Here is a 57,388-nt window from a genome sequence, read left to right on the forward strand (position 1 = left end):
CTGCTCGAGGATGGCCGGATTCTCGAGCGTGGACGTGTCCTGCGTGATCGCCTCGCCCTTCGCGAGCGAGCGCAGCAGGCGCCGCATGATCTTGCCCGAGCGCGTCTTCGGCAGGTTGTCGCCGAAGCGGATGTCCTTCGGCTTCGCGATCGGCCCGATCTGCTTGCCGACCCAGTCGCGCAGCGTCTTCGCGAGCGCCGCCGCTTCGTCGCCTTCCGGGCGCGAGCGCTTCAGCACGACGAACGCCACGACCGCCTCGCCCGTCGTGTCGTCCGGACGGCCGACCACCGCCGCTTCGGCCACCAGTTCGTGCGACACCAGCGCCGATTCGATCTCCATCGTGCCCAGCCGGTGGCCCGACACGTTCAGCACGTCGTCGATCCGGCCCATGATCGTGAAGTAGCCGGTCTCCTTGTCGCGCACGGTGCCGTCGCCGGCCAGATAGAGCGTGCCGCCGAGTTCTTCCGGGTAATAGCTCTTCTTGAAACGCTCCGGGTCGCCCCAGATCGTGCGGATCATCGCGGGCCACGGCCGTTTGACGACGAGAATCCCGCCTTGTCCGTTCGGCACGTCCTGCCCCGTCTCGTCGACCACCGCGGCCGTGATGCCCGGCAGCGGCAGCGTGCACGAACCCGGCACGGTCGGCGTCGCGCCCGGCAGCGGCGTGATCATGTGGCCACCCGTTTCGGTCTGCCACCACGTGTCGACGATCGGGCAGCGCTCGTGGCCGACGTGCTTGTGGTACCACATCCATGCTTCCGGATTGATCGGCTCGCCGACCGTGCCGATGATGCGCAGGCTCGACAGGTCATAGCTCTTCGGATGCACCTTGTCGTCCGCTTCGGCGGCCTTGATCAGCGAGCGGATCGCGGTCGGCGCGGTGTAGAACACGGTGACCTTGTGATCGCCGATCATCTTCCAGAAGCGGCCGGCGTCCGGATACGTCGGCACGCCTTCGAACACGACCTGCGTGCCGCCGCACGCGAGCGGGCCGTACGTGATGTACGTGTGGCCCGTGACCCAGCCGATGTCGGCCGTGCACCAGAACACGTCGTCGGGTTTCCAGTCGAAGGTCCACTTCATCGTCTGCGCGGCCCACAGCAGGTAGCCGCCGGTGCTGTGCTGCACGCCCTTCGGCTTGCCGGTCGAGCCGGACGTATACAGGATGAAGAGCGGATGCTCGGCGCCGACCCAGGTCGGCTCGCACGTGTCGGACTCGCCGTCCGTGAGCTCGTGCATCCACAGGTCGCGCTCCGCATGCCAGTCGATCTTGCCGCCGGTGCGGCGATAGACGATCACGCTCTTGACTGCTTCGCAGCCGCCCAGCGCGATCGCCTCGTCGGCGATGCTCTTGAGCGGCAGCGTCTTGCCGCCGCGCGCCTGCTCGTCGGCGGTGATCAGCGCGACCGCGCCGACGTCGACGAGCCGCTCGTTCAGCGACTTCGCGGAGAAGCCGCCAAACACGACTGAGTGCGTCGCGCCGATGCGCGCGCAAGCCTGCATCGCGACGATGCCTTCGATCGACATCGGGATGTAGATGACGACGCGATCGCCTTTACCGATCCCGCGTTTCTTCAGCGCATTCGCGAAACGCGACACGCGTGCAAGCAGGTCCGCATAGGTGACGCGGGTGACAGTGCCGTCGTCGGCCTCGAAGATCACCGCGACGCGTTCGCCGTTGCCGGCTTCGACGTGGCGGTCGAGGCAGTTGTACGACGCGTTCAGCTCGCCGTCGTCGAACCATTTGTAGAACGGCGCGTTGCGCTCGTCGAGCACGGTCGTGAACGGCTTGTGCCACGTGAGGCCCTCGCGCGCGAGGCGCGCCCAAAAGCCTTCGTAATCCTGCTCGGCCTCGGCGACGAGCGCGCGATAGGCCGGCATGCCGGAAATGGTCGCCGTCTTCTCGAGCGCCGCGGGCGGCGCGAACTGACGGGTTTCGTGAAGAACCGATTCGATCTTGGACAAGCGTGTCTCCCTGCGTTCATGTGATTCGTGACGGCGCTCTGGAAAAGGCAACATGCGTGCCAGTTGTGCGATCGGTGCGTGTATGCGGCGAAATCCGCGACAGCCGGGCGTGTGGTGTCCGATGGGATCAGCCCCGCTGCATCGCGGCGGCGGCGCGATGCGGCGCGGCGTTCAGAAATGCAGCAGGTCGTGTTGCAGTCCTGAGCAGTTGGGGCGAGCCGGCAGGTGGTCGTCCGGCACGGCCGCGTCAGGCGAGCAACGAGCGAAGCGCCGGTGCGTGCCTGAATTGCCGGATACGTTCGAGCGCCGCCACCTCGAGCTGACGCACGCGCTCGGCCGACAGGTTCAGTTGCCGGCCGATCTCGCGCAGCGAATATTCGTTGTCGACGTCGATGCCGTATCTCAGGCGAAGAATCCACGCCTCGCGTACCGGGAGACTGTCGATCAGCTCGGCAACCGCCGCGCGCAACTGGCCGGCGCTCGCGGCTTCTTCCGGGGTCGGCGCGTCGGGGTCGATCGTGACGTCGCACAGTGTGAGGTCGTGATCGGGCGAAACCGGCAGGTCGGCGGAGATCGGTTCTCGCACGATGCTCATCAGCTCGCGCACCTTGTCGACCGGCAGCCGCATCTGCGTGGACAGCGCCCGTGCGTCCGCAATGTCGCCGGTCCGTTGCCGGTGGATGCGCGCGAGCCGCGACAGCTTGTTGAGCGCATCGACCGTATGCGCGGGCACGCGTATCGTGCGTCCCAGATCGGCGAGCGCATGCGTGATCGCCTGCCGGATCCACCAGGTCGCATAGGTCGAGAATTTGAAGCCGCGCCGGTGATCGTAGCGATCGACGGCCTTCATCAGGCCGATATTGCCTTCCTGGATCAGATCGGAGAACGGCAGGCCGCGATCGGCATAGCGTTTGGCGACCGACACGACGAGCCGCAGATTGCTCTGGAACAGCTTCGTTCTCGCGGGTTGTATCGCACGCTCGATACGCGAGAACCGCGCATCGAGCGCGATCGCGATGTCGAGCGGCAACGGCGACTGAGCGGCGACGCGCGCGAGTGCGCTGCGCGCATCGATCAGCGCCGGCGCATGGCGGGCGAGGGCGGCGGCGCAGTCGGGATGCGCGGCGCTGCGTGCGTGCAGCCATGCGCATACGTCGTCGCACGGCGTGAAGATATCGTGGTGTGCGGAATCGACAGGGATGCCCGCGGCGGCCAGCGTGTCGACGAGCCGTTTTTCGAACGTGCGCGCTCGGGTCGCGCGCTCTCGGTTCGCCTGTCCGATGCGTTCGATCGCGCGCGATGTAAAGCGGATGGCGCCGGTCAACGCGGCCGCTTCGCGCAGCAGCGCCCGGTAAGCGGCCGACGCGAAACCGTCCGCGCGCAATGCGTGCTGCATCGCCGGCGCCAGCGCGCCGGCGCGTTCGAGCGCTTCGACGACCGTATCGCGCCACGCGGGGCTGTCGAGGGGAAGACGTGTGTCGTCGTCGGGCGTTGGTGACTCCGTGGTCGGATCGTCGGGCAACGTCGCCGGTGCACTCGCGAGCGGTTCGGCATCACTGGCGAATCCCGTCACGTAAACCGACGCCGCCACCTTGCCGGCACGGATGTCGTCCGCGATCGCCGCGACGGCGGCGAGCGCCGCCGGATCGCGGCTCAATGCGTCGATGCACGCGGCACGGCCGCTTTCCAGACGAAGCGCGAGCGCGATCTCTTCGTCGCGTTCGAGCAGCGGTGTCGCGCTCATTTCCCGCAGATAGAGCCGGACCGGATCGTTGGTCCGGCTCGCGAGCAGGTCATCGGCCGCGAGCGGCGTCGAGGCGTCGGCGAGCGACGACGCGACTTCCGACATCGGAGAAAAATGGCGGTCGAGCGTCCACGCGGTACGCGCGCCGGCATGCTCGCGGACGTCGATGCCGAACTCGCGCAGCATCGACGCGGCTGCGTCGACTTCCGCGCGTTCGACCGTCTCGTCGGGTAACGCATCGGCGATTTCGCCGTGCGTCACGTATCCGCGATCAATGCCCAGCGCGATCAGCGCATGCAGATGGCCCGCGCGTTCGGCATCCGCGCCGCGACGCGACGCGTCGTCGCGCTCGCGGGCGGGCCCGGCATCAAGCGAGCTTCGCATAGACGTTGCACCAGCCTTCCGCGGCAACCGTCTTGCCCGCGAACATCGGGCACGTCCCGGAGGATTCGCCCGCGGCGGCCTTGTAGAAGCGGCAGTTCGCACACGTCTGGCCGGCCTGGTACTTCGGGAACTTGCCGGCGTCGACGGTCGTCGCCTTCGCGCGGTAGCCGAGTGTCTTCGCTGCCGCGTCGTTTTCGTCGACGGGCGGCGCGGCCGCGAATGCGCGCGTGCCGGCCGCGAGCGCGGCGCACAGGCCGGCGGCCTGCACGAAGAAGGTTCTGCGATGGCGGGAGATCATGGTGTCGTCCTGAACGAAATGAAAGGAAAAAGCCCGGCCCGCGCGCCGGGCATGCTGCCCGGTGCGGCGGTCGACCGAAACGGAAGCGGGGGAAAAGTTACTTGCGCGGCCCGGCGATGAGCGGCGCCTTCGACGCGTTGGCGATATCGGCGGTCAGCTTGCTCTTCGACGCGTCGTAGCCGTTCGAGTAGAGCAGGAACGCCATCAGGTCCTCGTATTCCTGTGCGCTCATCTTGCCGGGGCGATCGGCCGGCATATTGCTCGACATGTACAGGAAGATGCCGCCGACCGTGATGTGCGACTTGCCCTCGGGCGCGAACGATTCCCCGCTCAGCGCGGGTGCGGTATTGCCCTCGAGCTGGTCGCCGTGGCATTTCGCGCACGCATCGCCGTAGAGCTTCTTGCCGTGTTGCACCTGCGCCTGATCGAACGACGGCACGCCGCTGCTTTCGCCCGTCGACACCTTGATGAAGCCGCTCTTGGCCGGCCGCTGAGCGGACGCGATCGCACCGTCGAGAAACCGGCCGGGCACGTGCGTGGCGGCGGCTTGCGCGATGTCGTCGGGCAGCGTCCAGCCGCGCGTGAGCGACGCGAGACGGCCGTTGCCGCTCATTTGCGACAGCGTCGCGTCGATGCGCTTTTGCAACGCGTCCTTGCCCGGCCCGAATGCGAACGACAGTTGCCAGTCCGAGTACGGCGATGCAGTCGCCGCCACCTTGAACCGCTGTTTCGGATGGGCACGCTCGTAGGCGACGACGCTCGGATACCAGACGATCGCGCGCTGCGCGCGACCCGCGGCGAGCGCGCCGATCGTTTGTTCGCTCGTGTTCTCGAGGTCGAAGCGCGCGTTCGCCTGCTGCGCGGCGATCAGTTGCGACGGGCTGCCGTAGGTGGCCGCGATCGTTTCCTTCGCGCCGGTCGGCGCTTGCGCATCGCGCAGCGACACGCTGACGTAGCCGGAGCGCAGATAGCCCTGCGAGAACGTCATCTTCGATCCCGACGCATCGGCGATCGCGGAGCGCGGGAAGCCGGCGATCACGTCGCAGTCGCGTTCGAGCGATTTCGTCAGCTCGCTGGCGGAGATGCCGTCGTCGTCGCCGTTGTCGTCGACGCCGCGGGTGTTGAAGGTCGCGGCGATGCCCGCCGCGCGGAACACTTCGCGCGCAACGGAGCGGTCGAGCGCGGTGGTCGGGCTGCCGGGCAGCGTGCAGACGCGCACGCCGGCCGACGCGGCTGCCGGTGTCAGCGCCACGCCCACGGCGAGCAGACTGGCGACGGTGACGGAAGTGAGGCGAGTATTCATGATCGTGTGTCCGGTTGAAGCGGGTGGGGCGTCGCGCCCGCATCGGGCGCATGCGGGCGCGACTCGGGCGTGGCGCCGGGTCAGTTGAGCGCGAACACGTAGAGCGTGCCGCCGCGCGGAACGTCCTTCGCGATGTCGGCCATCGGGCCGCCCCAGATCGGGTTCGCGCCGCCATAGCCGGCGAGCACGGCGACATACTCCTTGCCGTCGACCTCGTACACCGACGGCTGCGAAATGATGCCGCTCGCGAGTTGCGGGCTTTCCCACAGCACCTTGCCGGTCGCCGTGTCGAACGCGTACAGGTGGCCGTCGAGCGAGCCGCTGAACGCGAGGCCGCTCGCCGTGGTCGCGACGCCGCCGTTCCACGGCTTCTTCGACCAGTGGCTCCACAGCTTCTTGCCGGTGTTCACGTCGATGGCCGTCAGTTCGCCGTAGCCTTCGCTGCCCGGCTCGGGCTTGATCTCGAAGCCTTCGCCGAGATACGGCAGGCCTTCCATGTAGCTGACCGACTTGCCGGTCAGGCTCATGCACGCATGCAGCGCAGGCACGACCGCGATGTTGCGTTCCTGGTCGTACGAGATCGACCACCAGTTCTTGCCGCCGAGGAAGCTCGGGCACGTTTCGATCGTCGTGCCGGCCTTCGGGAACTTCGACGCGTCCTGGATCGGCTTGCCGTCGTCCGTGTAGCCGGTGACCGACAACGCCTTCACGAACGGCGTCGCGTAGATCAGCTTGCCGGTCGTGCGGTCGATCGCATGGAAGAAGCCGTTGCGGTCGGCGTGGATGATCGCGTCGTAGTCCTTGCCCTTGTACTTGATGTCCGCGAGGACGGCCGCGTTCACGCCGTCGTAGTCCCACGTGTCGTTGTTCGTGTACTGGTAGTGCCACTTCAGGTTGCCGCTCTTCGCATCGAGCGCGAGCAGCGAGTCGGAATACAGGTTGTCGCCGGGGCGCAGCGCCGCGAGCCACGGGCCGGGGTTGCCGACGCCCCAGTACAGCGTGCGCGACGCGGCGTCGTACGTGCCGGTCAGCCACGCGGCGCCGCCGCCATGGCTCTGCATGCCGTCGGGCCAGGTTTCCGCGCCCTTTTCGCCGGCGGCGGGGATCGTGTAGCGTTTCCAGACCTGCGAGCCGTCCTCCGGATTCAGCGCGGCGATGTAGCCGCGAATTCCGTATTCGCCGCCGGACGTGCCGACGACGATCGCGCCGTCGATCGCGAGCGGCGCGAGCGAGAACGCGTAGCCGAGGCCCGGTTCGAACATCTGCTTCTTCCACACGAGATTGCCGGTCTGCGCGTCGAGTGCCGCGATTTCGCCGTTCAGCATCGCGATGTAGACGTTCTTGCCGTACAGCGCGACGCCGCGGTTGACGACGTCGCAGCACGCGGTCTTGAACGAGGCCGCGCCGAGCTTCGGCTCGTATTTCCACAGCTGCTTGCCGGTCTTTGCATCGAATGCGTAGACGTTGTCCTTCGGCGTCGTCACGAACAGGTAGTTGCCGTTGACGATCGGCGTCGCCTCGAAGCCCTGCTTCAGGTCGGCCGGGAACTTGTACGCCCACACCTGCTTGAGATCCTTCGCGTTCGACGTGTCGATCTGCTTGAGCGGCGAATGCGAGCGGCCGTCGTAGGTGCGGTAGTAGGTCAGCCAGCCCGGATCGCCGTGCGCATCGGTCAGGCGCTGGTAGGTCACGGCCGGGTAGTCCGCAGCCGCTTCGACGAGGCCGGGGTTCAGCGCGACGGCGGCCGCCACCGCGATGCCGATCGTCGCCAGCCGGCTCGCTGAAGCCGAGAGTTTCTTCATGGTTGTCTCCTGGGTCATTGTGGTCGCACCGCCGCGAACGATTCGTCGCGCCGGCACGGTTGGGGTTCCGGGCCGAGTGCACTGCCCGTTACGCAAGTCGCATGCCATCGCGGCGGGAAGCCGGTGCGGCGCGGTACACCGGCGCATCGCGGCTGATGCGTCGATCGACGGCTCGCGTCATGACCGCCACGCAGGTGTTGCATTCAGGTACACCGTCGCGCGCGAAGTGTTGCCAAACATGACAGGTGGCGCAGTCCGTAGAACAGCGGCGAGTCGGTCGCATGCCGTTCCGAAACGATGTGCGGCGCAGCGCGCGCTGCTCGTGCTCGTGGCGCTGGCACGGTTCTCGCACGCCGGCTTCGCGACAACCCGTCGCCGCGCGATGCATCGCACGGGCCGGCGGAATACGAGTGCGGAGACAACGGAATGATCAGGAGACCAAAGGCAGCCGGGCGCGACGGCGCGACGCGGCGTGGCCGGCGTGCGCGATGCGTCGGCACGACGCTCGGCGCGCTGGCGCTGTTCGGCCTGCCGACCGGCGGCGTGCGCGCGCAGCAGCAGGCGGACGGCGGTGCGATCGCGCCGGCCGCGCCGCCGGCCGTCGTGCTGCCCGCGGTGGTGGTCGTCGGCACGACGCCGCTGCTCGGGATCGGCACGCCGCTGTCGAAGGTGCCGGCGAACGTGCAGACGGTGCGCGCGGCGGATTTCGACGCGCAGCACCGCGCGACGCTCGCCGATTTCTTCGCCGCGAACCTGCAGAGCGTGACGATCTCGGATGCGCAGGGCAACCCGTATCAGGCGGACGTCAACTATCGGGGCTTCACCGCGTCGCCGCTGCTCGGTACGCCGCAGGGGTTGTCGGTGTTCGTCGACGGCGTGCGCGTGAACGAACCGTTCGGCGACGTCGTGAACTGGGACATCCTCCCCATGCAGGCGATCGACCGCGTGCAGCTGATTCCGGGCTCCAACCCGGTGTACGGGCGCAACACGCTCGGCGGTGCGCTCGCGATCACGACGAAGAACGGCAGGTCGAACCCGGGCGGCGAAGCGGAGGTGTCGGGCGGCTCATGGGGCCGCAAGACCGCCAGCGTAGAGCAGGGCGGCACGATCGGCCCGAACCTCGACTACTACGCAACCGCGAACGTCGCGAACGACGGCGGCTGGGCCGACCATAACGCGAGCCGCGTGCGGCAGGCGTTCGGCAAGCTGCGCTACACCGATGCGGACACGACGCTGTCGGTCGCCGCGGGCGGCGCGGACAACACGCTGTCCGGCACCCAGACGATCCCGCGCTCGTTCCTCGACAACCCGAAGCAGGCGTATACGTACCCGGACCGGAACCGCAATAGCGCCGGCTACCTGACGCTGTCGGGCGAGCGCTTTTTCGGCGAAAGCGTCGAACTGAGCGGCAACGCGTACTACCGGCACCTGCGCAACGCCAACACGAGCAGCAACAACAATACGGATTACGGATCGGTGGACGACGACGGCACGGTCGACACGGTGCAGGGCAGCAACGCGCAATCGACGATCGTCACCGACAGCTACGGCGGCAGCGTGCAGCTCACGCTGCTCGGCAAGCTCGGCGGGATGGCGAACCAGATGGTCGCGGGCGTCTCGGCCGATGTTGCGAACGCCAGCTACGTTGCTGCGTCGCAGGACGCGTCGTTTACCGATGCGCGCGCGGCGATCGGCATCGGCGATTTCGTCCGGCAGACCCGCGCGAAAACGCGCAACGCGAATTTCGGCGTGTACCTGAGCGATGCGCTGTCGCTGACGCCGCACTGGACGCTCACGCTGTCGGGCCGCTACGACTGGTCCAAAGCGCAGATCGGCGACGAGAGCGGCGTGCAGCCGCTGCTCGACGGCAACCATGTGTTCTCGCGCTTCAACCCGGCCGTCGGGCTCAACTGGAACCCGGTCCCGGGCTTCACCGCGTATGCGACGTACAACGAAGGCATGCGTTCGCCGACCGCGATCGAACTCGCATGCGCGGACCCGGCCACGCCGTGTTCGCTGCCGAACGACTTCATCGCCGACCCGGCGCTCAAGCCGGTGATCTCGAAGACGTTCGAAGCCGGCGTGCGCGGCCGCATCGGCGCGGCGACGACCTGGAGCGCCGCGGCCTACCGCACGACGCTGACCGACGACATCCAGTTCATCAGCAGCCCGGCCAGCGCGCAGGGCTATTTCCGCAACGTCGGCGACACGCGACGGCAGGGGATCGAGCTCGCGGGCCGCACGCGGTTCGGCCCGCTCGGTGTCGGGCTGTCGTACAGCCATGTCGATGCAACCTACCGTTCGTCGTGGACCGAACACAGCCCGGCGAATTCGGCGGCCGATGCGAACGGCAACGTGACGGTCAAGCCGGGCGACCGCATCCCCGGCATTCCCGCGCATACGGTTAAGCTGCGGCTCGACTATGCGGCGACGCACGCGTGGGACATTGGCGCGAACGTCACGTGGCGCAGCGGCGTGTATGCGCGCGGCGACGAGAACAACGGCGACGTGAACGGGAGAATCGCGGGCTACGTGCTCGTCGATCTCGACACGCGTTACCGGATCACGAAGCGGTTCGAGGTGTTCGCGAGCGTGACGAACCTGTTCGACAAGCGCTATGCAAGCTTCGGCGCACTCGGCCAGAATTTCTTCAACGGGCCGAACCATACGTTCGACGGCGCCAATCCGGTAAACGAACAATTCGTCGGGCCGGGCGCGCCGCGCGGCGCGTGGGCCGGCGTGCGCTATGCGTGGGATTGAGCGGTGCGCGGTCGCGTGGGGTGCGGCCGCCTGCGGGTTCGTGTCGTGAATACGAACGGGCGCTGCGTCGTCATGTGAACGGCACCGCCGCGAACATTGCATTCACGGCGCGTGCGACGCTGCGCGCCAACGCCGGGTCGCTGGCGAGATGCCCGGCCTTCACGCGTTCGATTTTCGCGTCGGGCACGGCGCGCGCGAGGCGGTCGACGTTGCCGACCGGGCAAACGGGATCGTGCGTCCCGTGCGCGGCGAACAGCGGCACGCCGGCCTGCGCGGCCCGTCGCGCGAGTGCGAGCACGCGGCGCTCGCCGAGCCAGCAATCGTGTTGCAGGTAGTGCGCCTGGATCCGGTATTTGTCGATCAGCCGGCCGACGGTGTTCTCAGACTGAATTGCGCGCACGGGCGAGCGGCGTGTGCGTGTCGACGCGAGGACCGCGTTTTCGTACGCGTGCCACGCGAGCGCGACCTCGCGCTGCCGGGTTGTGCTCGCGCTGTGGCGCAGCCCGGCAGCGCAGCGCGACAGCAGGCGATCCGGCCGGCCCCCGCCTGCCGCGGCATGCAGGCGCCGCCATTCGCGCGGCGCACGCGTGCGGGACGTCATGAAGAGCCCTCGGACTTCGCGTGGCGACGTCAGGAACAGGCCGCGCAGCACGACGCCCGTCACCTGCTCCGGATGCGTGCCCGCATACGCAAGCGCAAGTGCGGCGCCCCACGATCCGCCGACGACGCCCCAGCGTGCGATGCCGAGCTGCTCGCGCACCGCCTCGAGATCCGCGATCAGTCGCGCGGTGTCGTTGTGACGCGTGCCGCCGCGTGGCGTCGATGCGCCCGCGCCGCGCTGGTCGACCAGCACGACGCGTACGCGGGTGAGGTCGAACAGCCGCCGGATGCCGGCCTGGCTGCCGCTGCCGGGCCCGCCGTGCAGCACGACGACCGGATGGCCTTGCGCGGCGCCGGCCACGGCGAATGCGATCGATTGCGCGTCGCGGAACAGGCGCTGGCGAACGGGCGTGATCGATGACGCCGATGACGCCGGTGCGTCGGGCAACGCCCGCATTGCGGGCGACGGCGTGGATCGAATCGGGCGACGCGTCATGTCGATAGGGTTCGGGCGAACTCGGGAAGGCAACCGTCATTCGGCCGGCCAGCGGCCGGAGTGGTTCTGCGATAAAGCCAGAAACGCGCCAGCCGCGAAGATCCGGATTCGCACGGGTAGTCACGCGTCGGGAAATCACGGTATCACCAAGGCCGGGCCGTCGCGCTATGCGACCTGCATGACCGCGCCCCGGGCGATTGATTACACGATGCTTTCAATTTGTACCCCGGACGCCAGTGTGGCCCGATGCTTGCTTGCAATGACGGCAAAGAGTCCGGCAGTTGACCGGAAGGATCCCCCGGAGGAGACAATGCGCGATGACGTAGAGCAGGCGGCCGGGTCACGGGCCGCCCATCCCGCTGGCTGGCCCGCGCCGGCGATCCAGAAGGCCCACGAGCGCTCGGAGACGTTCGGCCTGCAGGTATCGGCTCGGCCCGACTACGACGTGCTGCCGAGCTCGGCGCTGGTGCTCAAGCGCGAGCAGAGCCGGGTGCTGTGCGTGCACGCGATGCCGGTGATGGAGACGCTGCACGAGCAGATCGTCAACACGCAGAGCATGATCGTGCTGACCGATGCGGAAGGGCTGATCCTGCATTCGATCGGCGACGACGATTTCCTGCGCCGTGCGGAGAAGGTCGCGCTGCGCCCGGGCGCGAACTGGGCGGAGAACCGGCAGGGCACCAACGCGATCGGCACGGCGCTGGCCGAGCTGTGCCCGATGGTCGTCCACGGCGATCAGCACTTCCTGGCCGCGAACCGCTTCCTGACCTGTTCGAGCGTGCCGATCCTCGATCCGTACGGTGACGCGATCGGCGTGCTCGACGTGACGGGCGACCACCGCAGCTATCACCAGCACACGATGGCGCTCGCGAAGATGTCGGTGCAGATGATCGAGAATCATCTGTTTACGACGACGTTTCAGGAAACGCTGCAGGTGTCGTTCCATGGCCGCCCCGAGTTCCTCGGCACGCTGATGGAGGGGATCGTCGCGTTCACCGCCGACGGCCGCTTCCTGTCGGCTAACCGCAGCGCGCAGTTTCAGCTCGGTATGCCGCTCGCGGCGCTGCGCGCGCACACGCTGTCGTCGCTGTTCGACGTCACCAGTGCGCAACTGATCGACCGCATGCGCGCGAGCACCGACCGGCACCTGATGCTCAATCTCGGCAACGGCGCGGTGGTCTGCGCGCGCGTGCACTTCCGTCGCGCGACGCTGGCCGAAGGCAGCCGGCCGACGGACGTCCACGACGCGGGCGCGCCGGCTGCGCGTGCGAACGCGGTGCCCGCGCCGGCGGCGGGCACGTCGGCCGGCCTGTCGCGGCTCAACTATCTCGACACCGGCGATGCGCAGGTCGCGTGCGTGATCGCGAAGGTGCGCAAGGTGATCGGCAAGGACATCCCGATCCTGATCACCGGCGAGACCGGCACCGGCAAGGAGCTGCTCGCGCAGGCGATCCACAACGACTCGCCGCGCCGCGACGCGCCGTTCGTCGCGGTCAACTGCGCGTCGATCCCGGAGACGCTGATCGAATCCGAGCTGTTCGGCTACGAGGAGGGCGCGTTCACCGGCGCGCGCCGCAAGGGGGCGATCGGCAAGCTGCTGCAGGCGAACGGCGGCACGCTGTTCCTCGACGAGATCGGCGACATGCCGTATCCGCTGCAGGTGCGGCTGCTGCGCGTGCTGCAGGAGCGCCTCGTGAACCCGCTCGGGTCGACGAAGACGATCGCCGTCGACATCGCGATCATCTGCGCGACGCACCGCGACTTGCGCGACATGATCGCGCAGAACCGTTTCCGCGAGGATCTCTACTACCGGCTGAACGGCCTCGTGGTGCGCCTGCCGCCGTTGCGCGACCGCACGGATCTCGCGGTCGTCGTGCAGAAGATGCTGCAGCGCGAGGCGTTCGCGGGCCCGGGCCGCCCGCCCTTGTCCGTCGCGCCGGACGTGATGGAGCTGTTCGTGCGCTGCACGTGGCCGGGCAATTTCCGTCAGCTCGGCAATCTGCTGCGCACGGCGGCGGCGATGGTCGACGACGATGGCGAAATCCGGCGCGAGCACCTGCCCGACGACTTCTTCGACGACCTGCGGCGCGGCGATGCGCAGGCCACGCAAGTTATGCCCGATTCTGCCGCCTCGGCGGGCGCCGGGCCCGGCGTCGCGGACGCGTTGCTGCCCGCCGACGCGCGCCTGCAGGACGTCGCTGCGTCGGCAATCGCCGCCGCGCTCGCCCGTCACGGCGGCAACGTGTCCGCCGCGGCGCGCGCGCTCGGCGTCTCGCGCAACACGATCTACCGGAAGATGCCGGCCGCCGACGCGGCGCGCCATCCGTCGTCCGACGAAGACTGACGCGCAGCCGTCGCGCGGTGCGCGACCTGTCACAGCCGGTGTGTCAAGTTGCAACACCGGTGTTCAATGATTCAACACCTGTCACCCCTCGCGGACCTCGTGCCGTCGGGGCGGTGGAGCGCATTCGCGCGAATCGCGTCAGCTATTCGTAAGGAATGCGTCCCGATGCCCGGACGACGGCCGCATACCGCCGCCGGGCAGCCGAAGTACGGTTTCGGCACGCTCCTTGCTGAAGATGAATCGACCGCTCGATTGCGGCGGTCGTTCGATTCATCCAGCAACGCATCGACGCATCACTCATCAACTCGACAGGAGACACACCATGCAGTGGACGACACCGTCTTACACCGACCTGCGCTTCGGCTTCGAAATCACGATGTACATCGCCAACCGCTGATCGCCGTGCGTGCCGCCCGTTTCGCCGTGGTCGGCGCGGGCGGCTTCGGGAGCTGACGCCCATGAAGATCAAGATACTCGGCTCGGGAGCCGGCGGCGGCCTGCCGCAATGGAACTGCAATTGCGCGAACTGCCGGCGTGCGCGCAGCGGAAGCGGCCACGTGCTGCCGCGCACGCAGTCGTCGATCGCGGTCAGCGACGACGGCGTCGACTGGGTCCTCGTCAATGCGTCGCCCGACATTCTTTCCCAATTGCGCGCGGATCCGGACCTGCAACCGGCGCGCGCGATCCGCGACAGCGGCATCGCCGCCGTCGTGCTGTGCGACGCGCAGATCGATCACGTGACGGGCCTGCTGATGCTGCGCGAACGCTCGACGCCGCTGCCGCTCTACGCGAGCGCGCCGGTGCTCGACGACCTGTCGACCGGCTTGCCGCTCGTGCCGCTGCTCGGTCATTACTGCGGCGTCGCCGCGCACACGATCGTGCCCGGCGAGCCGTTCGCGGTGCCGGCGGCGCGCGGGATCCGTTTCACCGCGATCGCCGTCGACAGCAAGCCGCCGCCTTATTCGCCGCGACGCGCGTCGGCCGCGCCCGGCGACAACATCGCGCTGTCGATCGAAGACGTCGCGAGCGGGCGGCGCGCGTTCTATGCGCCGGGGCTCGCGTCGGTCACCGACGACGTGCGCGCGGCCATGGACGGCGCCGATCTCGTGCTGGTGGACGGCACGTTCTGGACCGGCACCGAGATGATCGATCTCGGCCTGTCGGGCAAGCACGCGGCCGACATGGGGCATCTCGCGCAGTGCGCGGAACCCGGGCGGCCCGGCATGATCGACTGGCTCGACACGCTGCCCGCGCGAACGCGCAAGGTGCTCACGCACATCAACAACACGAACCCGATTCTCGATCCGCATTCCGTCGAGCATGCGCACCTGCGCGCGCACGGCATCGACGTCGCGCACGACGGCATGCAATTCCAGGTCTGACGATGAACGCACCGATCCCCGCTACGGCGTTGCACGCGACGCCCTGGACCGCGACCGAATTCGAGGCGCGCCTGCGTGCGCTCGAATCGCGCTATCACATCCATCATCCGTTCAACCGGCGGCTCAACAGCGGCGCGTGTTCGCCCGCGCAGATCCGCGGCTGGGTCGCGAACCGCTTCTACTACCAGATCTGCATCCCGCTCAAGGATGCGGCGATCCTGTCGAACTGTCCGGACCGCGAGACGCGGCGCCGCTGGATCCAGCGGCTGATCGACCACGACGGGCAGGGCGACGACGAAGGCGGCATCGAGGCGTGGGTGCGGCTCGGCGAGGCATGCGGCCTGACGCGCGACGAGCTGTGGTCGCTCGAACACGTGCTGCCCGGCGTGCGTTTCGCGGTGGACGCGTACGTGAACTTCGCGCGGCGCGCGCCGTGGCAGGAAGCCGTGTGCTCGTCGCTGACCGAGATGTTCGCGCCGCAGATCCATCTCGACCGGCTCGCGGGCTGGCCGTCGCATTACCCGTGGATCGAGCCGGCCGGGCTGCATTACTTCCGCAGCCGCGTGCCGCTCGCGCAGCGCGACGTCGAGCATGGGCTCGCGGTCACGCTCGCGCATTTCACGACACCGGATGCGCAGCAGCGCGCGCTCGGCATTCTGCAATTCAAGCTCGACATCCTGTGGTCGATGCTCGACGCCGTCGAAAAGGCCTACCCCCTATGAACGCGATCGAAGCCGCCAGCGGCGTGCCGCTGCGCCCCTGCCTCCGGGGCATGTACCGCCTGCAATGGGAGGCGGCCCAGGATGCGTACGTGCTCCTCTATCCGGAGGGCATGGTCAAGCTCAACCCGAGCGCCGGCGAGATTCTCGCGCGCTGCGACGGCACGCGCGAACTGGACGACATCATCGGCGAGCTCGAGCGCCTGTTCATGCAATCGGATCTCGCGACCGACGTCTATCGTTTCCTCGATCATGCGCGACTGCGCGGCTGGCTCGACTGACATGACGCCCGACACTTCCCGTCCGTCCGCGCCGCTGTGGCTGCTCGCGGAACTCACGTACCGCTGCCCGCTGCACTGCGCGTTCTGCTACAACCCGGTCGACTTCGCGACGCACGGCGCGGAACTCGATACCGACGCGTGGCGCACGGTCATCAGCGACGCGCGCGTGCTCGGCGCCGCGCAAATCGGCTTCTCGGGCGGCGAGCCGCTGCAGCGCGGCGACCTCGAGACGCTCGTCGCGCATGCGCGCGGGCTCGGCTTCTATACGAACCTGATCACGTCGGGCATCGGGCTGAACGTCGCGCGCATCGAGCGGCTCAAGGCGGCCGGGCTCGATCACATCCAGTTGTCGCTGCAGGATTCGACGCGCGAGCTGAACGATTTTCTGACCAGCACGCGCACGTTCGAGCTGAAGCGCGGCGTTGCACGGCTGATCAAGGCGCACGGCTATCCGATGGTGCTCAACTGCGTGCTGCATCGCTACAACCTGCCGCACGTGGGGCAGATCATCGAGATGGCGCTGGATCTCGGCGCCGATTATCTGGAACTCGCGAATACGCAGTACTACGGCTGGGCGATGCTCAATCGCGACCAACTGATGCCGACCGTCGAGCAGGTGCGCGAGGCCGAGGAAACGGTCAACCGCTATCGCAAGCTGATCGGCGAGCGCTGCAAGATCCTGTTCGTCGTACCCGACTATTTCGAGCGCCGCCCGAAGGCGTGCATGAACGGCTGGGGCTCGGTGTTCCTCGGCGTGGCACCCGACGGCACCGCGCTGCCGTGCCATGCCGCGCGGTCGCTGCCGGGGCTCGCGCTGCCGAACGTGCGCGACCGGTCGCTGCGGGACATCTGGTACGACAGCGATGCGTTCAACGCGTTTCGCGGCGACGACTGGATGCGCGAGCCGTGTCGCACCTGCGACGAGCGGCACGCGGATCACGGCGGTTGCCGCTGCCAGGCGTACATGCTGGCCGGCGATCCGAACGAGGCCGATCCGGTGTGCGCGAAGTCCGCCCATCACGGGCAAGTTGAACAGGCGGTGCAGTTCGCGCGACGTCGCGCGCCGAGCGACGAACAGCCGCTGGTTTTTCGCAGCAAGGAGAATTCGCTCGCGCAATGCGGTGCGACGTGCGGCGGCTGACCGCTGAGGGGGCGCCGCCAGGACGACGGCAGGGGCGAACACGGCACTGCGCTCGTCGAACTGGAAACCGATGCGGCGGGCCGAATCGTCGCCGCGCATGTCGTGACCGGCAGCGGCTATCCGCGCCTCGATGCAGCGGCTCGCGATGCGGCGCTCGCGAGCCGCTGCGCTGCACACGTAGATAACAGCGCGCCGTCGCCAATGCGGGCGCGCGTGCCGATCACGTTCAATCTCGATGCCTGACCGGGCCATCACCGCCATCACCCATCACCCATCACCCGTCATCCGCCTTCGCCTGCAAACCCTTCAACCCCTGAATCACGACCAGCAGCGCGCGCCCGTGCTCGTCCGACCCGTCCCACGCGTCGACGATCGCGTCGCGCAGCAGGTCGTTGTACCGGCGGCGCGACGGCTCCGTATCGACACCATAGAAACTGCATAGCTTGTTGAATGGCGCGCTGCGGCGCAGCCGGTGCCCGTTCGACAGCCGAAGGCGCGACACGGTTGGCTGGCTGACCCCGGAAAGTCGCGCGATTTCGCTGGACGAGCGTGTATCTGCCATCAGGCGGCGCAACAGGTCTTGAACGGGAAAATCTTGGTCCGGGGCTTCCATGCGATGCATTATACCTATACAGTTACGGCTGTTGAATGGGCTTGCTGTCAGCAGCGAGGCTGTATCCCGAGAAAGTTGATGACACTGAAACACCTCCCTCCCACGTTCTGCTGGACCAAGATCGGCACCGAGTCCGGCGAGGAACTGCCGACCGTCGTGCTCCGCAAGGAATGGGAGCGCCGGCTCGGGGGCGGGCGTTTTCTGTGGGGCATCAACCAGCCGCTCGGCAGCAGCGCGCAAGTCGCCGCGCATCGCACGGGTTCGCTGCTCGCGCTGTTTTCGCCAGTCGCGTCGCGTCCGCGCGCGGGCGAGCGCAAGGATGCGCTGCTGTGGAACGCGTGGGTCGACGCCAGCGGGCAGGTGCGGCCGTTGCCGCCGCATACGTTCATCGCCAGCCGCTCGACGTTGCCGTCGGGCCGGCGTCGCGAGCAGCACTACGCGCTCGTGTGCGCGTCGTCCACCGCGCTGACGGTCGGCACGCAGTTGCGCGTGTTTCCCGACCATCTGCGCAGCGTGAGCACCGGCAGGCCGCTGGGCGCCGCGCAGGGGGCGGCCGTGGTCGACTGCATCGGGCGTGCGAAGGAGCAGACGGGCAAGAGCTATCCGCTTGCGCTGTCGGTCGAGCTCGAGGCGCCGTATTTCGTGCGGCTCGCGCAGCCGTGCGTGCTGAAGGTGCGCGATCTCGCGGAAGTGAACAAAGCCACGCGCGCGGGCGATTTCGACCGCTTCGTCGAACTCGTCGCGCGCTTGCGCGGCCGGTCGCCGACGGATGCCGTGCGCGGCGTCACGCGCGATCTGTTCGACGTGCCCCCGCTCGAAACGGCCGCCGCGTATGTGGCGCCCACGCATGTCGCGCGCCTGCGCAATCGGCCGGCAGCCGAGCATCCGCGCGATCTCACCGGCGACTTGTTCGACCTGTCGCCGGGCGAGGCGGCCGCGTTCGCGGGGCTGGCGCATCCGCGCATCGGGCGCGCATGACGGCGGGCGCGACGCCGTTCGCGCAAGAATTTGTTGCAATCTCGCCGTAGCGGATCGGCGAGCGCGGAGGGACAATCGGCACGAAGCGCGCGGTGCGGCGGCCGATGCGTCGACACGCGACGGGTCGTGGTTCACGCCGCCGACATGCGTACCACGCACACTGAGCGTCGGCGTGCTTCACACTGCAATCCTGAGGGAGGAGTGTCGATGTCGACCCACATCTGTTCGCCGGAAGCACAGGCCGCACAACGCTTCGTCGAAGCGACGCGCAACGTCGATCAGGCGTTTCGCGCGGTGCGCGGCGAAAGCGACGACGACGGCTCGTCGGCCGAATACGCACGCGCGATGTCGCGTCTCGATCGCGCGCTCGACGAGCTGGCGCGTGCGCAGGAATTCTTCGATCGCGTCGTCGGCGCGGACGCCACGCACGGCAACTGACGGCTTCGTCGTTTCTCTTTTTCGCGCGTCGAGCGACGCGCATTCATCTTTTTTGCCGGGCGCGCTGCCCGGCATGCCGGTTCGTCATCCCGTTTCGATTTTCAGGCCGTGCAGCCTTCGACCGGATAGCCGCTGCTGGCAAGGCTAGCCGTGCGTCACCCCGCGCGCGTCATGCCCGGCGCGGCGGGCGCGGTACGAGACGCGTAGCCGCGATGCTGGAACGACGTCGCGAAGAACCGCATCTGGTAGCGGATCGCATTCGCCCAGTAATCCCACGTATGGCCGCCCGGCCGCTCCGCATAGTCGTGCGGCACGCCGAGCGCGACGAGCCGTTCGTGCAGCGTGCGGTTCGAGTCGACGAATGCATCGTCGCGGCCGCAATCGATCGTCAGGTCGAGATGCGCACGCACGAACGCCCGCGCGTTTTCGACGATCACGTTGCGGTTCCAGAACGACGGATGGCGGTCGGGATCGCCGAACACGTGGGCGATCCCCGGCTCGTCCGTGCAGCAGCGCGGATCGACCGCGCCGCTGATGCTGCCGACCGCGCCGAACGTGTCGGGCCGGTCGAGCGCGATGCGCAGCGCGCCGAAGCCGCCCATGCTGAGCCCGGTGATCGCGCGCGCATGCTGGGCCGCGACCGTGCGGAAATGCAGGTCGACATAGGACACGACTTCATCGCCGATGAAGGTCTCGTAGCGGCTGCCCGAATCGAACGGGCTGTCGATGTACCAGCTTTCGTGTCCGCCGTCGGGCATCACGAGGATCACGTGATAGCGGTCGGCCAGCGCGGCGATGTGCGTGTTCGACGTCCAGTCGGTATGGTCGCCGCCCGAGCCGTGCAGCAGATAGACGACGGGGTAACGCTCGCCGTGGTTGTCGCGCGCGTAATCGTCGGGCAGCACGATGGTGGCCTTCAGCGTTTCGCTCATCGCCGCGCTCGGAATCGCGACGACTCGCGCGTGAAATGCGAAAGCAGGGCTCGTGACGGCGAGCAGCAGAAGCAGCCAGAAAGTACGTGCCAGGCGCATCGATCCTTGCATGTGTCGATCCAGTCCGGCCGGATGCCGGGAAAACCCTGTTCCGACGACTCTAGCAACCGCGCCTTTCAACCATATTTCGGCGAATCCTACGGGTTGTCAGGCGGACGGCTTGCATACGATGCGCGCGACGGCCGCGCGAAACGCATCGGGCCGCTCGGCCGCGATCAGGTGCCCGCAGCCGGCGATCGTGTCGAAGCCGGCGCAGCGTGCGAGCGCTGGATCATGCGGCCGCCGCTGAAGGCAGGGGCGGCAATGCGAGTTCCGCGAGCAATTCGTCGAGTTCGAGCACGTGCGTGCGGTCGTGGTCGAGCAGTTCGCGCACGAGTTCGTCGAGCGACATGCGGCGGATGCCGTCGCGCAGCCCGCAGCGTGCGAGTTGCGCCGGCTCCAGCGCGGCCGCGGTGGCGCACAGCGCGGCGCGGCCGCTGCCGAACGCGGCGACGGCGACATCGAGCGGCTGCGCGAGATAGTCGCGTTGCGCGGCGAGCGCGGTGCCGTCGACGGACGCGATCACCGGCAGCTCGGCCGTGCGCACGGCGTCGATGCGCGCGGCGAACACCGCATCGAGATCGCGCAGATGGCACGCATGTTCGACCAGCGAGAAGCCGGTGCCGGCCGGGCGGCGCGTGGCGAGCGCGGCCGGCACATGCGCCGCATAGGCGGCGAGCCTGGCGGGCATGCGCGCCAGCGCGGCGGCGACGTCGGCGAACGGCAGCCGGTGCGGGGATGCGCTGAACACCGCGCCATAGCTGAACAGCGCGCCGCCGAGCCGCCCGCGCGCCTGCACGACCTCATGACCGCGGCGACGCATGACGTCGGCGACCATCGCGCCGCAGAACTGACGGGCCGTCGTGTCGGCTTCGACTTCGGGGAAGGTGCGCGCGATCTCGTCCTGGATCGCGCCGATCGCGGCGACGCCGACGCGCGACAGCGCCGCGAACTCGAGATAGCGTTCGGGCTGTTCGATCAGCGCTTCGAGCTGGGCGCCGAGCGGGGTCAAGCGGAAACGGTCGAAACGGGAATGCATGACGAAGCCCTGCTTAGTAACGTTACAAAACGATACGTTACCAAGCAGGGCTTCGTCAACCGGCTCCTCCGGGCGTGTGCGACGCCCCCTGCCGCTCAGGGCTGCTGTCGGGCGTCGACTTCCGCGCGCATCCGCGCTTCCTGCTCCTGCAGCTCCGGCGTGAATGCGTCGCCGAAATCCTCCATCTCGAACAGCGGGCGGATCTCGATGTCGGAGTCGCCGGGCATCGGGTTCGGGCAGCGCTTCACCCACTCGACGGCTTCCTCCATCGATTTCACCTGCCACAGCCAGTAGCCGGCGACGAGCTCCTTCGTTTCGGCGAACGGGCCGTCGATGACGGTGCGGTTCTTGCCGGAAAAGTGCACGCGCTTGCCGCGGCTGCTCGGATGCAAGCCGTCGGCGGCGAGCAGGATGCCGGCTTTCACGAGTTCCTCGTTGAACTGGCCCATCGCGGCCAGCATGTCGGTGTCGGGCAACTGGCCGGATTCGGAATCGGCGGTGGCTTTGACGATGACCATGACGCGCATTGTCGTCTCTCCTTGAACGGGAATAGGGCGTTTGCCGGCGGTGCGACGGCAAAACGATCGGTTACGACGATACGACGCGTGACGGCGGCGCGAATCGACATCGCGGGCAAAAAAATTTTCACGCGCGATCGAAACGGCGCGCCGCGCAGCGCGGCCGCTGTCACGGAGCGCATCGGCAAAACTGGTATGCTGACCCGCATCACGTGTACGCGGAGGGCGCCATGGCTGCTAAGGAAGTCTCGAAGAAGAAGTACCTGAAAATCCTGAACAAACGCCTGCGTGCGGAACCGGCGGCGCCGGCCGGCGCGTCGTTCGTCTTTTTCCCGCTGGGCGCGAAGGCGAAGCACGCGACGGGCGTCGTGTCCGGCGATGCGCGCAGCAAGCGCGAACTGGCCGTGATGGCCGCGGTCCAGCGCAAGGCGGCCGAAGAGTTCGTCGTCGCCGACGCCTGATCGGCCCTGCGGTACCCCTGCTGTATTACCGCCTCCGCGGCTGACGCGGTGGCGGTTTTGCCGTGAGCGATTGCGCCGGCGAGCACGCGCGGGATGTCGTGCGTGATCGCCGGGCCGTGTATCGGCACGGCGATGTCGAGATCGGGCGCCTGGATTCGGCTCGAAGCGGCTTGAAAACCAACCCGGCGATCAGGACGCCTCGTCCGCTGCCGCCGCCGGATACCGGCCGCTGCCGCCCGCGTCGTCGCCTGCCGCCAGTTGCTCCAGTGCGAGCCCCTTCGTCTCGATCCCGAGCGTCCACACGGCGATCGCCGCCGCGATGAACGACAGCGCGCCGAGCGTGAACACGCCGCCCTGGCCGAACACCGGCAACACGACGCCGACCACGTAAGGCCCGATCAGCGAGCCCACACGACCGATCGCCGACGCGAAGCCCGAACCCGTCGCACGCGCGCCGGTGCCGTACAGCTCGGGCGTGTACGTGTACAGCGCCGCCCACATCCCGAACAGGAAGAACTGCATCGCGAGGCCCGTGACGATCAGCAGCGTCGTGCTGCCGCCGTACAGCGCGCTCTGGCCGTACGCGTACGCCATCGCGCCGCCGCCGATCAGCGATGCGATGCAGGTCGGCTTGCGTCCCCAGCGTTCGACGAGCCACGCGGCGCACAGGAAGCCCGGCACGCCGCCGAGCGAGATCAGCACCGTGTAGAACACCGATTTCGTGACTTCGAAGCCGGCCTGCTGCAGCAGCGCGCCGAGCCACGACGTGAGGCCGTAGAAGCCGAGCAGCGCGAAGAACCACAGCAGCCACACCATCACCGTGCGGCGGCGGTACACGCCGCTCCAGATCTCGCGCAGCGCGCCGCGACCGCGCGCGGCGGCCGGTTCGGCGAGCCGCGACGGCGGCGGCAGCGTCGTGACGCCGGCCGAGCGCATCACCTTCGCCTCGATCGTCTGCATCACCGTGTCGGCTTCCGCGTGCCGGCCCGCATGTTCGAGCCAGCGCGGCGATTCCGGCACAATGCGGCGCACGACCAGCACGAACACGGCCGGAATCGCGAGCAGCGCGAACACGGTGCGCCAGCCGAACTGCGGCAGCACGAAATACGCGACGATGCCGGCCGTGATGAAGCCGAGCGGCCAGAAGCCGTCCATCAGCGCGATCAGGCGGCCGCGTTTCTCGGTCGGCACGAATTCGGACAGCAGCGTCTGCGCGACCGGGAATTCCATCCCCATCCCGATGCCGAGCAGCACGCGGTAGACGATCAGCGCGTCGACGCTCTGCGCGGTCGAGCACAGGTACGACGCGGCGCCCCACAGCACCATGCTCCACTGGAACACGGGCCGGCGGCCGAAGCGGTCGGCGAGCAGGCCGGCCACGGCCGCGCCGAGCACCATCCCGAAGAAGCTCGCGCTCGCGACGAGGCCGGCGGCCGCGGTCGACAGCCCGAACTCCTTGCGGATCGAGCCGAGCACGAACGTCATCGTGCCGAGATCGACCGAGTCGAAGAAGAACGCGATCGCGATGATGAAGAAGATCCGCTTGTGATAGCCGGAGAACGGCAGGCGTTCGAGCCGGGCGGCGGCGGAGGCGGGAGCGGTGGCGGCGGGCATGGCGTCCTCTGAAATGAAAAAGGGGCCGCGCAGCGCATGCTCGAGGGCCCCGATGCTTCGTATTCAGTAGACGCGACCACAAACTGCCGCATCAGAGGAAAAGCGCCGCCTGCTTGCGCAAATGCGTCATCGGCGGGCGGCGCGCGTGATGCCGGCCGGCGTCAATTCTTCAGCTTGTATCCGGTGCGGAACATCCACGCGACGATCGCGAGCAGGATCACGAGGAACAGCGCGGTCGCGGCGAGGCTGATCGACACGTGCACGTCGGCGATCCCGTAGAACGACCAGCGAAAGCCGCTGATCAGGTAGACGATCGGGTTGAACAGCGTGACGACGCGCCACGCGGGCGGCAGCATGTCGACCGAGTAGAAGCTGCCGCCGAGGAACGTGAGCGGCGTGATGATCAGCAGCGGCACGAGCTGCAGCTTCTCGAAGCTGTCGGCCCAGATGCCGATCACGAAGCCGAACAGGCTGAACGTGACGGCCGTCAGCAGCAGGAACAGCACCATCCAGAACGGATGCAGGATATGCAGCGGCACGAACAGGCCGGCCGTGGCGAGGATGATCACGCCGAGCAGGATCGACTTCGACGCGGCCGCGCCGACGTACGCGATCACGATCTCCCAGTATGACACCGGCGCGGACAGGATCTCGTAGATCGTGCCGGTGAAGCGCGGGAAGTAGATGCCGAACGACGCGTTCGAGATGCTCTGCGACAGCAGCGACAGCATCACGAGGCCCGGCACGATGAACGACCCGTAGCCGATGCCGTTCACGTCGCTGATGCGCGAGCCGATCGCGGAACCGAACACGACGAAATACAGCGACGTCGAGATCACCGGCGCGATGATGCTCTGCATCAGCGTGCGGCGCGTGCGGGCCATTTCTGCGCGGTAGATCGCGCGGATTCCATGCCAGTTCATACGTCAGGCTCCTTGCACGCCGTTGCGGCGGTTGTCGATCAGGCTGACGAAAATGTCCTCGAGCGAGCTCTGCGTCGTGTGCAGGTCGCGAAAGCCGATGCCGGCCGAGCCGAGCGCGTTGATGAGCGTCGCGATGCTTGCGTCGTCGCGCTGCGAGTCGTACGTATAGACGAGCGCGGCGCCGTCTTCCGCGCGTTCGAGCCCGAACGGCGCGAGCGCGGGCGGCACGTCCGCGAGCGGGTGTTCGAGCTGCACGGTGAGCTGCTTCTTGCCGAGCTTGCGCATCAGTTCGCGCTTTTCCTCGACGAGCACGAGTTCGCCGCCGAGGATGATGCCGATCCGGTCGGCCATCTCCTCCGCTTCCTCGATGTAGTGCGTGGTGAGCAGGATCGTCACGCCGCTTTCGCGCAGCGAATCGACGAGCTTCCACATGTCGCGGCGCAGCTCGACGTCGACGCCGGCGGTCGGCTCGTCGAGGAACAGGATGCGCGGCTCGTGCGACAGCGCCTTCGCGATCATCACGCGGCGCTTCATGCCGCCCGACAGCGTCATCAGCTTGTTGTCGCGCTTGTCCCACAGCGACAGCGCCTTCAGCGTTTTCTCGATGTACGCGGGATCGGGCGCCTTGCCGAACAGGCCGCGGCTGAACGACACGGTGGCCCAGACGGTTTCGAATGCGTCGGTGGTCAGTTCCTGCGGCACGAGGCCGATCATTTCGCGGGCCGCGCGGTATCGATCGCGGATGTCGTGGCCGCCGACCGTCACGCGGCCTTCGGTTGGCGTGACGATGCCGCAGATCGAGCCGATCAGCGTCGTCTTGCCGGCGCCGTTCGGCCCGAGCAGCGCGAAGATCTCGCCGGGGCGGATGTCGAGGGTCACGTGCTTCAGCGCCTGGAAGCCGGACGCGTAAGTCTTGGAGAGGTCGGAGACGGAAAGGATCGGTTGCATGCTCACGGATGGCACGGCCGGCCGGCGCGACGGTGGCGGGCGCCGCGCGTGCCCGGCGCCGCCGCCGCTGCGAAGCGGCCGGGACCGGGGACGGCATGGCGAACGGGCGTCATGTCGAACGGTATTGTGGTGCGGGATCGCGGGACCGCCATATTAGCAATCGGCAGATCGAAATGCATTCTGATGGAAAGGCCGGGTCCTGCTGGTGCCGGATTGGCGTGAATTTCGGCGGCATCGCTCGATGATTCGGTGATTTATTTGAATAACGCGAACAATTCGGATCGTTTCCCGTGGATCGGGCCGCACACGCGCGGCCGCCCGACAAGTCGCCCGACTGTGCTGCCGGCCGGCCCTCGCGCCGTACCGGGACGGCACGCGTGGCGCTCGCGATAATGCGTTCCTTTCACGGCGATACGGAGCGGGGCGCATGTCTTTGATCGACTTCAAATCCGTGGCGAACGCGCAGGCGATCGCATGGAAATCCACGATCGTCGGCGAAGTGGGGCCGGCCCGGATCAAGGTGCTGCGCATGGACGCGCAGCCTTACGAAGCGGAAGTGCACGACTACAACGAGGGGCTGCTGGTGCTCGACGGCACGCTGATGCTCGAGGTCGACGCGGAAACGGTCGTGGTCGGCGCCGGGCAGATGTATCTCGCGCACGCCGGCACGCGCCACGCGGTGCTGCCCGGCAGCCACGGCACGCTCGCGATCATCGACGTCTGAGGTTGCGCCGCAGCATGCGTGCGGGCCGCAGACGCCCGGCCCGCTTGGCTCGGCGCGAATCGGGGGGCGTCGTTCAAACGCGTGTTCCACCGGGCGTTTATTTGTCTGAGCAAATAAAATGAAGGTTGTTTGAAAATCTGTTAAATACCGTATAAACGCTAGGATTGCGCGGGTTCCGTCGTTTGGAACTCTGCATCCATTTACTTGCGCGAATGGTCCGATCATAGTCTCGACACACGACGCATCACGATAACGAATCAAGCGTACGGATGGAGACCAAACCATGAGACGCCTATCCGAGGGCCGAGCGGGACTGCCGCTTTTCGATTTTTCGCTGAATGCAGGCGCGACGCAGGTCGCTGGCCTGCATCGTCGCCTCGCCGTGTAGCGGCGACCCAATTCCGTTTCGATCGTTCCGACGGCGCCGTGCCGCATGACGGCGCCGCGGGAGCGCGTTCGTCTGCCGTCGCGGCGTGTGCCGCATGGGCCTGACCGGCCTCGCGGCAGTCCTGCGTGAATGTCATGCGCCGCCCGTTCTCGCGGCGGCGCGATACCAACCGGCAGGCCATGCAGCCCGGCCGGACGAGACTTGTCGTACCTGAAAAGGAGGGGTTGATGATTTGCATTCCTGAATGGCGGAAGGCGATCCTGTCGTGCGCGGTGCTGGCGCTGCCGTTCGTCGCCGGTTGCGGCGGCGGCGACGATCCGGGGCCGATCACCGTGCCGCAGTGCTCGGGCAGCGCATGCGGGCCGAGCGGCGCCGAGACGACGACGCCGGTCGTGACGAAGCTGTGTCCGGACGCGCTCGATTACACGACGACGTACACGGGCGGCGCCGGCAGCGGCGAGTACGTGAAGGTGAAGTTCGACACGACGAAGCTCACCTACCAGATGCAGTTCATCGAATCGTCGGTGCCGACGTCGGCGGGGCAAGTCAACGACACGCGCGCGGGCCTGACGATCAGCGGCGCGTTCCATCATCCGACCAATCTCCCGACCGCCGAGCAGAACCGCTGCGCGTTCGTGCTCGACAGCGGCGCGACGAGCGACGGCGCGTATTCGGTGACGATCAACCGTGCGGACCCGCCGATGCTGTTCGTCGGCAACGGCGTGGTGGGCGGCGGAATCCCGGGGGCGACGATCGCGTTCGCCGGTATCCCGCTGCTGCCGGGCATCACGCTCGGCGTCGTACCGTCGCGCACCTTCGATTTCTATCCGTTCATCGGCTTCACCGACACTGAAACCGACTTCACGAAAGTGGCGGGCAACTACAACGAGGTCGGCATCCATCTGTCGCCCATCGGCGGTGATGGTCAGAGTCCGACCGGGGCGGTCGGCTGGGAATCCGACGTCGTCAACTGGAATCAGACGCTGAATGCGGACGGCTCGTGCTCGATCACGCAGGGCAGCGACTACTCGTGTCAGACGACCGGCACGCCGTGGACGCAGCGCAAGAACGCGGACGGATCGGCAGACAACGTATTCGTGAGCAATCCGGCCGTGGGGCAGGGGTATCCGATCGCGGGGCAGGGCTCGACGCTGATCATTGCACCGAGTCAGGCGAAAGGCATCATGATCGTCGGCAGGCTGAACGGCGTACTCGTGCCGATCGTGATTCGTGTCGGCTACACGCACGTCGATACGGTCAATCTGCTCGCATCGGTCGCCGATGCCGAAGTCGGCATCTCGATGCTGTCGTCGACGAAGGCGATTGCCGCGAACTCCCTGAAGGGCGGTTACATCGGCGCGACCAGTGCGTCCGCGTGCGGCATCGTGACATCCAGCGGCCAGGGGAACAAGTTGGCGTCGGCGGGGCCGAGCTTCGACCCGAGCGTGCCGCACCCCGACCTGCCCGGCATCTTCGCCAATAACGCGTTCTATTCGGTGGCAGGCAGTTGCAACGACGGCACCGCCGTGTCGACGATGGCCGCGAACTACACGTCCACGCTGTTCCAGGGCAGTACCGCCGCGTTCATCGATCCGCAGACGTCGTCGGTCACCTCGCAGTTCGCGCTCGACTATACGCAGGCCACGCCCGGCAAGATCAAGGTGACGGCCGCGCAGGACTTCAACGCGAAGGGCGCGAACGGCAACGTGGCGATCTTCAGCAAGGGCGACACCGGCTGGCTCGTCGCGGCCGGCAACGTCTACGCGATGGTCGTCAACAACAACAAGGTCAACCCGTTCTTCACGGTCGGCGCGTTCGTCCAGTAACCCTGCATTGAACCTGTCACACCGGCGGCGCATGCGCTGCCGCCGGCGAATCGAATTTCAAGAGGATTCCTATGAATATGAAACAGTGGATGGCCGCGGCGTCGCTCGCGCCCGTGCTGGCCGCATGCGGCGGCGACGGCGACCCGCCGCCCGCGCCGGTAGTCCGGCTGTGCCCGCAGACGATCGACTACAACACGGTGTTCGTCGGCGGCTCCGGCTCGGGCGAGCTCGTGAAGGTGCAGCTCGACACGACGAAGATGACGTACCGGATGACCTACCTCGCGTCGCCGGTGCCGACTACCACGGGCACCGTGCAGCCGACCCGCGACACGGCGCCCGCGAACGTGGTCGACGGCGCGCTGGCCGACGAAACGGGGCTGCCGACGGTGAAGCTGAACCAGTGCACGTTCCGGATGCAGAACGCGAGCCTCGACCCGAGCCGGCCCGCGCGGCTGTTCCTCGGCGAAGGCGTGCTGGGCGGCGCGATCCCCGGCGCGACGATCCAGTTCGACGGCGTGATCGGCGTCGGCAAGATCACGAAGACGACGTTCCCGTACTACCCGTTCATCAGCTTCTCGTCGCTGGAAACCGACCTGACGAAGATCGCCGGCACGTACAACCAGCTCGGCTATCACCAGGTGCCGTCGCAGAACTTCCAGCCGGTGGCGCTCGACCAGAAGGTGACGATCAACGCGGACGGCAGCTATACGGAAACCGACAACTTCGGCAAGAAGAACGGCGGCCAGCCGCTGGCGTCGAGCGCGACCGTGAACCAGCCGTTCACGCTGCGCCCGGATGCGCCGGCGTTCCAGTCGCTCAATTACCAGCCGCAAATTCCGGCGACGCTCGCCGCGCTCGATCCGGCGAAGGCCGGCAAGGGGATCCTGATCGTCGGCAAGTTGCGCAACCAGCTCGTGCCGATCTTCATCCGCACCGGCGCCGCGAACGCGGACCTCACGCAAGGCCCGCCGAGCGCGGACGACGAATCGGGCATCTCGTTCCTGAGCCCGCAGACGGCGATTACGCAGGGCTCGCAGGACGGCGAGTACACGGGCGTCGACAGCGCGTTCAACTACCGCGCGACCGCGCTCGTCGGTGCGCAGGCCACGCTGCTCGACCCGTTCAACGCATCGCAGGCCGCGCTCACGCGCGCGCTGAACCTCGACTACACGCAGAAGGTGCCGGGCGTCGTGACGACCGTGCATGCGGACGCGGCGTCGGGGCCGGCGACTGGCAAGTTCGTGTTCACCGGCGGCGTGTTCGGGTTCCTCGACATGGCCGATACGAGCAACCCGTACTTCACGGTCGGCGCGTTCGTGCAGTGACCGCGTGCGGATGGAGACACGGCGGCGCCGCGCGCGAATGCGCGGCGCCCCGACAGAACGAGGGGGAGACTTCATGAAGAAGCTGATTGTCGCGGGTGTGGTCGCAGGCGTATCGACGCTCGCATCGGCCCAGCAGGCGGGCGACAACGTCGCGACGCTGGGCTGGCTGCACATCATGCCGCAGGATTCGACCAACGGGCTGACGACGAATCTCGCGAGCATGCCGATCAACGGGCCGCTGCGTTTGCCCGGTTCGTTCACGTCGCCGGGCACGAGCCTGACGGTCAACAACGCCGACACGGTCGGCCTCACGCTCACCCACTTCTTCACCGACCACATCGCGGTGACGTCGGTGCTCGGCGTGCCGCCCGAGTTCACGCTGACGGGCCATGGCGTGATCAAGCCGCCGGGCCCGGCCGGCTCGCTCGGCAACGTCGACATGGACAAGTCGGCGAACCAGCCGGCCGTGAAGAACGCGCGGCAGTGGAGCCCGACGGTCATCCTGCAGTACTACTTCAATTCGCCGACGGCGAAGTTCCGCCCGTTCGTCGGGATCGGCGTGGCCTACAGCTGGTTCAGCAACATCGAACTGAACGGCAACTTCGCGAAGGACATCAACGAGAACCTCGGCAGCGTGCTCGCGGCCGGCGCCGGCAAGCCGGGCGCGACGTCGGTGGAGGGCAAGGCGTCGTCGTCGTTCACGCCGGTCTACAACGTCGGCGCGAGCTACGCGATCGACAAGCACTGGGGGCTCACGGCGACGCTGACGTACATGCCGCTGAAGACCTACTCGTCGCTCGTGATCAAGGCCGCCGACGGTTCGACGCTCGCGACCACGCGCACGCGGCTGAAGGCCGACCCGCTGATCACGTTCGTCGGGATTTCCTACAAGTTCTGAGCCGACCGGCGCGCATGACGCGTGCCGGCGGCTTCCTGCGACCGGCTGGCCGGATCGTTCCGGCCGGAAGATCGCGTTCCTGGCGGCGTGCCGCCATTTGTGAAGAGAGGGGGCGGTTCAAATGAGCATTCGCAAAATCGTATCGCTTGTTGCTGCAGTGGCTTTCACCGCGGTTTCGGCCGCGCCTGCTTTCGCCGTCACCGTGTCGCGTGCCGACGGCCAGCCGATGAATCCGAACGGCGAGCCGTTCTCGGCGACGGGGCTCACGAATCTCAGCAAGGGATCGATCAGCGCCGGCTGCAACGCGACCTTCAACGGCACGATCACGTCGACCGGCATCGTCAACATCACGTCGACGACGTTCTCGGGGGGCGCGACCTGCGGCCTGATCAGCGGCAGCGCGAGCAGCACGTCGCCGTGGACGGGGCAGGCCGACAGCACCACGCAACTGTCGATCAACAACGTGAAGGTGAACGTCACGCTGCTCGGCACGTGCGGGCCGAGCAAGGTCGTGACCACGTGGAGCGATGCGAACTCGTCGCTCGCGTTCAACAACGCCGTCCTGACGCCGGACTGTACGGTGAACGGTACGGTGCTGACGTCGCCGAAGTTCCACGTGCAGTAAGCGTCGCGCAACCGAAGCGGAACCCGCCGCGCGCGAGGGCCGTGCGGTATGCGCGGCGGGTTTCCGCGGTTTTTTGATGGATCCGTGCCGTCGCGCGTATCGGCGCGGCGGCCGGTCGACCACCCGTGTCGCGATCCGACACGGGCGGCGTGGCAGGGCCGGCGTGGCGTACTGCGCCTTCCGGTTCGATTGAAACAAAACCAAGCCAAGCCAATTGGCCAGAACCATCCCGGACGACCCATGCTGACCGATCCAGCAAAGTATGGCGACGCCCGCGGCGCGACGCCCGACCGGCTGCGCACGGCCGCGTGGCTGCAGTATCTGATCGAACATCTCGACGCGGCGGCTTGCGCGGCGACGGCGGGCGACGCCGTCGACACGACCGGCGTCGCGTCGCACGCGATACGTGGGCATGCAGGCGCCAACCTGCCCGCCGACGCAATTGCGATGCTTCACCGGCTGGTCCCGTGGATCGCAACGGACGGCGGCGGCTGCGCGTGCGATCCGGCCGATCCGCTCGGCGCGTGCTCGCATGTGCCTTCCGCGCGGCAACTCGCGGAAGCCGAACGTTGCTGCCCGGGCTCGCGTGCCGTGTTCGACACCGCGCACGGCGTGATCGATGCGTGCGCATTCGACGATCCCGACGTCGGCTGGGCCGCGCTCGAACGGATCGCCGATGGTGTCGAACGCAGCGGTGAAGACGCGGGCGCACGCAACGCGAACGAACATGACGGGCAGCGTGAGACGCCGCCTGCGAAGAACCTGAGAGAAAGGCTGACCGCTATCGCGGCGACGGGCACGGAAACAGCGACCCGTCCCGGCGCCGTCATCGATGCGATCGTGCTGCGCGTATGCGGCCCGCGCGACGACGCAGCGCGCATCGACGAGATGGCCGCGCTCGCGATATTCTCGGCCGAACTCGCGGCCGGCCACGGCGTTTCCGTTCAGGCGTACGGCGGCCAGCACAACCTCGTCGCGCGGGCGGTCCGCACGCATCGCGCCGATCTCGCGTCGATGGACGGGCTGCTTGCCGCGCTCGCCGTTTGCCGGCTCGATCGACTCGTCGGCGCGGGCAGCTTCTGGGCCTGCTACCTGCTGGCGGGCATCGCGATCGCCGCGCCGGATACGGTGCGGGAAATCGGCCGCCGCTTTCAAGGCGACATCTGGCAGGCATGGCTCGACGACGTGCTCGCGTGGCCGGCGGTCAGCCGCTTCGGGCCGAAGGAGGATGTCGCGTTCGAGCGCCTGCGCGACGCGATGAGCCTGACGTCGCGCTGGAACCCGATCGTCCGCGGCAAGCGGATGCGGACGCGCGGCGTTTCGGCGGCCCGGCCGCGCAGCGCGGACGAGAAGGCACGATGAAACGCGGCTCGCGGCGAGAACGCCGCGAGCCGCGTGGGTGGTATCGCGGCGCCCGGTGCGAGCGCCCGCCTTCGTCAGACCGTCTCGGGTTGCCGCACGGCCTTCGCGACGTTGCGCGCCGGTGCGCCGTTCGCGACGAAGTACGGTACGTCGACCCGCGCGAGCGGCGTGCGGCCGCGAATCTTGTCGGCGATCTTCTCGGCGATCATGATCGTCGGCGCGTTCAGGTTGCCGGTCGTGATGATCGGCATGATCGACGCATCGACCACGCGCAGCCCGTCGAGCCCGTGCACGCGGCCTTCCTCATCCACTACCGCCATGTCGTCGTAACCCATCTTGCACGAGCACGACGGATGGAACGCGGTTTCGGCGCGCGCACGCACGAACGCATCGAGTTCGTTGTCGCTCTTGCAGTCGGCACCCGGGTTCAGCTCGCGGCCGCGATAGCGGTCGAGCGCCGGCTGCCGCATGATCTCGCGCGTCGCGCGGATCGCATCGCGGAACTCGCGCCAGTCGAGCGCTTCGGCCATGTAGTTGAACAGGATGCTCGGATGGTCGTTCGGGTCGCGCGAGCGCAGCTTCACGCGGCCGCGGCTCGGCGAGCGCATCGAGCCGACGTGCGCCTGGAAGCCGTGCATCTCGATCGCGTTCGAGCCGTTGTAGTTGATCGCCACCGGCAGGAAGTGATACTGGATGTTCGGCCACAGGTCGTCGTCGCGCGTGCGGATGAAGCCGCCCGCCTCGAAGTGGTTGCTCGCGCCGAGGCCCGTGCCGTTCAGCATCCATTCGAGGCCGATCTTCGGCTGGTTCCACCACTTGAGCGCCGGATACAGCGACACGGGCTCCTTGCACTCGTACTGGATGTACATCTCCAGGTGATCCTGAAGGTTCTGGCCGACGCCGGGAAGATCGAGCACGACCGGAATGTCGAGTTCTTTCAGCCATGCGCCGGGGCCGACGCCCGAGCGCTGCAGCAGTTGCGGCGACGCGATCGCGCCGCTGCATACGAGCACTTCGCGGCGCGCATGCGCGCTCGCGCGCTCGCTGCCGCGCAGGTACGTGACGCCCGACGCGCGCTTGCCGTCGAACAGGATGCGGTCGGCGAGCGCGTGCGTGACGATCTCGAGGTTCGGCCGCACCTTCGCCTGGTCGAGGTAGCCGCGCGCGGTGCTCGCGCGGCGGCCCTTCGGCGTGACGGTGCGGTCCATCGGGCCGAAGCCTTCCTGCTGGTAACCGTTCAGGTCGTCGGTGCGCGGATAGCCGGCCTGCACGCCTGCGTCGACCATCGCCTCGAACAGCGGGTTCACGCCCGGCTTGCTGGTCGTGACCGATACGGGGCCGCTGCCGCCGTGATAGTCGTTCGGGCCGACGTCGCGCGTCTCGGCTTTCTTGAAGTACGGCAGGCAGTCGAGATATGTCCAGTTCTCGAGGCCCTGGTGCGTCGACCAGTTGTCGTAGTCGAGCGCGTTGCCGCGGATGTAGCACATCCCGTTGATCAGCGACGAGCCGCCGAGCCCCTTGCCGCGCCCGCATTCCATCCGGCGGTTGTCCATGTGCGGCTCGGGGTCGGTCTCGTACGCCCAGTTGTAGCGGCGGCCCTGCAGCGGATAGGCCAGCGCCGCCGGCATCTGCGTGCGGAAGTCGAAGCGGTAGTCGGGGCCGCCCGCTTCGAGCAGCAGCACCGTGACGTCCGGATCTTCCGTCAGGCGCGTCGCGAGCACGTTGCCCGCGGAACCTGCGCCGCAGATGATGTAGTCGTATTCGCGTGTCGTCATGACGGATCTCCTTGTCTTAAAACACCGGGTTGTAGCGGCCGAGCTCGACCTGCACCGACTTGATTCGAGTGTAGTGCTCGAGCGTCGTGATGCCGTTCTCGCGTCCGACACCGGATTGCTTGTATCCGCCAACCGGCATCTCGGCCGGCGATTCGCCCCACGTGTTGATCCAGCAGATGCCGGCTTCGAGGCGATGGATCGTGCGGTGCGCGCGAGACAGGTTCTCGGTCACGACGCCGGCCGCGAGCCCGTAGTGCGTGTCGTTCGCGCGGGCGATCACTTCGTCCTCCGATTCGAAATCGAGGATGCTCATCACCGGCCCGAAAATCTCTTCGCGCACGATCTTCATGTCGTCGCGGCAATCGCCGAACACGGTCGGCGCGACGTACTGGCCGTTGGCGAAGTGGCCGTCGGTCAGGCGCGTGCCGCCCGCGAGCAGCTTCGCGCCTTCGGCCTTGCCGCTCTCGATGAAGCCGAGCACCTTGTCGAGCTGCGCGGCGGAGACGAGCGGGCCGAAGTTGGTGTCGGCATCGGTCGGCTTGCCGACGCGGATGCGCTTCACGCGTTCGAGCACCTTCTGCGTGAATGCGTCCTTGATCGAGCGGTGCACGAACACGCGCGTGCCGTTCGTGCAGACCTGGCCCGAGCTGAAGAAGTTGGCGGTCACCGCGATGTCGGCCGCGCGATCGAGGTCCGCATCGTCGAACACGATCAGCGGCGACTTACCGCCGAGCTCCATCGTCACTTCCTTCAGCGACGACGCGCCGGCCAGCGACATCACCTTCTTGCCGGTTTCGACGCCGCCGGTGAACGACACCTTCGCGATGTCGGGATGGCCGGTGAGCAGCGCGCCGACCGAGCCGTCGCCCTGCACGACGTTGAACACGCCGGCCGGCACGCCGGCTTCCGTATAGATCTCGGCGAGCTTCAGCGCGGTGAGCGGCGTGACTTCGCTCGGCTTGAACACCATCGCGTTGCCGGCCGCGAGCGCGGGCGCCGTTTTCCAGCACGCGATCTGGATCGGGTAGTTCCATGCGCCGATGCCCGCGCACACGCCGAGCGGCTCGCGGCGCGTATAGACGAACGACTCGGCGCGCAGCGGCACCTGCAGCCCTTCGATCGCGGTCGCGAGGCCCGCGTAGTACTCGATCACGTCCGCGCCGGTGACGATGTCGACCGCGAGCGTCTCGCCGATCGGCTTGCCGGTGTCGCGCGTCTCGATCGCCGCGAGTTCGTCGTTGCGCTCGCGCAGCAGGTCGACCGCGCGGCGCAGGATGCGCGAGCGCTGCATCGCGGTCATCGCGGCCCATTCGTGCTGGCCTTCCTGCGCGGACGCGACCGCACGGTCGACGTCGGCCGCGCTCGCCTGCTGCACCTGCGCGAGCAGTTCGCCGGTGGCGGGATCGAAGGTGTCGAAAGTCTTGCCGCTGGTGGCGTCGACGTAACCGCCGCCGATGTAGAGGCGCTGCAAACCGTATACGGACATGAGGATCTCCTTGAGGGCGACTGCGTCGCGCGTCAGTCGGACGCGAGCAGCAGGTCGATGTAATCGTGGGCGAGCTTCAACGCGGCTCGGGTGTCGATCGGGCCGCCGGCGAGCGCGCCGCGCAGCCACAGGCCGTCGATCAGCGCGGCGAGGCCGCTGGCGGCTTCGCGCGCTTTCGTGCGCGGCAATGCCTTCGCGAATTCGGCGCAGAGGTTCGAATGCAGGCGCCGCGTGTTCACGTGCTGCAGCCGCTTGAGCATCGGGTCGTGCATGCTCTGCGACCAGAATGCGAGCCACGTCTTCATCACGGGCGCGCTGACCTGCGTGTCGTCGAAGTTCGCGGCGACGACCGCGCGCAGCCGCGAACGCGGGTCCTTGCGCGCGGCGACGCGGCGGCGCGTGGTGGCCGCCCACAGGTCGCGCAGCACGTGCCGCATCGTCGCTTCGAGCAGGCCGTCCTTGTCGCCGAAGTAGTGGCTGACGATGCCCGTCGAGATGTTCGCGCGTTGCGCGACCGATGCGAGCGTCGTGCCGGGCAGGCCCGCTTCGTCGATCGAGCGCAGCGTGGCGTCGATCAACTGCGCGCGGCGTATCTCCCGCATTCCGACTTTCGGCATCGCGACTCCCTTCGCCCGGGCGGGCCCGTCCATGGAAGTCGAGAGCTTAGCGGTTTTTTATTGATCGTTCAATCAACAAAAAATCGGGATCGAAGAGGAGGCTGCGTTCCAAACGGGAAACTCGGCCGCGCGCGGAGCCATGTGCAGGTGCGGAAAAACGCATTGAAAGAAGGTTAACTAAGGTTGAATTTGTTTAAAACGAGTCTTGAAAAAACGACCTAATGCGAAGGACCGTTTCTGCACTTGCTTCGATTACAAAGCGAAAGAGTGTCGAAATCTGCAACATTATTCACGATATGAAATAGTCAATTCGAATCGTGAAGACGGGCAGCTTTCTAAAATCCGTTTCAATCGAGCGATTTAAATAATATAAGCCATTGAAAACAAACGAATATTCATGATTTTTGAATGCTGGAGCGGATTGCTCGCAAACGATTGCAGTCGTCTTTTCGGAGATTCCGCATACCATAGAAATTGATAAAAAAATTTGAATTCGGCGTATTTCCCGACCGAGCGGAAGGATTTTTGGAATGACTTGAGTAAGTAATATCGGCCGTATTAGTATGGCCCCGCACCATGAGGAATGAATGGCGCCGCCGGTCATTGCCGCGGCGCGTCGGCAATGGGCGGGTCGATCGACCGCGCAGGGGGCCGGCGCCAGCCATGACGCACTTGCAGCATGCCGCGACGTCGAGACGCCGCATCCACCGGAGAACGACGATGCCGACCGAAAAACACGTGGTCCCGCTGCCGAATGGTCTGAAGGTCTACGTCGAACGGAACGTGTTCGACCCGGCCTTCGACACGGCGATGCTCGTCAACGGCGCGCTCGCGACGACCGCGTCGTTCGGCCAGACCGTCCAGTATCTCGGCGAGCGGATGAACACGATCTGCTTCGACCTGCCGTATGCGGGGCAGTCGCGCCAGCACAACCCCGGCTGCTTCATCCTGACCAAGGACGACGAAGCCGCGATCCTCCAGTACCTGGTCGAACACTTCGCGCCGGCGTACCTCGTGTCGGTGTCGTGGGGCGGCGTCGCGTCGCTGTTCGCGCTCGCGCGCGGCTGCCCGAGCGTGCGGCGCGCGGCGATCTGTTCGTTCTCGCCGTTCCTGAACGACGCGATGGTCGACTACGTGACGCGTGCGCGCGACCACATCGCGGCCGGCGAGAACCTGAAGGCCGCGCAGTTGCTGAACGACACGGTCGGCCGCTATCTGCCGCGCATCATGAAGCTGTACAACTACCGGTATCTCACGCGCCTGCCGCGCGACGAACAGGACCAGGTCGCGTTCCACGTCGACCAGATCCTGTCGCTGCGGCCCGAGCGCTACTTCAGCGAGTTCTCGAACATCGGCTGCGAGCTGCTGTTCCTGAACGGCGAGCGCGACGAATACACGACGCCGGCCGACGTGCGCCAGCTCGGCGCGCACGTGCCGCGTGCGCGGTTCGCCACGGTGCCCGACGCCGGCCATTTCCTCGACATCGAAGGTCGCGCGCAGCGCGAATACACCCGCGCCGCGTTGCTCGATTTCTTCTGCGGCGAGGCGTCCGCCGCGGCCGGCATCGCACGCGCTGCCGCGCATGCATGCGTGCCCGCGCCGATGCATGCGCTGTCGTCGTGACGCCGTCCGTCGTGCAGCGGGCGCGTCCCGCGCATCCGAATTCCCATCCCAACGAGGCAGGCCAGCCGTGAATATCGTTCAGACCATCGCCATCGTCGTTCCGTGGGCCGCGTGGCTCGCTTACTGGATCGCCACGTCGCAGGGCGTCAAGACGACCGTGCGCAAGGAAGCGTCGCGCTCGCGCACGCTGCAGTCGATTCCGCTGATCGTCGGCGGCGCGCTGATCATCCTGCCCGATCCGTCGTGGCAGGCGCTCGTGCCCGACTGGCAGCGCTTCGGGCTGCAGGCGCAGTGCGGGCTCGCGGTGCTGGTGGCCGGCCTGCTGTTCTCGGTATGGGCGCGGCTGCATCTCGGCACGAACTGGAGCGTGTCGGTCACGCTGAAGGAAGACCACGAACTCGTGCGCACGGGGCCGTATGCGCTCGTGCGTCACCCGATCTACACCGGCTGCCTGATCGCGCTGGTCGGCGCCGCGCTGATCGGCGGCGAATGGCGCGGCGCGATCGGCGTGCTGCTCGTGTTCGCGTCGCTCGCGTACAAGGTGCGCGTCGAGGAGAGCTGGCTGACCGGGTATTTCGGGCCGGCCTATGCGCAGTACCGCCGCGAGGTCGCGGCGCTGATCCCCGGCTTCTACTGACACCCGCGAGGCGCGCGATGGCGAAGATGATCGTGACCGCGATCGGCTCGGCGGGCGACGTGCATCCGCTGCTCGGCATCGCGCGCACGCTCGCGGCGCGCGGTCACGACGTCGTGTTCTGCACGCACGCGCCGTTCGAGGCGGCCGTGCGCCGCTGCGGGTTCGCGTTCGTGCCCGTCGGCACGGCGGCGGAGTACGACGCGGCGATGGCGAACCCCGCGCTGTGGGATCCGCGTACGTCGTTCCGCACGCTGTGGCGGGTGATCGCCCCGACGCTGCGCCCGCATTACGACGCGCTGCGCGCGCTGGCCGATGCCGACACGGTGCTGGTCGGCACGCTGTGGGCGTTCTCCGCGCGTTTCATGCAGGAACTGCACGGCACGCCGTACGTGTCGGTGCAGGTGTCGCCGTCGACGCTGCTGTCCGCGCATGCGCCGCCGACCCACCCGCGCCTGACGATTCCCGCGCGCTGGCCGTTGCCGGTGAAGTCGGCGCTGATGACGCTGATCGAGCGGCAGGTGCTCGACCGCGTGTGCGGCCCGGCGCTCGACGCGGTGCGCCGCGAGCTCGGGCTCGCGCCCGCGCGGCGCGTGCTCGGCCGCTGGCTGCATTCGAGCGACGGCGTGCTGTGCCTGTTTCCCCACTGGTTCGCGCCGCCGCAGCCCGACTGGCCGTCGAACCATCTGCAAAGCGGTTTTCCGCTGTTCAACGATATCGCGACACCCGACGACGATGGGGCACTCGATGCGTTTCTCGCGGCCGGCGAAGCCCCGGTCGTGTTCACGGCCGGTTCGACGCTCGTCGATCACGCGGCGTATGCGCGCGCGGTGGCGGACGCGTTGCGCGCGACCGGCGCGCGCGGGATCCTGCTGACGCCGCACGATGCGGCGCAGGACGGCGACCGGCTGCTCGTGCGCCGCTTCGTGCCGATGCGCACGCTGCTGCCGCGTTGCCGCGCGCTCGTGCATCACGGCGGGATCGGTACGGCGGCGCTCGCGTGCGAAGCCGGGATCGTACAGGTCGTCACGCCGTTCGCGCACGATCAGTTCGACAACGCGCAACGCGTCGTCGCGAACGGCTGCGGCGTGCGCGTCGACGGCCCGCTCGACGGCGCGCGGCTCGGCGCGGCGCTCGCGCGCGTGCTCGACGAACCCGCGTTCGCGGTGCATGCCGAGCGTACGCGCGCGCTGCTCGCGGCCGCGCCGGACGGCTGCGACGTGGCCGCCGATTTCATCGAACGGTTCGTGCCGACGCGCGGGCGGGTGGCCGCGCGGGCCGATGTCGCGGTGGCCGGCGCATGAGCGCCGCGTCGCCGCTTCACGACGGGCCCGTCGCGCCGTCCGCGTTCGACGTGCCGGCGCCGGCGCCCGCCGCGCAGCCGGTGCGCGGCATCCGGCTCGCGCTGCTGACGTTCGCGCTGTCGCTCGCGACCTTCATCGAGGTGCTCGACTCGACCGTGACGAACGTCGCGGTGCCGGCGATCTCCGGCAGTCTCGGCGTATCGAACAGCCAGGGCACGTGGGTGATCAGCTCGTATTCGGTCGCCGCCGCGATCGCGGTGCCGCTCACCGGCTGGCTCGCGCGCCGCGTCGGCGAGCTGCGGCTGTTCGTCGGCGCGGTGCTGCTGTTTACGCTGACGTCGCTGCTGTGCGGGCTTGCGCGCGACCTGCACGTGCTCGTGATCTGCCGCGCGCTGCAGGGGCTGTGTTCGGGCCCGATGGTGCCGCTGTCGCAGACGATTCTGCTGCGCACCTTTCCGCCGGACAAACGCACGATCGCGCTCGCGCTGTGGGCGATGACGGTGCTGCTCGCGCCGATCTTCGGGCCGGTGGTCGGCGGCTGGATCGTCGACAACTTCTCGTGGCCATGGATCTTCCTGATCAACTTGCCGATCGGGCTGTTCTCGTTCGCGGTGTGCACCGCGATGCTGCGCCCCGACGCGCAGCGCGGCGCGGCCGGCCCGATCGACGTGCCGGGCATCGTGCTGCTCGTGATCGGCGTCGGCTCGCTGCAGGCGATGCTCGATCTCGGCCACGACCGCGGCTGGTTCGATTCGCCGCTGATCGTCACGCTCGCGGTCGTCGCGACGCTCGCGATCGTGTCGCTGCTGATCTGGGAAGCGGGCGAAGCGCATCCGGTGGTCGACCTGAGCCTGTTTCGCGACCGCACGTTCTCGTTCTGCGTGCTGATCATCTCGCTCGGGATGATGAGTTTCTCCGTGGTCGGCGTCGTGTTCCCGCTGTGGATGCAGGCGGTGATGGGCTACAACGCGTTTCATGCGGGGCTCGCCACCGCGTCGCTCGGCGTGCTCGCGCTCGTGTTCTCGATCCTCGTCGGGCTGCATGCGCACCGCTTCGACGCGCGCGTGCTCGCGACGTTCGGCTTCCTCGTGTTCGCGGCCGTGCTCGCCTGGGATGCGCATTTCACGCTGAAGATGACGTTCGCGCAGATCGCCGCGCCGGGGCTGATCCAGGGGATCGGGCTGCCGTGCTTCTTCATTCCGCTGACCGCCGCGACGCTGTCGCGCATTCCGGACGACCGGCTCGCCGCCGCGTCGAGCCTGTCGAATTTCCTGCGTACGCTGTCGGCCGCGTTCGGCACCGCGATGAGCGTGACGCTGTGGGAAAACCGCGCGACCTATCACTACGACGTCGTGTCGCAATCGGTCACGCATGCATCGGCGAACACGCAACGCTTCGTGCATGCGCTGAACACGATGGGCGTGGACGGCGTGCGCGAGCTGACGACGCTGCATCAGGTCGTGATGCAGCAGGCCTACATGATGGCGACCAACGACATGTTCTGGATGGCGAGCATGACGTGTCTCGCGCTCGCCGCGATGATGTGGCTGACGCGGCCGAAGCGCGGCGCGGCGGCTTCGTTCGGGCATTGAGGAGCAGACCATGACGACACTCGGCGCACTCGTGATCCTGTATCACCCGAGCGACGCGCAGCTCGACGCGCTGCGTGGATGGCGGCACGCGTGCGACGCGCTGCTCGTCGTCGACAACACGCCGCAGCCCGATGCGCGGGCTCGCGAACTGTGCACGCGCGAAGGCATCGCGCTGTTGCATCACGGCAATCGCGGCGGCATCGCGGGCGCGTACAACGCGGGGCTTGCGGCGCTGTTTCGCGACCACGTCGACGCGGTCGCGCTGTTCGACCAGGATTCGTCGGTGCCGGCTGCCTATTTCCCGACGATGCGCGATGTTTGCGCAGGGCTCGCCGGGCGCGCGTTTCTCGCCGGCCCCCGTATTTTCGACGAGAACGCGCGCAGCTTCCTGCCCGAACTCGCGACGAACGGCATCGGCCTGCGCCGCCTGCACATCGAGCCGGGCACGCCGATGCAGCGCTGCGCATTCCTGATCTCGTCGGGTTGCGTCGTGTCGCGCGATGCGTTCGACGTGCTCGGCCGCTTCGACGAGACGCTGTTCATCGATCACGTCGATACCGAATACAGCTTCCGCGCGCTGGCGCGCAACGTGCCGCTCTATGTCGTGCCGTCGCTGGTGCTGCCGCACCGGATCGGCGCGAAGCAGCGGCATGCGATCGGCCCTTTTGAAATGACGTCGATGAATCATTCGTGGCAACGGCGCTACTACAGCGCACGCAATGCGGTGCAGCTCGGGATGCAGTACGGGCTGCGCTTTCCGGTGGCGCTCGTGCCGAACCTGCTGACCCTGTGGCAGGTCGTGCAGATCGCGCTGGTCGAGCGCGACAAGCGCGCGAAGCTGGCCGGCATCCTGTTCGGCGTCGCGGACGGCCTGTTCGGCCGGCTCGGCCCGCTCGAGCGCACGCGGCCGCGTCTGGCCGCGCGGGCGCAGCGCGTTCGGCAGGGGTGACGATGCGGCGAACGAGGAAAGCGGCGGGTTCGGCGCGTGGCGTGAAGGGCGGCTCGATGCTCGCGACGCTCGCTGCATTGCTCGCGTTGGGCGGATGCGTGCCGTCGGGTTTTTTGCCGTCGCTGTCGCTGCGCGCGCCGGCCGACGATGCGCTCGCGCATACCGCCGGCCCCGGCGCGAACGGCGCGTGGCCGGCGCCCGACTGGGTGAAGCAGTTGCAGGACCCGCAGCTCGACGACCTGGTCGCCGAGGCGTCGCAGCATAACCCCGATCTGCAGGTCGCGCAGGCGCGGCTGCGGATCGTGCAGGCGCAGCTTCAGCAGTTCGATTCGCTGACCGGTTTGACGGGCACGGCCGGCGCGACGATCAGCCGCGCGCGGATGCCGAAGCCTGGCGACATCGCCGACGTGACGGCCGGCGGCTATCGCGTGCCGGTGCAGATTTTCGGCGATCCGAACGTGTCGCCGTCGTCGATCTTCGTCGGGCTGAACTACCAGCTCGACCTGTGGGGCAAGAACCGTGCGGCGACGAAGAGCCTGATGTCGCTGCGCGACGCGGCCGGCGTCGAGGCCGAACAGGTGCGGCTCACGCTCGCCGTCGCGATCGTCACCGTGTACTGCCAGCTCGACCAGGCGTACGCGGTGCGCGACCTGTTGCAGCAGAAGCTGAAGATCAGCCAGCGCGTGACGGCCGTGCTGCGCGAGCGCACCGCGCGCGGCCTCGACAATGCGTACGACGCGAGCGACGCGTCGATCAAGCGCAGCCGCCTGCTCGAACAGATCGCGCTGAACGACGAGCAGATCAAGCTCGCGCAACTGCAACTCGGCGTGCTGTCGGGCCGTGGCCCGGAGCGCGGGCTCGCGCTGCAGCGGCCGCGCGTCGGCGCGTTCGCGGGCGGCGCGCTGCCCGCGCGGCTGCCGGCCGACCTGCTCGGCCGCCGGCCCGACATCGTCGCCGCGCGGCTGCGGGTCGAGGCCGCGTTCGCGAATGCCGATTCGACGCGCGCGCAGTTCTATCCGGACGTAAACCTCGTCGCGCTCGGCGGCGTGTTCGCGCTGACGCCCGCATCGCTGTTCTCGCGCGATTCGCTCGCGGGCTCCGTCGGCCCCGCGATCTCGCTGCCGATCTTCGATCGCGGCCGGCTGAAGGCGAAGCTCGGCGCGGACGTCGCGCAGGCCGACGTCGCGATCGGGCTGTACAACAAGACCGTCGACGACGCGCTCGGGCAGGTCGCGCAGCTCGTGACGTCGCTGCAGACGTCGCAGACGCTCGTCGCGCAGCAGCAGGACGCGGTCGCGGCCGCGCAGAAGATCGTGCAGATCGCGGCCGATCGCCATCGGCGCGGCGTGCTGATGCAGAAGGACGTCGATGTCGCGGATCTCACGCTGATCGACGAGCGCGCGCAGATGATCGCGCTGCTCGGCAAGCAGCGGACGCTGCGGGTCGGGTTGATCGGCGCGCTGGGCGGCGGGTTCGATGCGGGCGCAACGGTCGCGCAGGCGCAGACGCCGGCCGTGCAGCGGGCGCGGAGCGGGGCGGCCAGGCGCGGGGCGGCAACCGCCGTGGCCGCGAACCGGGCAGCGGTGGCCCCTTCGAACGACTCGCCCGCGGGCAGCACGGCAATATCACCGGCCACCGCCACGACGCGTAACGCGCCTCCGTCTGAATCCGCACGACGCGACGATACCGCGCGCCCGTCCACGGTCGGCGCGACCCAACCCGACGCGACGCCGCGCGGCACGCCCGCTCTCACGCGCACGGCCTCGGCGAGCCCGACGCGGGGCTTGTCGCCGATGCCCGCGATTCCCGTCTTCCAGCACGATCGTCTGATCGTTACGCAAAGCGACTGATGCACCACGACAACCTTCATTCCGCCGCGCCGCCGGCCGCGCTGAACGACCCGGCACTCGACGCGCGCCGCGCGACGCGCCGCAAGCGCTTCACGGTGTTCTTCGCGATCGTGCTGCTGGCCGCGATCGCGTGGATCGCATACTGGCTGTTCAGCGACCGCTATTACGAAGACACCGACGACGCGTACGTCGCGGGCAGCATCGTGCAGGTCGCCGCGCAGATCCCGGGCGCCGTGACCGACGTGGTGGTCGCCGATACGCAGGCGGTGCGCGCCGGACAGACGCTCGTGCGGCTCGATGACACCGAGGCGTCCGTCGCGTTTGCGCAGGCGAAGGCGCAGCTCGCGCAGGCCGTGCGCCAGGTCGCGAACGCGAGGATCTCGAACACGATGTACGTCGAGGCCGTGAATGCACGGCGCGCCGACCTGTCGCTGGCGCAGCGCGCGCTCGCCGCGCGTTCGGGCGCATCGGTCGAGATCGTCGCACCGGAAGAACTGGCAAGGGCGCGCGCGGCGGTGGCCGGCGCGCAGGCGAACCTCGCGGCCGCGCAGGCGCAGCTCGACGCGGCGCGCGCGCTCGGCAGCAAGCTGCCCGTCGACGAAAGCCCGGCCGTCGTGCAGGCGGCCGCGCAGTTCAAGCTCGCGTACCGGAACCTGAAGCGCACGACGATCGTCGCGCCCGTCGACGGCACGGTCGGGCAGCGCTCGGTGCAGGTCGGCCAGCAGGTCGGGCCCGGCGTGCCGCTGATGTCGATCGTGCAGCTCAACCGGCTGTGGATCGAGGCGAACTTCAAGGAAGGGCAGATTCGCCACATGCGCGTCGGGCAGCCGGTCGAGGTCGTGTCGGATCTCTACGGCTCGCGCATCGCCTATCGCGGCCGCGTGCAGGGCTTCTCGGCGGGCACGGGCAGCGCGTTCTCGATGCTGCCGTCGCAGAACGCGGCCGGCAACTGGATCAAGGTCGTGCAGCGCGTGCCGGTGGTGATCGCGCTCGATCCGCGCGATCTCGCCGCGCATCCGCTGCGCGTCGGGCTGTCGATGCGCGCGACGGTCGACACGCACGACCGCAACGGCCACGCGCTGGACAGCGAACCGCCGACGCCGGCCGTCAGCACGCGCGTGCACGACGGCGTCGCGAGCGACGCGGAAGCGGCCGCCGCCGCGATCATCCGCGAGAATCAGGGCGGGTAGCGCCTGCGTCGCGCAGGAGGGCCGGCGGCAAGCGCCGGTCCGGCCCCGGTGCGTCTCGCGCCCGGAGCTTTCCCGTCGGTTCCCGCCCGACTTTCGTATTTCCGCCATCGATGTCGGCGCCGATCAAACGCATGTCGCGTTTGAGACATCGGCGCCCCTGCCTCCCGGACTACTCTCGAACAGCACGTTGCGCGTGCGCCGCATGGCGCCGGCGCGCCGCGGCGCCATCCAAACGAGACATGGAGACAATACGATGAGCAGCAATCGAGGTGTCGTCTATCTTGGGCCGGGCCAGGTCGAAGTCCAGAAAATCGATTATCCGAAGATGGTCGACCCGAGCGGCCGCGCGATCGGCCACGGCGTGATCCTGAAAGTGGTCAGCACGAACATCTGCGGCTCCGACCAGCACATGGTGCGCGGCCGCACGACCGCGCCGGTCGGCCTCGTGCTCGGTCACGAGATCACCGGCGAAGTGGTCGAAGTGGGCCGCGACGTCGAGACGCTGAAGCTCGGCGATCTCGTGTCGGTGCCGTTCAACGTCGCGTGCGGCCGCTGTGCGATGTGCAAGGACACGCATACGGGCGTGTGCCTGAACGTGAACCCGTCGCGTGCCGGCGGCGCGTACGGCTACGTCGACATGGGCGGCTGGATCGGCGGCCAGGCCGAGTACGTGCTCGTGCCGTATGCCGATTTCAACCTGCTGAAATTCCCCGATCGCGACCAGGCGATGGCGAAGATCCGCGACCTGACCTGCCTGTCCGACATTCTGCCGACCGGTTATCACGGCGCGGTGAGCGCGGGCGTGAAGCCCGGTTCGACGGTCTACATCGCGGGCGCGGGCCCGGTCGGGATGGCGGCGGCCGCGTCGGCGCGCCTGCTCGGCGCGGCCGTGACGATCGTCGGCGACATGAACGCGGAACGCCTCGCGCATGCGCGGGCGATGGGCTTCGAGACGGTCGACCTGTCGAAGGACGCGTCGCTCGGCGAGCAGATCGAGCAGATCCTCGGCGTGCCCGAGATCGACTGCGCGGTCGACTGCGTCGGCTTCGAGGCGCACGGCCACGGCTCGTCGGGCCATTCGGAGGAAGCGCCCGCGACGGTGCTGAACTCGCTGATGGAAATCACGCGCCCGGCCGGCGCGATCGGCATCCCGGGCCTGTACGTGACGGACGATCCGGGCGCGAAGGACAAGGCCGCGCAGCACGGCAGCCTGAGCATCCGCTTCGGCCTCGGCTGGGCGAAGTCGCATTCGTTCTTCACGGGCCAGACGCCGGTGCTGAAGTACAACCGCAACCTGATGCAGGCGATCCTGTTCGACCGGCTGCCGATCGCGAAGATCGTCAACGTCGAAGTGATCTCGCTCGACCAGGCGCCGGAAGGCTACAAGAAGTTCGACGGTGGCGCGCCGCGCAAATTCGTGATCGACCCGCACGGGTTGCTGGCGGCGTGATGCGCTAGCGTTCGGCGCGCACGACGCGTGACGCGGGAACGGGCGGCTCCGGAAACGGGCCGCCCGTTTTTCGTTGAGGGGGGCGAAGGCGACGGCAGCGCCACGCGGCGAGCCCGTTCACGGCCGCGCGGAATTGCTGCGATAATCATCGCCCGTTCCCGAACCCTCCACCGCCATGCGGCGGCGATCCACGGATGGCCAAGTCACTTCCCCTCGCCGCGTTGCACACGTTCGTCGAAGTGGCGCGTTGCGGCAGCATGAAACAGGCGGCCGACCTGCTCTGCATTTCGCCGGGCGCCGTCAGCCAGCATGTCCGCAATCTCGAGGATCGCCTCGCCGTGCGCCTGTTCGAGCGCACCGGCCGCGAGCTCGAGCTGACCGGCACCGGCCGCGCGCTGTTCGACCAGCTCGCCGGCGGCTTCAACGAGATCGAGGCCGCGTGGGCGAACGTGCACGGCGCGAACCGGCGCATCGTCCGCCTCGCGGTGACGACCACCGCGTCGTTCGCGAACACGTGGCTCGTGCAGCGGCTCGGCTCGTTCCATGCCGCGTACCCCGAAATCGAAATCACCGTCGAGACGCGCGCGCAACTGGTCGACTTGCGCCGCGACTACATCGACGTCGCGATCCGGCACGGGCTGGGCCGCTATCCCGGGCACGCGTCGTTCCGCATCTGGACGCCGGAGCTGTGGCCCGTGTGCAGCCCGCAACTGCTCGATCCCGCGCGCCCGATTGGCGCACCCGCCGACTGCCTGTCGTACCCGCTGCTGCAGGACGCCGACCGCGCCGACTGGGTGCTGTGGCTGCGCGCGCAGGGCATCGACGATGCGCGTGCGCCGCGCGGCGCGAGCTTCAGCGAGGATGCGTTGCTGATCAAGGCCGCGGTCGCGGGGCAGGGCATCGCGCTGGTGCGCGACATCTATGCGCGCGACGAAGTCGCGGTCGGGCGGCTGGTTCGCGTGCTCGCGCGGCCCTGGCCGACCGAACTGTCCTATTACGTCGTGTGCAGCGACGCGCGCCAGCACGAGTGGAAGATCGCCGCGTTCCGCGACTGGCTGGCGCGGCAGATCGACGACGATCGCGGCCCGCCCGATCTATTGACGTGACCCGCGCACGGCGGCCGCGGCGGAGCCCTTGAGCTTGCCGGTCGCGAGCGCGGTGCCGAGCAGGATGATCGCGCACCCGGCGAGCGTCTGCACGGTGATCGTCTCGTGAAGGAGGATCGCGTCCCACACCACACCGAAGATCGGAATCAGGAACGTGACCGACGCCGCGTATTGCGCGCCCGCGTTGCGAAGCAGCCCGAAATACAGCAGATAGGCCACCGCCGTGCAGATCGCGCCGAGCAGCACGACCGCGATCCACGCGGACGCATGCACGGGGCCGTGCGGCCACATCGGCAACGCGAGCGGCACGAGCACGACGGCCGCGAACAACTGGCTGCCGAATGCCGATACGAACGGCCGCACGTTCGCGAGCTTGCGCTTCGAGTAATGCGCGGCGAACCCGTACGACAGCGTCGCGAGCATCGCGGCGGCGATCGCGAGCGGCGCGCCGGGCGTGCCGGCGCCGAGCGCCGAACCGGCGAGCACGACGACGCCGGCGAAGCCCAGCGCGAGGCCGATCGCCTGCGGCTTCGTCAGCGGCGTGCGCAACCACACGTACGCGACGAGCGCGGTCCAGAGCGGCGTCGTCGCGTTCAGGATCGAATCGGTGCCGGCCGTTACGAACAGCGCCGCATAGGTCAGCAGGCAGAACGGCAGCGCCGAGTTCGCGATACCGACGACGAACAGCGGCACGACGTGCGAGCGGAATTCCTGCCGCGCCTGCGGATGGCGCAGCACCGGCGACAACAGCACGGCCGCGATCGCGACGCGCAGCGCGATCAGCGGGACGACGCCGAATTCCGGCGCGCCCATGCGCATGAACAGGAAGGACGCGCCCCAGATGGCAGCGAGGGTCACGAGCTGCAGTGCGTTCATTGACAGGCTCCGTTCGGTGGATCGGGCGGCCGGCGTGCGATGCGCGCCGGCGCGATTGAATGACCCATTGAACGTCATGCGTGCGTCGCGACACAAACGAGGTTTTGTGACGGGCGGTTTAGAAAATTGAATCGACGGGCGCGCGGGCCTGGATCGCGCGCTCAGTGGCCGCGATAGAGTTGCGCGAGTTGAGTGTTGCTGGCTGCGGCGCGACGTGTGTGCCCGGTGTGCAGGCTGACGCGGCGGATCGGGCGCGTGCGATGAGCGGTGTTGCGGCTGCCTTTCCAGTCGGCCACGCGGACTGCGCCGGCGCGTGGCCGGTCAGGCGCGCGCAACGACGGCGCGGCTTGCGCCACCGCCATCCTGCGAGCGGGTTTGACGGCGAGCGGGGCGTCCGGTGGCGGATTGGCCGCCACTTGCGTTTGATCAGGCGAATGAAACGGGTAGACGGGTACCGGCACGACCGGCACGACAGGCAGGAACGGATCGTTCGACGCGAGCAGCCCGGCTTCGGTCGCAACGGCGGCCGGCGCAGCCGATCCGCGACAAACGGGGTCGGCCTTGCAGGTCTGGTCGATCGCCACGTAGCCGCCGACCATCAGCACGAGCGTGAGGATGCTCAGGATCGGCGCGCTCGACGCGCGCGGCCGCTGGAAAGCCGCGTTGCGCAGCGCGCGGGCGATGCGCGACGACCACGTATGGAAGGATCGCGGCGTATGCGCGGCGTGCGCGTCGGCCGGCCTGTGATCGATCGGCTCGAACGGCCAGTTCCACCGACCGCAGACGGGGCAGTGCTCGAGGGCGCGGAACGCCACGAAACCGCATTCTCGGCAGCGGCAGCACGTTGCGTGCCGCGATTCGGCGCGCGCATTCAACACGGCACGCCAGGCATCGCGCGCGCGGACGCTGCGGTTGGGCAGGACGCGCATGTCAGCGACCGACGGACGCTATCGTCGGGCTACACATCGGCGGTCGTTCGCATGCGGTGTTCATGTGATTCTCCATAACATCGGACGCGTGAAACCCGTTCGTCCGCAACTGCCTGCCGCTTAATTTTTGGTCGTTCGCGCGCGAAACGCAAGTACATGTCGCGCGTCGCGTGACGTACGTTTTGCACTAGCCGCCGTGCCGCTGTCGGGCCGCGAGCGTGCCGAGCGTTTCCAGCGCGCGCTCGACGGCCGGGGTCCACGGTCGCCCGTAGTTGAGCCGCAAATAGCGGCGGAAACCGCCGGTCGCGGAGAAGATCGGCCCCGGTGCAATGCTCACACCGTTTTCCATCGCATCGTCGAACAGGTGCATCGCATCCATGTGCGGCGGCAGTTCGATCCACAGGAAATATCCGCCGCGCGGCGCGAACACTTCGGTGTCGGCCGGAAAGTACGCGCGCACGGCCGACAGCATCTGCGCCTGGTGCGCGGCGAGATTGCGTCGCAGCTTGCGCAGGAAACGATCGTATGCGCCGTCGCGCAGGTAGCTCGAAATCGCCATCTGCGCGGGGACGTCCGCGGCCGGCGCGTTCGCGCCTTTGGCCTCGCGGATCTGCCGGACGAAGCGGCCGGCTGCGACCCAGCCGATCCGGAATCCGGGCGCGAGACATTTCGAGAACGATCCGCAATGCAGCACGAGCCCGCTGTCGTCATACAGTTTCGCGGGGCGTGTGGGCGCCGTGCCGAACTGCAGTTCGCCATACACGTCGTCCTCGATCAGCGGCACGTCGCGCGACCCGAGCAGGTCGATCAGCGCGCGCTTGCGCTCGTCGGTCAGCGTCGCGCCGGTCGGGTTGTGGAACGACGTCATGAACCAGCACGCGCGTACCGGATGCGTGTCGAGCGCCTCGGCGAGCGCATCGAGATCGAGGCCCGTGCGCGGGTCGACCGGAATCTCGACGGCCTTCAGATGCAGGCTCTGAACGGCCTGCAGTACCGCGTGGAAGGCCGGCCGCTCGATCGCGACGATGTCGCCGGGGCGCGTCAGCGCCTGCAGGCTGAGCGTCAGCGCTTCGGTCGCGCCCGTCGTGATGACGATTTCCTCGAGCGGCAGCGACGCGCCCGCGTTCAGGTAGCGCAACGCGATCTGGCGGCGCAGCGCTTCGTTGCCGGGCGGCAAGCCTTCCAGCAGTTTCGTGCGGTCCATGTGGCGCGCGGCCGCCGCCACCTGACGCCACAGGCTGCTCATCGGGAACAGCGAATAGCTCGCGAACGCCGAGCCGAGCGGCACGATGTCGTCGCATTTGAGCGAGTCGAGCAGGCGGAACAGCGCATCGTCGTCGCCGGTTCGAGCGGCGCCGGTCTGCACGGCGCCCGGCTTGCGCGGCGGATCGCGGCCGAACCGCACGTGCTTGTCCGCGACGTTCGCCACGAAATAGCCGGAGCGCGCCCGCGCGACGATCAGGCCCTCGCTTTCGAGCGCGTAGTACGCGCGAAACACCGTGGACGGACTCACGCGATGCGCGCGGCATGCCGCGCGCACGGTGGGGATGCGCGCGCCGGGCGTCAGGTCGCCGCGCCGGATGGCGTCCGCGATCGTCTGTGCCAGCACCGCATAGCGCTTCATGCGCGTCCTCCCGGCCGTTGGGACCTCGATGACAAAGAGTAGTACGACAGCCGTCACGTGCAAGCGCGCCCCCAAATCGCTGATCCGTATGTTTTATCAGCGCTCTGATCCTGTTCTTTCGTCTGACAAGCGGGCATCCTCTCGCAAGCTTTGTTCCCGCTGTCCGACCGATACGGAATTCACGCTGCCCGACCGCGAATCCGAGACGCCCGCGCGTGTCGCGCGAGTCCTTGTCTGCGGCGTCCTTACCTTACCCGGAAGCATCCAGCGTGAAATTGAAGACCCTCGTCGCGGGCCTCGTGGCCGGCATCGCCCTCAACCTGTTCAGCGGCGTGGCCGCCGCAGCCTGCATCAACAATCCCGCCGCCCAGTCGAACGCGACGTTCCCCGCCGCGCTGACCGGCAAGCTCGTCTACCACAGCTACGTCAAGTACGGCGACGGCACGAGCCAGCTGTTCCTCTACGATTTCTCGGCCCGCACGCTGACGCAGCTCAGCAAGAGCGCGTGGGGCATCACCGATCCGATGAACGGCGTGTTCAGCCCCGACGGCAAGTGGCTCGCGTTCATGGGCATCCGCAACGGCGCATGGAACGTGTTCATGCTGCAGCTCGGCGCCGGCACGCCGCCCGTCAACATGACGAACAGCACGGGCGCCACGCGCAACGAAGACCCGAAGTTCAGCACGGACGGCAAGACGCTCGTGTTCAAGCAGAACGGCGACGTCAAGCAGGCGACGCTGTCGTACACGAGCGCGGGCCCGGTGTTCACGTCGGTCGTGAGCCTGACGAATGCGCCGGCCGGCGCCGAATACTCGATGCCGTTCCTCGCGCCGGACGCGAGCGCCGTGTACTACGCGACCGGCACCGGCTCGAACATGGGGCTGATGAAGCGCACGATCGCGACCGGCGCGACCGCCGTGTTCGATCGTCCGGCCGGGCTGCAGACGTATTACCCGACCGTCCGTGCGGACGGCATGGTGTACTACGCGCGCTGGAAGGACAGCGGCGGGGCCGACCAGATCTATGCGAAGACGGCCGACCCGGCCTCGACGCCGAGCGCGCTGGCGCTCAACGACTGCATGAGCAACAACTCGGACCCGGCGCCCGTCAGTGGTACGAATTACCTGTTTTTCTCGTCGACGACGGCGGGCGGCTATCAGCTCTACGTCGGCGACGTGACGACCGGTCAGCGCTGGAGCCTGTCGCAGTTCGGCGTGAATGCCGACGCGACGAGGGCGAAGCTCGGCGCGAACTACTACGGCGGGTCGGCCGTGACGCGCACGCTGCTGTCGCAGGGGCGGCCGGCCGCGGCGTCGGCGAGCTACAACGCATCGCTCACGCCGGACAAGGCGTTCGACGGCAACACGACGAGCACGCGCTGGGATTCGCCGGAAGGCACGGGCGTCGATCCGCAATGGATCTCGGTCGATCTCGGCGCGACGAAGACCATCAGCAGCGTCGATCTGTACTGGGATGCGGGCGCGCTCGTCTACCAGATCCAGACGTCGAACGACAACGTGAACTGGACGACGATCTACTCGACGAGCAATGGCGGTTCATATAGCCACGTCACGCTGCCGAATCTCAACGGAAGCGGCCGCTACGTGCGGATGCTCGGCACGAAGCGGGCGACGCAGTGGGGGTATTCGCTCTATGAAATGCAGGTGTGGGGATCGTAAGCGCTAGCCGGAAGAGCTGTGAACGGCAGGGAAGACGGCCCGCGTTGTGCGGGCCGGTCAAGGCGCGGTGTCGCATCAGAGCGCCTTGGATCGATAGAAAACCCGCACTGAATCCCGACACGTTAGGCCCAGCGCTGCAGGATCGAGCCGTCGATCTGTGCGAATCGGTGTCGAAGATGGCGCTCCCGGATCGATGCGCGGGCCGCTGCTGCGCAGGCCGCGTTGGCGCTCACGCGTCGATGACATCAAGCGGACGCCGAATCGCCAGGTACGCTCGATACGGTCTGCCCGTTATAAAGGGCGTCAAGCTGCCGGAAAAAGCGCGCATCGTCGAAACGCGCGCGGGCCGCGCTGCGAGCTGCGGTGCCGATGGTTTCGCGCGCCAGCGGATCGCCCGCAAGCCGCCCGAGCGTCGTGATGGCTTCGTCCGCGCTGTCGAACAGCACGCCGGTACAGGGCGCATCGATGACGTCGACATTGCCGGCACAGCGTGTCGCGACGACTGGAAGACCGCATGCCATCGCCTCGATCACCGCGATCGGCATGCCTTCCCACGACGACGTCGACAGATAGATGTCGGCGCTGGCGAGCTGCGCCGCAACGGCGCCGTGGGCGAGCCAGCCGGTGACGTGTACGCCGGCCGCCGCGAGCTGAAGCCTCAGGGCCGGATCGCCGTCGCCGACCCACGTGAAATGGATGCACGGGCCCCGCAGTCGCGCTGCGATCTCGGCGAACAGATGCGGATTCTTTTGTGGGCGGATGCCGCCGACCGTCACGATTTCGCATTTGCCGGTCGCGGCGCGGCGACGTAACGGCGTCATCCCATGCGCGATCGCGTTCTCGACGACCTGGACTGGCCGCCGCAGGCGCGACCGGATCGCGCATTGCTCGCTGGCCGAGCACGCGACATACAGACAGCGTCTGATGGACGCGATACGCTCCAACATCACCAACACGTATCGTCCTGCCGCCGACAGGTCGCGGCGCATGAACGCGATGCAATGCGGACTGTAAAGGAATCTCGTTGCGCCGAGCGTGCCCAGTGCGGCGATGCGGCCTAAAAATCCCGCGCGGGACGAATGCAAATGGACGACGTCCGGTTGCAGCCGCACGAGGATGTGACGCAATGTCACGATAGATGCCAGGTCGCGCACGCTCGCCATCTGCACACGGTGCAGCGCCACGCGCCGGTCGAACAGCTCGTGCAGCGCGGCGGGCGTATCCGGGCGGCGCGAATAGATGACATGGACGTCGTGCCCTCGCGATGCGAAGTGGTTCGAGATCAGCCTGACGATCGAGAGCGTACCGGTTGCGCTCGACTCGACGACCTGGACGATTTTCAATCGAACTCCATCAGGAAATCGTGGTACAGATCGAGCAGGCTCGAAGTGAGGTACGCGTAGACGTCTCCGCGAAACAGAAACGGCTGGTTGTCGAGATTCTTTGCGAAGCCGTACGCGCCATAGCCGAGCGCGCCGCACAGCAGGGACGCCTTGAACGGTCCGCGGCCGATCTGCGACACGATCAGCGACAGCGTCATCAATGCGATCACGAAGAAATAGATATAGACACGCTCATAGACCTTGGACATTTGCTGGGTGGCGACGAGCGCGACCGCTGCAACCGTCAGCGCGAGAAGGCAGCGCTGCGTGACTTCGATCGTTCGGCGCTCCGCAGTTGCGTGTCGCGGCCGGTTGCATCGCCACAGGGCCCAGCAGAGTGCATAGAGCATGCATGCGAAGAGCGTCACGTTGAACGTGTTGCCGTTTTCCCACGACGCGTACAGGCTGACCTTGCCGGAGAGATACGAATCAGCCTTATCGGACGATACCAGTGCGCTCCAGTCGCGGCGGGACGCGAATATCGCAAGCATGCCTGCGGCCATTCCGACGGGCGCTATTCGACGTCCGGCGCAGCGCAACAGCACGTAGGGCACGGCGACGGTGAGCGCGGGCAGATGCGCGAGGCCGGATAATGTAGCGTGGCAGGCGATTGCCAGCCGGCTGCGCGCCGATATCATCAGAAAAATGAAAGGTAGTGCCATCGCCTGGCGTATCAGATTTGCGTATGTGCCGAAAAATGACGAAGCCGAAAGGAACAGCAGCACGAAGAGCGGCAGTGCGTGGTATCCGAGCCGCCACACTGAAATGAGAAGTAACGTGAAATAAATATCGAAAAGTGCGAGGAACGCGAGATCGTTGATGCCAAACAGCATCGCCGCCACATGGAGCGACGCAAATGACAGCAGCTCGGGCTGTTTGGCGAGAAACAGGTCGATGCCGAATGCGCGCATGTCGGCCATGAAGCCCAGGTATTGCGGCTTGTCGTTGCCGAGCGCCGGTATTGGCAGCTTCAGCGCCACGAGCGGCCCCAGTGCGACGAGCGCCGCAGCGCACAGTACGGCAACAGCCAGCGGGGCGGGCTGTCGATCGGTGCCGGCGAGCGTCAGAATCAGCAAGTAGCCGGCGAATACCCAGAACGGCAACCACAGCACCGCAACGCATGCGCCGGCCGTGCAAGCGAGCACGACGGCGTCGGAGTCGGGAACGGTATACGACGCAGCGCGCTTCATCGTCGGCTCCGGCGCTCGGCAGATGACCACAACCATTCAGCGACCCCGGACGCATCGATGACCGTGCGCCAGGTCATATGCCGCAGCCGGTCGGGGTCGTTGGGAGGAATCGACGGAAGAGGGGCGGGCAGATCGTCGAATATCGCGCGGCCTGCCATGTGGCACCGAATGCCGAGCAACCGCGACAGTGCGGCGTGGGTCGCCGAGCCGTTACAGAGAATGCGCTTGCCGAGCGCCGCGTACTCGAGCAGCTTGGTCGGCGTCTGGTAGCAGTGCGGGCGATGCGTCGGGAAGTAGCACACGGCGTAGTCCGATCGAGCGACAACCCGCAGCGCGTCGCGCTGGGACAGTCGTCCGGCGAACGTGATCCCCGGGACGCTCGAGAACCGCGCACGAATGCGCGGATCCGGTTCTCCGACGAGCATGAGCGTGTCCTCGGGCTTGCGGCGGTAATCCTGATACGAACGCAGTACGTCGTCGAATCGGCGCTCGATGCTCATCTCGCCGATATAGCAGAAGCGGCCGGCGGGTCCGGCCGGAATCGGTTCGTGCGCCAGAGCGAAGATCCAGTCCGGGACGCCCATCGGCAACAGACAGGCCGGCACGCCGTCGCGAAATCCGAGCGCGTCGCGGAGCAGCTCGTTCTGAAAGATGCGCAGATCGGGCGTGTACTGCAGATGGCGCTTGATTCGGTCCTTCACCGGCGCCAGATGGCCGATCGACAACGAGCGGTAATCGTGAATCACCAGACGGGCGCGCGGCGCGCGTGGATAGAAGCCCATGATGCACCAGAGTATCCAGTCGCCCGGCGAAGCAAGCCGCGCGTGGTCGCCGTGACATCCGGATGCGACTTCGAAGCCGCGCGCTGTGAAGTAAGTTGTGTACGCATCGATTTCAGGGTAGTGCGCGCTGCCCGGATGCAGGATGAAGAGTTTCATTGCATTTGCTCGCGGCGCACGACGGCGCGTGCGGGCACGCCGACCGCGACACTGCCGTCCGGAACGTCGCCGACGACCACGGCACCCGCGCCGATTCTCGCTCCGCTGCCGATCCGGATGTCGCCGATCGCAATGCTGTTGGCGCCGAATTCGACGTCGTCTCCGACGACCGGCACGCCGCTCGTCGACCCATCCGCACGGAGCGTGTTGCCGATCGTGACGCCGTGCCGGAGCACGCAGCGTTCGCCGATCACGCAGAAGCCA

The 57,388-nt window shown here is 67.7% G+C and carries 49 protein-coding genes and 1 pseudogene (1 of these 50 cut by a window edge); 26 read left to right on the top strand and 24 right to left on the bottom strand.

Annotated elements, in window-relative coordinates:
• From acs to HWX14_RS08720, 5 genes are all read right to left on the bottom strand, one after another.
• Nucleotides 1-1,965: acetate--CoA ligase (gene acs / locus HWX14_RS08700; RefSeq protein ID WP_175882369.1), on the bottom strand; the 1,965-nt coding region annotated here is incomplete at its 3' end.
• 247 nt (nt 1,966-2,212) lie between these two features.
• On the bottom strand, nt 2,213-4,120 hold the full coding sequence (locus HWX14_RS08705; protein ID WP_244130181.1) for a sigma-70 family RNA polymerase sigma factor: 1,908 nt from the start codon (nt 4,118-4,120) through the stop codon (nt 2,213-2,215).
• Nucleotides 4,077-4,391 (bottom strand): high-potential iron-sulfur protein, encoded by a 315-nt coding sequence (locus HWX14_RS08710; RefSeq protein ID WP_023477493.1) that lies wholly within the window; start codon nt 4,389-4,391, stop codon nt 4,077-4,079. Before HWX14_RS08710 ends, HWX14_RS08705 begins: the two co-directional genes overlap by 44 nt.
• 97 nt (nt 4,392-4,488) lie before the next feature.
• A complete protein-coding gene (locus HWX14_RS08715; RefSeq protein ID WP_175882370.1) occupies nt 4,489-5,694 on the bottom strand; it encodes a c-type cytochrome in 1,206 nt (401 codons plus the stop codon).
• Nucleotides 5,695-5,774: 80 nt separating this feature from the next.
• A complete protein-coding gene (locus HWX14_RS08720; protein ID WP_124465295.1) occupies nt 5,775-7,496 on the bottom strand; it encodes a methanol/ethanol family PQQ-dependent dehydrogenase in 1,722 nt (573 codons plus the stop codon).
• A 426-nt stretch (nt 7,497-7,922) separates the two neighbouring features.
• Between HWX14_RS08720 and HWX14_RS08725 the strand changes: the two genes are divergently transcribed.
• Nucleotides 7,923-10,256 carry a TonB-dependent receptor gene (locus HWX14_RS08725; protein WP_175882371.1) on the top strand — a complete coding sequence of 778 codons (2,334 nt, stop codon included), beginning with the start codon at nt 7,923-7,925 and terminating at the stop codon, nt 10,254-10,256.
• A gap of 70 nt (nt 10,257-10,326) precedes the next feature.
• On the opposite strand, the gene HWX14_RS08730 is transcribed toward HWX14_RS08725, so the two are convergent.
• Nucleotides 10,327-11,352 carry an alpha/beta fold hydrolase gene (locus tag HWX14_RS08730; RefSeq protein WP_175882372.1) on the bottom strand — a complete coding sequence of 342 codons (1,026 nt, stop codon included), beginning with the start codon at nt 11,350-11,352 and terminating at the stop codon, nt 10,327-10,329.
• A 310-nt stretch (nt 11,353-11,662) separates the two neighbouring features.
• On the opposite strand from HWX14_RS08730, the gene HWX14_RS08735 reads away from it, so the two are divergent.
• The 6 genes from HWX14_RS08735 (at nt 11,663) to pqqE (ending at nt 17,219) form a co-directional block, all read left to right on the top strand.
• Nucleotides 11,663-13,696 (top strand): sigma-54-dependent Fis family transcriptional regulator, encoded by a 2,034-nt coding sequence (locus HWX14_RS08735; protein WP_175882373.1) that lies wholly within the window; start codon nt 11,663-11,665, stop codon nt 13,694-13,696.
• A 322-nt stretch (nt 13,697-14,018) separates the two neighbouring features.
• A complete protein-coding gene (gene pqqA, locus HWX14_RS08740; protein WP_006485436.1) occupies nt 14,019-14,093 on the top strand; it encodes a pyrroloquinoline quinone precursor peptide PqqA in 75 nt (24 codons plus the stop codon).
• Nucleotides 14,094-14,154: 61 nt separating this feature from the next.
• Nucleotides 14,155-15,078 carry a pyrroloquinoline quinone biosynthesis protein PqqB gene (gene pqqB / locus HWX14_RS08745; RefSeq protein WP_175882374.1) on the top strand — a complete coding sequence of 308 codons (924 nt, stop codon included), beginning with the start codon at nt 14,155-14,157 and terminating at the stop codon, nt 15,076-15,078.
• Between the two features lie 2 nt (nt 15,079-15,080).
• Nucleotides 15,081-15,800, top strand: coding sequence for a pyrroloquinoline-quinone synthase PqqC (pqqC, locus tag HWX14_RS08750; protein WP_175882375.1), 720 nt, complete (start codon nt 15,081-15,083; stop codon nt 15,798-15,800).
• Nucleotides 15,797-16,078: a pyrroloquinoline quinone biosynthesis peptide chaperone PqqD gene (gene pqqD / locus HWX14_RS08755; RefSeq protein WP_006480620.1), complete on the top strand. Its 282-nt coding sequence runs from the start codon at nt 15,797-15,799 to the stop codon at nt 16,076-16,078. The genes pqqC and pqqD overlap by 4 nt, the downstream gene beginning before the upstream one ends.
• A gap of 1 nt (nt 16,079) precedes the next feature.
• Nucleotides 16,080-17,219 (top strand): pyrroloquinoline quinone biosynthesis protein PqqE, encoded by a 1,140-nt coding sequence (pqqE, locus tag HWX14_RS08760; RefSeq protein WP_175882376.1) that lies wholly within the window; start codon nt 16,080-16,082, stop codon nt 17,217-17,219.
• Nucleotides 17,220-17,493: 274 nt separating this feature from the next.
• On the opposite strand, the gene HWX14_RS08770 is transcribed toward pqqE, so the two are convergent.
• Nucleotides 17,494-17,832, bottom strand: coding sequence for a helix-turn-helix transcriptional regulator (locus HWX14_RS08770; RefSeq protein WP_069617470.1), 339 nt, complete (start codon nt 17,830-17,832; stop codon nt 17,494-17,496).
• Between the two features lie 78 nt (nt 17,833-17,910).
• Between HWX14_RS08770 and HWX14_RS08775 the strand changes: the two genes are divergently transcribed.
• Complete coding sequence (locus HWX14_RS08775) at nt 17,911-18,810, top strand: hypothetical protein (RefSeq protein WP_175882377.1); 900 nt, start codon at nt 17,911-17,913, stop codon at nt 18,808-18,810.
• 207 nt (nt 18,811-19,017) lie between these two features.
• Complete coding sequence (locus HWX14_RS08780; RefSeq protein ID WP_175882378.1) at nt 19,018-19,248, top strand: hypothetical protein; 231 nt, start codon at nt 19,018-19,020, stop codon at nt 19,246-19,248.
• A 155-nt stretch (nt 19,249-19,403) separates the two neighbouring features.
• Here HWX14_RS08780 and HWX14_RS08785 read toward each other — a convergent pair whose 3' ends face one another.
• From HWX14_RS08785 to HWX14_RS08795, 4 genes and pseudogenes are all read right to left on the bottom strand, one after another.
• Nucleotides 19,404-20,279 (bottom strand): alpha/beta hydrolase family protein, encoded by an 876-nt coding sequence (locus HWX14_RS08785; protein ID WP_175883533.1) that lies wholly within the window; start codon nt 20,277-20,279, stop codon nt 19,404-19,406.
• A gap of 108 nt (nt 20,280-20,387) precedes the next feature.
• A pseudogene (locus tag HWX14_RS36360) lies at nt 20,388-20,507 on the bottom strand (alpha/beta hydrolase); the annotation flags it as partial.
• Between the two features lie 4 nt (nt 20,508-20,511).
• Nucleotides 20,512-21,318, bottom strand: coding sequence for a DinB family protein (locus HWX14_RS08790; RefSeq protein WP_175882379.1), 807 nt, complete (start codon nt 21,316-21,318; stop codon nt 20,512-20,514).
• A gap of 95 nt (nt 21,319-21,413) precedes the next feature.
• Complete coding sequence (locus HWX14_RS08795; protein ID WP_175882380.1) at nt 21,414-21,845, bottom strand: YciI family protein; 432 nt, start codon at nt 21,843-21,845, stop codon at nt 21,414-21,416.
• A 221-nt stretch (nt 21,846-22,066) separates the two neighbouring features.
• Between HWX14_RS08795 and HWX14_RS08800 the strand changes: the two genes are divergently transcribed.
• Nucleotides 22,067-22,297, top strand: coding sequence for a hypothetical protein (locus HWX14_RS08800; RefSeq protein ID WP_011547073.1), 231 nt, complete (start codon nt 22,067-22,069; stop codon nt 22,295-22,297).
• A 189-nt stretch (nt 22,298-22,486) separates the two neighbouring features.
• Here the strand turns inward: HWX14_RS08800 and HWX14_RS08805 are convergent, their stop codons facing one another.
• The 3 genes from HWX14_RS08805 to HWX14_RS08815 form a co-directional block, all read right to left on the bottom strand.
• On the bottom strand, nt 22,487-23,911 hold the full coding sequence (locus HWX14_RS08805) for an MFS transporter (RefSeq protein WP_175882381.1): 1,425 nt from the start codon (nt 23,909-23,911) through the stop codon (nt 22,487-22,489).
• A 161-nt stretch (nt 23,912-24,072) separates the two neighbouring features.
• Nucleotides 24,073-24,834, bottom strand: coding sequence for an ABC transporter permease (locus HWX14_RS08810; protein ID WP_175882382.1), 762 nt, complete (start codon nt 24,832-24,834; stop codon nt 24,073-24,075).
• A gap of 3 nt (nt 24,835-24,837) precedes the next feature.
• Entirely contained in the window at nt 24,838-25,782 is a 945-nt protein-coding gene (locus HWX14_RS08815; RefSeq protein ID WP_175882383.1) for an ABC transporter ATP-binding protein, read from the bottom strand.
• A gap of 427 nt (nt 25,783-26,209) precedes the next feature.
• Here HWX14_RS08815 and HWX14_RS08820 point away from each other — a divergent pair, with 427 nt between their 5' ends.
• The 6 genes from HWX14_RS08820 (at nt 26,210) to HWX14_RS08845 (ending at nt 32,930) form a co-directional block, all read left to right on the top strand.
• Complete coding sequence (locus HWX14_RS08820; RefSeq protein ID WP_175882384.1) at nt 26,210-26,506, top strand: cupin domain-containing protein; 297 nt, start codon at nt 26,210-26,212, stop codon at nt 26,504-26,506.
• 615 nt (nt 26,507-27,121) lie between these two features.
• A complete protein-coding gene (locus HWX14_RS08825) occupies nt 27,122-28,720 on the top strand; it encodes a DUF2957 domain-containing protein (protein ID WP_175882385.1) in 1,599 nt (532 codons plus the stop codon).
• A gap of 71 nt (nt 28,721-28,791) precedes the next feature.
• Nucleotides 28,792-30,045 carry a DUF2957 domain-containing protein gene (locus HWX14_RS08830; RefSeq protein ID WP_175882386.1) on the top strand — a complete coding sequence of 418 codons (1,254 nt, stop codon included), beginning with the start codon at nt 28,792-28,794 and terminating at the stop codon, nt 30,043-30,045.
• A 73-nt stretch (nt 30,046-30,118) separates the two neighbouring features.
• A complete protein-coding gene (locus HWX14_RS08835) occupies nt 30,119-30,943 on the top strand; it encodes an OmpW family outer membrane protein (RefSeq protein ID WP_175882387.1) in 825 nt (274 codons plus the stop codon).
• A gap of 121 nt (nt 30,944-31,064) precedes the next feature.
• Nucleotides 31,065-31,568, top strand: coding sequence for an activator protein (locus HWX14_RS08840; RefSeq protein ID WP_175882388.1), 504 nt, complete (start codon nt 31,065-31,067; stop codon nt 31,566-31,568).
• Nucleotides 31,569-31,808: 240 nt separating this feature from the next.
• Nucleotides 31,809-32,930, top strand: coding sequence for a hypothetical protein (locus tag HWX14_RS08845; RefSeq protein ID WP_175882389.1), 1,122 nt, complete (start codon nt 31,809-31,811; stop codon nt 32,928-32,930).
• Nucleotides 32,931-33,004: 74 nt separating this feature from the next.
• Here the strand turns inward: HWX14_RS08845 and betA are convergent, their stop codons facing one another.
• Genes betA through betI form a run of 3 tightly spaced genes read right to left on the bottom strand, consistent with a single transcriptional unit; the run spans nt 33,005 to nt 36,808 of the window.
• Nucleotides 33,005-34,705, bottom strand: coding sequence for a choline dehydrogenase (gene betA / locus HWX14_RS08850; RefSeq protein ID WP_175882390.1), 1,701 nt, complete (start codon nt 34,703-34,705; stop codon nt 33,005-33,007).
• 16 nt (nt 34,706-34,721) lie between these two features.
• Nucleotides 34,722-36,191: a betaine-aldehyde dehydrogenase gene (gene betB, locus HWX14_RS08855; RefSeq protein ID WP_175882391.1), complete on the bottom strand. Its 1,470-nt coding sequence runs from the start codon at nt 36,189-36,191 to the stop codon at nt 34,722-34,724.
• Between the two features lie 32 nt (nt 36,192-36,223).
• Nucleotides 36,224-36,808, bottom strand: coding sequence for a transcriptional regulator BetI (gene betI / locus HWX14_RS08860; protein ID WP_175882392.1), 585 nt, complete (start codon nt 36,806-36,808; stop codon nt 36,224-36,226).
• 720 nt (nt 36,809-37,528) lie between these two features.
• Between betI and HWX14_RS08865 the strand changes: the two genes are divergently transcribed.
• From HWX14_RS08865 to HWX14_RS08905, 9 genes are all read left to right on the top strand, one after another.
• The gene (locus tag HWX14_RS08865; RefSeq protein WP_175882393.1) at nt 37,529-38,431 is read left to right on the top strand and encodes an alpha/beta fold hydrolase; all 903 of its coding nucleotides are present in this window, start codon (nt 37,529-37,531) and stop codon (nt 38,429-38,431) included.
• A gap of 67 nt (nt 38,432-38,498) precedes the next feature.
• Nucleotides 38,499-39,068, top strand: coding sequence for an isoprenylcysteine carboxylmethyltransferase family protein (locus HWX14_RS08870; RefSeq protein WP_011547084.1), 570 nt, complete (start codon nt 38,499-38,501; stop codon nt 39,066-39,068).
• A 17-nt stretch (nt 39,069-39,085) separates the two neighbouring features.
• On the top strand, nt 39,086-40,369 hold the full coding sequence (locus tag HWX14_RS08875) for a nucleotide disphospho-sugar-binding domain-containing protein (protein ID WP_175882394.1): 1,284 nt from the start codon (nt 39,086-39,088) through the stop codon (nt 40,367-40,369).
• Entirely contained in the window at nt 40,366-41,961 is a 1,596-nt protein-coding gene (locus tag HWX14_RS08880) for a DHA2 family efflux MFS transporter permease subunit (protein ID WP_175882395.1), read from the top strand. Before HWX14_RS08875 ends, HWX14_RS08880 begins: the two co-directional genes overlap by 4 nt.
• A 10-nt stretch (nt 41,962-41,971) precedes the next feature.
• Nucleotides 41,972-42,910: a glycosyltransferase family 2 protein gene (locus HWX14_RS08885; protein WP_175882396.1), complete on the top strand. Its 939-nt coding sequence runs from the start codon at nt 41,972-41,974 to the stop codon at nt 42,908-42,910.
• Between the two features lie 2 nt (nt 42,911-42,912).
• The gene (locus HWX14_RS08890; RefSeq protein WP_175882397.1) at nt 42,913-44,760 is read left to right on the top strand and encodes an efflux transporter outer membrane subunit; all 1,848 of its coding nucleotides are present in this window, start codon (nt 42,913-42,915) and stop codon (nt 44,758-44,760) included.
• A complete protein-coding gene (locus HWX14_RS08895; RefSeq protein ID WP_175882398.1) occupies nt 44,760-45,950 on the top strand; it encodes an efflux RND transporter periplasmic adaptor subunit in 1,191 nt (396 codons plus the stop codon). The genes HWX14_RS08890 and HWX14_RS08895 overlap by 1 nt, the downstream gene beginning before the upstream one ends.
• 253 nt (nt 45,951-46,203) lie before the next feature.
• Complete coding sequence (gene fdhA / locus HWX14_RS08900; protein WP_011547090.1) at nt 46,204-47,400, top strand: formaldehyde dehydrogenase, glutathione-independent; 1,197 nt, start codon at nt 46,204-46,206, stop codon at nt 47,398-47,400.
• 194 nt (nt 47,401-47,594) lie between these two features.
• Nucleotides 47,595-48,506: a LysR substrate-binding domain-containing protein gene (locus HWX14_RS08905; RefSeq protein WP_175882399.1), complete on the top strand. Its 912-nt coding sequence runs from the start codon at nt 47,595-47,597 to the stop codon at nt 48,504-48,506.
• On the opposite strand, the gene HWX14_RS08910 is transcribed toward HWX14_RS08905, so the two are convergent.
• The 3 genes from HWX14_RS08910 to HWX14_RS08920 form a co-directional block, all read right to left on the bottom strand.
• On the bottom strand, nt 48,495-49,382 hold the full coding sequence (locus HWX14_RS08910; RefSeq protein ID WP_175882400.1) for a DMT family transporter: 888 nt from the start codon (nt 49,380-49,382) through the stop codon (nt 48,495-48,497). The two genes, HWX14_RS08905 and HWX14_RS08910, sit on opposite strands and share 12 nt — an antisense overlap.
• Nucleotides 49,383-49,543: 161 nt before the next feature.
• Nucleotides 49,544-50,311, bottom strand: a complete 768-nt coding sequence (locus HWX14_RS08915) for a hypothetical protein (protein ID WP_175882401.1) — start codon at nt 50,309-50,311, stop codon at nt 49,544-49,546.
• Nucleotides 50,312-50,498: 187 nt separating this feature from the next.
• The gene (locus HWX14_RS08920) at nt 50,499-51,935 is read right to left on the bottom strand and encodes a PLP-dependent aminotransferase family protein (protein WP_175882402.1); all 1,437 of its coding nucleotides are present in this window, start codon (nt 51,933-51,935) and stop codon (nt 50,499-50,501) included.
• 269 nt (nt 51,936-52,204) lie between these two features.
• Here HWX14_RS08920 and HWX14_RS08925 point away from each other — a divergent pair, with 269 nt between their 5' ends.
• Complete coding sequence (locus HWX14_RS08925; RefSeq protein ID WP_175882403.1) at nt 52,205-53,614, top strand: discoidin domain-containing protein; 1,410 nt, start codon at nt 52,205-52,207, stop codon at nt 53,612-53,614.
• A 245-nt stretch (nt 53,615-53,859) separates the two neighbouring features.
• On the opposite strand, the gene HWX14_RS08930 is transcribed toward HWX14_RS08925, so the two are convergent.
• The 4 genes in view from HWX14_RS08930 to HWX14_RS08945 are tightly spaced (each overlapping or abutting the next) and all read right to left on the bottom strand, a layout consistent with a single transcriptional unit that may run on beyond the window.
• Entirely contained in the window at nt 53,860-54,957 is a 1,098-nt protein-coding gene (locus tag HWX14_RS08930; RefSeq protein ID WP_175882404.1) for a glycosyltransferase, read from the bottom strand.
• Nucleotides 54,954-56,186: an EpsG family protein gene (locus HWX14_RS08935; RefSeq protein ID WP_175882405.1), complete on the bottom strand. Its 1,233-nt coding sequence runs from the start codon at nt 56,184-56,186 to the stop codon at nt 54,954-54,956. Before HWX14_RS08935 ends, HWX14_RS08930 begins: the two co-directional genes overlap by 4 nt.
• The gene (locus HWX14_RS08940) at nt 56,183-57,124 is read right to left on the bottom strand and encodes a glycosyltransferase family 1 protein (RefSeq protein WP_175882406.1); all 942 of its coding nucleotides are present in this window, start codon (nt 57,122-57,124) and stop codon (nt 56,183-56,185) included. The genes HWX14_RS08935 and HWX14_RS08940 overlap by 4 nt, the downstream gene beginning before the upstream one ends.
• Nucleotides 57,121-57,388, bottom strand: partial view of a serine acetyltransferase gene (locus HWX14_RS08945; RefSeq protein ID WP_175883534.1) — the 3' portion only. The gene runs 263 nt beyond the window's last position; the window shows 268 of its 531 coding nt (coding positions 264-531); its start codon lies off the right edge, out of view; it ends in the stop codon at nt 57,121-57,123. Before HWX14_RS08945 ends, HWX14_RS08940 begins: the two co-directional genes overlap by 4 nt.

Origin of the sequence: Burkholderia sp. BCC0044 (genome assembly GCF_902832955.1) — a bacterium.
Taxonomy (GTDB): domain Bacteria; phylum Pseudomonadota; class Gammaproteobacteria; order Burkholderiales; family Burkholderiaceae; genus Burkholderia.

Bases quoted from the DNA above. Each gene is read 5' to 3' on its own strand.
- HWX14_RS08710 (WP_023477493.1), bottom strand. From the start codon at position 4,391: ATGATCTCCCGCCATCGCAGAACCTTCTTCGTGCAGGCCGCCGGCCTG.
- HWX14_RS08715 (WP_175882370.1), bottom strand. From the start codon at position 5,694: ATGAATACTCGCCTCACTTCCGTCACCGTCGCCAGTCTGCTCGCCGTG.
- HWX14_RS08720 (WP_124465295.1), bottom strand. From the start codon at position 7,496: ATGAAGAAACTCTCGGCTTCAGCGAGCCGGCTGGCGACGATCGGCATC.
- HWX14_RS08725 (WP_175882371.1), top strand. From the start codon at position 7,923: ATGATCAGGAGACCAAAGGCAGCCGGGCGCGACGGCGCGACGCGGCGT.
- HWX14_RS08730 (WP_175882372.1), bottom strand. From the start codon at position 11,352: ATGACGCGTCGCCCGATTCGATCCACGCCGTCGCCCGCAATGCGGGCG.
- HWX14_RS08735 (WP_175882373.1), top strand. From the start codon at position 11,663: ATGCGCGATGACGTAGAGCAGGCGGCCGGGTCACGGGCCGCCCATCCC.
- pqqB (WP_175882374.1), top strand. From the start codon at position 14,155: ATGAAGATCAAGATACTCGGCTCGGGAGCCGGCGGCGGCCTGCCGCAA.
- pqqC (WP_175882375.1), top strand. From the start codon at position 15,081: ATGAACGCACCGATCCCCGCTACGGCGTTGCACGCGACGCCCTGGACC.
- pqqD (WP_006480620.1), top strand. From the start codon at position 15,797: ATGAACGCGATCGAAGCCGCCAGCGGCGTGCCGCTGCGCCCCTGCCTC.
- pqqE (WP_175882376.1), top strand. From the start codon at position 16,080: ATGACGCCCGACACTTCCCGTCCGTCCGCGCCGCTGTGGCTGCTCGCG.
- HWX14_RS08770 (WP_069617470.1), bottom strand. From the start codon at position 17,832: ATGGAAGCCCCGGACCAAGATTTTCCCGTTCAAGACCTGTTGCGCCGC.
- HWX14_RS08775 (WP_175882377.1), top strand. From the start codon at position 17,911: ATGACACTGAAACACCTCCCTCCCACGTTCTGCTGGACCAAGATCGGC.
- HWX14_RS08780 (WP_175882378.1), top strand. From the start codon at position 19,018: ATGTCGACCCACATCTGTTCGCCGGAAGCACAGGCCGCACAACGCTTC.
- HWX14_RS08785 (WP_175883533.1), bottom strand. From the start codon at position 20,279: ATGCGCCTGGCACGTACTTTCTGGCTGCTTCTGCTGCTCGCCGTCACG.
- HWX14_RS08790 (WP_175882379.1), bottom strand. From the start codon at position 21,318: ATGCATTCCCGTTTCGACCGTTTCCGCTTGACCCCGCTCGGCGCCCAG.
- HWX14_RS08795 (WP_175882380.1), bottom strand. From the start codon at position 21,845: ATGCGCGTCATGGTCATCGTCAAAGCCACCGCCGATTCCGAATCCGGC.
- HWX14_RS08800 (WP_011547073.1), top strand. From the start codon at position 22,067: ATGGCTGCTAAGGAAGTCTCGAAGAAGAAGTACCTGAAAATCCTGAAC.
- HWX14_RS08805 (WP_175882381.1), bottom strand. From the start codon at position 23,911: ATGCCCGCCGCCACCGCTCCCGCCTCCGCCGCCGCCCGGCTCGAACGC.
- HWX14_RS08810 (WP_175882382.1), bottom strand. From the start codon at position 24,834: ATGAACTGGCATGGAATCCGCGCGATCTACCGCGCAGAAATGGCCCGC.
- HWX14_RS08815 (WP_175882383.1), bottom strand. From the start codon at position 25,782: ATGCAACCGATCCTTTCCGTCTCCGACCTCTCCAAGACTTACGCGTCC.
- HWX14_RS08820 (WP_175882384.1), top strand. From the start codon at position 26,210: ATGTCTTTGATCGACTTCAAATCCGTGGCGAACGCGCAGGCGATCGCA.
- HWX14_RS08825 (WP_175882385.1), top strand. From the start codon at position 27,122: ATGATTTGCATTCCTGAATGGCGGAAGGCGATCCTGTCGTGCGCGGTG.
- HWX14_RS08830 (WP_175882386.1), top strand. From the start codon at position 28,792: ATGAATATGAAACAGTGGATGGCCGCGGCGTCGCTCGCGCCCGTGCTG.
- HWX14_RS08835 (WP_175882387.1), top strand. From the start codon at position 30,119: ATGAAGAAGCTGATTGTCGCGGGTGTGGTCGCAGGCGTATCGACGCTC.
- HWX14_RS08840 (WP_175882388.1), top strand. From the start codon at position 31,065: ATGAGCATTCGCAAAATCGTATCGCTTGTTGCTGCAGTGGCTTTCACC.
- HWX14_RS08845 (WP_175882389.1), top strand. From the start codon at position 31,809: ATGCTGACCGATCCAGCAAAGTATGGCGACGCCCGCGGCGCGACGCCC.
- betA (WP_175882390.1), bottom strand. From the start codon at position 34,705: ATGACGACACGCGAATACGACTACATCATCTGCGGCGCAGGTTCCGCG.
- betB (WP_175882391.1), bottom strand. From the start codon at position 36,191: ATGTCCGTATACGGTTTGCAGCGCCTCTACATCGGCGGCGGTTACGTC.
- betI (WP_175882392.1), bottom strand. From the start codon at position 36,808: ATGCCGAAAGTCGGAATGCGGGAGATACGCCGCGCGCAGTTGATCGAC.
- HWX14_RS08865 (WP_175882393.1), top strand. From the start codon at position 37,529: ATGCCGACCGAAAAACACGTGGTCCCGCTGCCGAATGGTCTGAAGGTC.
- HWX14_RS08875 (WP_175882394.1), top strand. From the start codon at position 39,086: ATGGCGAAGATGATCGTGACCGCGATCGGCTCGGCGGGCGACGTGCAT.
- HWX14_RS08880 (WP_175882395.1), top strand. From the start codon at position 40,366: ATGAGCGCCGCGTCGCCGCTTCACGACGGGCCCGTCGCGCCGTCCGCG.
- HWX14_RS08885 (WP_175882396.1), top strand. From the start codon at position 41,972: ATGACGACACTCGGCGCACTCGTGATCCTGTATCACCCGAGCGACGCG.
- HWX14_RS08890 (WP_175882397.1), top strand. From the start codon at position 42,913: ATGCGGCGAACGAGGAAAGCGGCGGGTTCGGCGCGTGGCGTGAAGGGC.
- HWX14_RS08895 (WP_175882398.1), top strand. From the start codon at position 44,760: ATGCACCACGACAACCTTCATTCCGCCGCGCCGCCGGCCGCGCTGAAC.
- fdhA (WP_011547090.1), top strand. From the start codon at position 46,204: ATGAGCAGCAATCGAGGTGTCGTCTATCTTGGGCCGGGCCAGGTCGAA.
- HWX14_RS08905 (WP_175882399.1), top strand. From the start codon at position 47,595: ATGGCCAAGTCACTTCCCCTCGCCGCGTTGCACACGTTCGTCGAAGTG.
- HWX14_RS08910 (WP_175882400.1), bottom strand. From the start codon at position 49,382: ATGAACGCACTGCAGCTCGTGACCCTCGCTGCCATCTGGGGCGCGTCC.
- HWX14_RS08915 (WP_175882401.1), bottom strand. From the start codon at position 50,311: ATGCGCGTCCTGCCCAACCGCAGCGTCCGCGCGCGCGATGCCTGGCGT.
- HWX14_RS08920 (WP_175882402.1), bottom strand. From the start codon at position 51,935: ATGAAGCGCTATGCGGTGCTGGCACAGACGATCGCGGACGCCATCCGG.
- HWX14_RS08935 (WP_175882405.1), bottom strand. From the start codon at position 56,186: ATGAAGCGCGCTGCGTCGTATACCGTTCCCGACTCCGACGCCGTCGTG.
- HWX14_RS08940 (WP_175882406.1), bottom strand. From the start codon at position 57,124: ATGAAACTCTTCATCCTGCATCCGGGCAGCGCGCACTACCCTGAAATC.